This is a genomic window from Mesorhizobium sp. M0659 (assembly GCF_040320605.1).
Taxonomy (GTDB): domain Bacteria; phylum Pseudomonadota; class Alphaproteobacteria; order Rhizobiales; family Rhizobiaceae; genus Mesorhizobium.
Genome location: NZ_JAMYPY010000030.1, coordinates 1 through 54421, shown reverse-complemented (window position 1 = coordinate 54421; position 54421 = coordinate 1). Strand labels below are relative to the sequence as shown.

42 protein-coding genes are annotated in these 54421 nt (G+C 63.0%); 32 read left to right on the top strand and 10 right to left on the bottom strand.

What is annotated here, in order from left to right; genetic code table 11:
• Positions 1 to 88: 88 nt before the first annotated feature.
• Positions 89 to 2194, bottom strand: a complete 2106-nt coding sequence (gene pbpC, locus NKI31_RS28980; RefSeq protein ID WP_352499690.1) for a penicillin-binding protein 1C — start codon at positions 2192 to 2194, stop codon at positions 89 to 91.
• An 83-nt stretch (positions 2195 to 2277) separates the two neighbouring features.
• Complete coding sequence (locus NKI31_RS28975; RefSeq protein ID WP_352499691.1) at positions 2278 to 7764, bottom strand: alpha-2-macroglobulin family protein; 5487 nt, start codon at positions 7762 to 7764, stop codon at positions 2278 to 2280.
• A gap of 277 nt (positions 7765 to 8041) precedes the next feature.
• Here NKI31_RS28975 and NKI31_RS28970 point away from each other — a divergent pair, with 277 nt between their 5' ends.
• The 8 genes from NKI31_RS28970 to NKI31_RS28935 all read left to right on the top strand — a co-directional run bounded on the left by NKI31_RS28970 (position 8042) and on the right by NKI31_RS28935 (position 23424).
• Complete coding sequence (locus tag NKI31_RS28970) at positions 8042 to 9970, top strand: autotransporter assembly complex protein TamA (RefSeq protein WP_352499692.1); 1929 nt, start codon at positions 8042 to 8044, stop codon at positions 9968 to 9970.
• 2 nt (positions 9971 to 9972) lie between these two features.
• Positions 9973 to 16020, top strand: a complete 6048-nt coding sequence (locus NKI31_RS28965) for a translocation/assembly module TamB domain-containing protein (protein ID WP_352653205.1) — start codon at positions 9973 to 9975, stop codon at positions 16018 to 16020.
• A 252-nt stretch (positions 16021 to 16272) separates the two neighbouring features.
• On the top strand, positions 16273 to 17925 hold the full coding sequence (locus NKI31_RS28960) for an ABC transporter substrate-binding protein (protein WP_023668187.1): 1653 nt from the start codon (positions 16273 to 16275) through the stop codon (positions 17923 to 17925).
• A gap of 223 nt (positions 17926 to 18148) precedes the next feature.
• Positions 18149 to 19183, top strand: a complete 1035-nt coding sequence (locus NKI31_RS28955) for an ABC transporter permease (protein WP_023668188.1) — start codon at positions 18149 to 18151, stop codon at positions 19181 to 19183.
• 13 nt (positions 19184 to 19196) lie between these two features.
• On the top strand, positions 19197 to 20354 hold the full coding sequence (locus NKI31_RS28950) for an ABC transporter permease (RefSeq protein WP_023690814.1): 1158 nt from the start codon (positions 19197 to 19199) through the stop codon (positions 20352 to 20354).
• Positions 20355 to 20402: 48 nt separating this feature from the next.
• Positions 20403 to 22619, top strand: a complete 2217-nt coding sequence (locus tag NKI31_RS28945) for a dipeptide ABC transporter ATP-binding protein (protein ID WP_023668190.1) — start codon at positions 20403 to 20405, stop codon at positions 22617 to 22619.
• Positions 22620 to 22762: 143 nt separating this feature from the next.
• Positions 22763 to 22990 (top strand): hypothetical protein, encoded by a 228-nt coding sequence (locus NKI31_RS28940; RefSeq protein ID WP_023668191.1) that lies wholly within the window; start codon positions 22763 to 22765, stop codon positions 22988 to 22990.
• A complete protein-coding gene (locus NKI31_RS28935) occupies positions 22987 to 23424 on the top strand; it encodes a TA system VapC family ribonuclease toxin (RefSeq protein WP_023682204.1) in 438 nt (145 codons plus the stop codon). The genes NKI31_RS28940 and NKI31_RS28935 overlap by 4 nt, the downstream gene beginning before the upstream one ends.
• 56 nt (positions 23425 to 23480) lie before the next feature.
• Here the strand turns inward: NKI31_RS28935 and NKI31_RS28930 are convergent, their stop codons facing one another.
• The gene (locus NKI31_RS28930; RefSeq protein WP_352446054.1) at positions 23481 to 24071 is read right to left on the bottom strand and encodes a transglycosylase SLT domain-containing protein; all 591 of its coding nucleotides are present in this window, start codon (positions 24069 to 24071) and stop codon (positions 23481 to 23483) included.
• 217 nt (positions 24072 to 24288) lie between these two features.
• On the opposite strand from NKI31_RS28930, the gene NKI31_RS28925 reads away from it, so the two are divergent.
• Complete coding sequence (locus NKI31_RS28925; protein WP_352653204.1) at positions 24289 to 25827, top strand: trimethylamine methyltransferase family protein; 1539 nt, start codon at positions 24289 to 24291, stop codon at positions 25825 to 25827.
• 240 nt (positions 25828 to 26067) lie between these two features.
• Positions 26068 to 28494: a GcvT family protein gene (locus NKI31_RS28920; RefSeq protein WP_352653203.1), complete on the top strand. Its 2427-nt coding sequence runs from the start codon at positions 26068 to 26070 to the stop codon at positions 28492 to 28494.
• Positions 28495 to 28605: 111 nt separating this feature from the next.
• Here the strand turns inward: NKI31_RS28920 and NKI31_RS28915 are convergent, their stop codons facing one another.
• Positions 28606 to 28998: a DoxX family protein gene (locus NKI31_RS28915; RefSeq protein ID WP_352653202.1), complete on the bottom strand. Its 393-nt coding sequence runs from the start codon at positions 28996 to 28998 to the stop codon at positions 28606 to 28608.
• 209 nt (positions 28999 to 29207) lie between these two features.
• Here NKI31_RS28915 and NKI31_RS28910 point away from each other — a divergent pair, with 209 nt between their 5' ends.
• Positions 29208 to 29696, top strand: a complete 489-nt coding sequence (locus tag NKI31_RS28910; RefSeq protein WP_023817914.1) for a hypothetical protein — start codon at positions 29208 to 29210, stop codon at positions 29694 to 29696.
• A 73-nt stretch (positions 29697 to 29769) separates the two neighbouring features.
• Here the strand turns inward: NKI31_RS28910 and NKI31_RS28905 are convergent, their stop codons facing one another.
• Positions 29770 to 30546, bottom strand: coding sequence for a VOC family protein (locus NKI31_RS28905; protein WP_352653201.1), 777 nt, complete (start codon positions 30544 to 30546; stop codon positions 29770 to 29772).
• Between the two features lie 193 nt (positions 30547 to 30739).
• Between NKI31_RS28905 and NKI31_RS28900 the strand changes: the two genes are divergently transcribed.
• The 8 genes from NKI31_RS28900 (at position 30740) to NKI31_RS28865 (ending at position 37636) form a co-directional block, all read left to right on the top strand.
• Positions 30740 to 31456, top strand: coding sequence for a gamma-glutamylcyclotransferase (locus NKI31_RS28900; RefSeq protein ID WP_352653200.1), 717 nt, complete (start codon positions 30740 to 30742; stop codon positions 31454 to 31456).
• A gap of 128 nt (positions 31457 to 31584) precedes the next feature.
• Complete coding sequence (locus NKI31_RS28895) at positions 31585 to 32940, top strand: NAD(P)-dependent oxidoreductase (RefSeq protein WP_352653199.1); 1356 nt, start codon at positions 31585 to 31587, stop codon at positions 32938 to 32940.
• A 5-nt stretch (positions 32941 to 32945) separates the two neighbouring features.
• On the top strand, positions 32946 to 33788 hold the full coding sequence (locus NKI31_RS28890) for a class I SAM-dependent methyltransferase (protein WP_352653198.1): 843 nt from the start codon (positions 32946 to 32948) through the stop codon (positions 33786 to 33788).
• Positions 33789 to 33800: 12 nt separating this feature from the next.
• A complete protein-coding gene (gene preA / locus NKI31_RS28885) occupies positions 33801 to 35114 on the top strand; it encodes an NAD-dependent dihydropyrimidine dehydrogenase subunit PreA (protein ID WP_352653197.1) in 1314 nt (437 codons plus the stop codon).
• A 454-nt stretch (positions 35115 to 35568) separates the two neighbouring features.
• Positions 35569 to 36087 (top strand): RrF2 family transcriptional regulator, encoded by a 519-nt coding sequence (locus NKI31_RS28880; protein WP_023697058.1) that lies wholly within the window; start codon positions 35569 to 35571, stop codon positions 36085 to 36087.
• A 32-nt stretch (positions 36088 to 36119) separates the two neighbouring features.
• Positions 36120 to 36578 carry a carboxymuconolactone decarboxylase family protein gene (locus tag NKI31_RS28875; protein ID WP_023690827.1) on the top strand — a complete coding sequence of 153 codons (459 nt, stop codon included), beginning with the start codon at positions 36120 to 36122 and terminating at the stop codon, positions 36576 to 36578.
• A gap of 76 nt (positions 36579 to 36654) precedes the next feature.
• Complete coding sequence (locus NKI31_RS28870; protein ID WP_023690828.1) at positions 36655 to 37032, top strand: DoxX family protein; 378 nt, start codon at positions 36655 to 36657, stop codon at positions 37030 to 37032.
• A gap of 106 nt (positions 37033 to 37138) precedes the next feature.
• On the top strand, positions 37139 to 37636 hold the full coding sequence (locus NKI31_RS28865; RefSeq protein WP_352653196.1) for a hypothetical protein: 498 nt from the start codon (positions 37139 to 37141) through the stop codon (positions 37634 to 37636).
• 45 nt (positions 37637 to 37681) lie between these two features.
• Here the strand turns inward: NKI31_RS28865 and NKI31_RS28860 are convergent, their stop codons facing one another.
• Positions 37682 to 38404, bottom strand: a complete 723-nt coding sequence (locus tag NKI31_RS28860; RefSeq protein ID WP_352653194.1) for an SDR family oxidoreductase — start codon at positions 38402 to 38404, stop codon at positions 37682 to 37684.
• Positions 38401 to 39240, bottom strand: coding sequence for an SDR family oxidoreductase (locus NKI31_RS28855; RefSeq protein ID WP_352653193.1), 840 nt, complete (start codon positions 39238 to 39240; stop codon positions 38401 to 38403). Before NKI31_RS28855 ends, NKI31_RS28860 begins: the two co-directional genes overlap by 4 nt.
• A gap of 104 nt (positions 39241 to 39344) precedes the next feature.
• On the opposite strand from NKI31_RS28855, the gene NKI31_RS28850 reads away from it, so the two are divergent.
• Together NKI31_RS28850 and NKI31_RS28845 are read left to right on the top strand one after the other, a co-directional pair.
• On the top strand, positions 39345 to 40217 hold the full coding sequence (locus NKI31_RS28850; RefSeq protein WP_352653192.1) for a helix-turn-helix transcriptional regulator: 873 nt from the start codon (positions 39345 to 39347) through the stop codon (positions 40215 to 40217).
• Positions 40218 to 40275: 58 nt separating this feature from the next.
• A complete protein-coding gene (locus NKI31_RS28845; RefSeq protein WP_352538882.1) occupies positions 40276 to 41055 on the top strand; it encodes a toll/interleukin-1 receptor domain-containing protein in 780 nt (259 codons plus the stop codon).
• 30 nt (positions 41056 to 41085) lie between these two features.
• On the opposite strand, the gene NKI31_RS28840 is transcribed toward NKI31_RS28845, so the two are convergent.
• Positions 41086 to 41715 (bottom strand): TetR family transcriptional regulator C-terminal domain-containing protein, encoded by a 630-nt coding sequence (locus tag NKI31_RS28840; RefSeq protein WP_352653191.1) that lies wholly within the window; start codon positions 41713 to 41715, stop codon positions 41086 to 41088.
• 255 nt (positions 41716 to 41970) lie between these two features.
• On the opposite strand from NKI31_RS28840, the gene aptA reads away from it, so the two are divergent.
• The 6 genes from aptA (at position 41971) to NKI31_RS28810 (ending at position 47400) form a co-directional block, all read left to right on the top strand.
• Complete coding sequence (gene aptA, locus NKI31_RS28835; RefSeq protein WP_023687994.1) at positions 41971 to 43299, top strand: omega-aminotransferase AptA; 1329 nt, start codon at positions 41971 to 41973, stop codon at positions 43297 to 43299.
• A gap of 112 nt (positions 43300 to 43411) precedes the next feature.
• Positions 43412 to 43858 carry an endonuclease domain-containing protein gene (locus tag NKI31_RS28830; RefSeq protein WP_023668213.1) on the top strand — a complete coding sequence of 149 codons (447 nt, stop codon included), beginning with the start codon at positions 43412 to 43414 and terminating at the stop codon, positions 43856 to 43858.
• Between the two features lie 3 nt (positions 43859 to 43861).
• Positions 43862 to 45112 (top strand): Zn-dependent hydrolase, encoded by a 1251-nt coding sequence (locus NKI31_RS28825; protein WP_023756377.1) that lies wholly within the window; start codon positions 43862 to 43864, stop codon positions 45110 to 45112.
• A 62-nt stretch (positions 45113 to 45174) separates the two neighbouring features.
• Positions 45175 to 46626, top strand: a complete 1452-nt coding sequence (hydA, locus tag NKI31_RS28820; protein WP_023668215.1) for a dihydropyrimidinase — start codon at positions 45175 to 45177, stop codon at positions 46624 to 46626.
• Entirely contained in the window at positions 46623 to 47000 is a 378-nt protein-coding gene (locus tag NKI31_RS28815; protein WP_023668216.1) for a hypothetical protein, read from the top strand. The genes hydA and NKI31_RS28815 overlap by 4 nt, the downstream gene beginning before the upstream one ends.
• A 16-nt stretch (positions 47001 to 47016) precedes the next feature.
• Positions 47017 to 47400, top strand: coding sequence for a hypothetical protein (locus tag NKI31_RS28810; RefSeq protein WP_023729378.1), 384 nt, complete (start codon positions 47017 to 47019; stop codon positions 47398 to 47400).
• Between the two features lie 17 nt (positions 47401 to 47417).
• Here the strand turns inward: NKI31_RS28810 and NKI31_RS28805 are convergent, their stop codons facing one another.
• Positions 47418 to 47822 (bottom strand): cupin domain-containing protein, encoded by a 405-nt coding sequence (locus tag NKI31_RS28805; protein ID WP_031193071.1) that lies wholly within the window; start codon positions 47820 to 47822, stop codon positions 47418 to 47420.
• 110 nt (positions 47823 to 47932) lie between these two features.
• On the opposite strand from NKI31_RS28805, the gene NKI31_RS28800 reads away from it, so the two are divergent.
• From NKI31_RS28800 to NKI31_RS28785, 4 genes are all read left to right on the top strand, one after another.
• Positions 47933 to 48724, top strand: a complete 792-nt coding sequence (locus tag NKI31_RS28800; protein ID WP_023668219.1) for an ABC transporter ATP-binding protein — start codon at positions 47933 to 47935, stop codon at positions 48722 to 48724.
• Between the two features lie 330 nt (positions 48725 to 49054).
• A complete protein-coding gene (locus tag NKI31_RS28795; RefSeq protein ID WP_023699632.1) occupies positions 49055 to 49933 on the top strand; it encodes an ABC transporter permease in 879 nt (292 codons plus the stop codon).
• Positions 49930 to 51084 carry an ABC transporter permease gene (locus tag NKI31_RS28790; RefSeq protein WP_023699631.1) on the top strand — a complete coding sequence of 385 codons (1155 nt, stop codon included), beginning with the start codon at positions 49930 to 49932 and terminating at the stop codon, positions 51082 to 51084. The genes NKI31_RS28795 and NKI31_RS28790 overlap by 4 nt, the downstream gene beginning before the upstream one ends.
• A gap of 38 nt (positions 51085 to 51122) precedes the next feature.
• A complete protein-coding gene (locus NKI31_RS28785) occupies positions 51123 to 52094 on the top strand; it encodes an ABC transporter substrate-binding protein (protein WP_023682178.1) in 972 nt (323 codons plus the stop codon).
• Positions 52095 to 52142: 48 nt separating this feature from the next.
• Here NKI31_RS28785 and NKI31_RS28780 read toward each other — a convergent pair whose 3' ends face one another.
• A complete protein-coding gene (locus NKI31_RS28780) occupies positions 52143 to 52601 on the bottom strand; it encodes an Lrp/AsnC family transcriptional regulator (RefSeq protein WP_023682177.1) in 459 nt (152 codons plus the stop codon).
• A 123-nt stretch (positions 52602 to 52724) separates the two neighbouring features.
• Between NKI31_RS28780 and NKI31_RS28775 the strand changes: the two genes are divergently transcribed.
• On the top strand, positions 52725 to 54008 hold the full coding sequence (locus NKI31_RS28775; protein ID WP_023668225.1) for a cystathionine gamma-synthase family protein: 1284 nt from the start codon (positions 52725 to 52727) through the stop codon (positions 54006 to 54008).
• Positions 54009 to 54421 lie beyond the last annotated feature (413 nt).

The window sequence follows — 54421 nt, the reverse complement described above, 5'->3', positions numbered from 1 at the left end:
GCCGGCCATTGGCCGGCAGGCCAGAGGGGGGTGCCTCGCGCCGGGTTTCAGGCGAAGAAGCCCAATCCCCTGAATCGCTTGGCGCCATCTATTCAACGAACACCTTCACGCTGGCTGCGCGTCCCACGGCGTCGATGACGGTGAGCGTCGAATAGCCGGCGCCGTCGGGCAGCCAGGTCGCGGTGCGGCGGCGGTCGATGCCGACGAGCGGCTTGCCATTGGCCAGCCAGCGGAACGGCGCGCGGCCGCCTTGCAGTTTCAGCACCAGCGGCGAGGCCTCGGCGGAATTGGTGGCGAGATCGACGCGGGCGCCGTTGGGCGGGAAAATGATCGTCGGCGCCGGTTCCGTCGGGCCTGCCTGCACCAGTCCGTCGGCGCCGGCGCCGAAGCGCCCCAATGTCACCGGCAGGTCTTCGCGCCTGGCCTTGAGGACACCGGCCGGCTGGCTGGGCAACGGGACGGCGGTGAGGCCGGAGCGGACGAAGCCCTCGAACAGGATGGGGGCGGCCGAGACATAGCCGGACAGGCCGGGCACCGCACCGGCATCGGCGCGGCCGACCCACACACCCAGCACGTAGCGGCCGTCGAAGCCGACCGACCAGGCGTCGCGGTAGCCGTAGGACGTGCCGGTCTTGTAGGCGATGCCGCGCTGCAAGGCGCCCTCGGGCGGCTTTACGCCCGACAATATGTCGGTGATCTGCCAGTTCGCCTGGGCGTCGAGGATCGTGGCGGTGGTGCGCTCGGCATTGGCCGGCTCGGTGCCGTCATGCAGCGTGTTTGCCTTGCCGCCATTGGCGAGGCCGGTATAGAGCTGGACGAGATCGCGCAGCGTTACGCCGACGCCTCCGAGGCCGATGGCGAGGCCCGGCGCCTCGTTGACCGGCAGCACCGGGCTGACGCCGGCCTGGCGGAAGCGCGCCATCAGCCGTGCCGGGCCGACCGAGTCGAGCACGCGGATCGCCGGAACGTTGAGCGACAGCTGCAGCGCCTGGCGGATCGAGACATCCCCCTGATAGCCCATGTCGAAATTCTTTGGCCGGTAGCCGCCGAAATCGACCGGACTGTCCTCGATCAGCATTTCCTGCGCCACCAGCCCTTGCTCGAAGGCGAGGCCATAGATGAACGGCTTCAGCGTCGAACCGGGCGAACGCACGATCTTGGTCATGTCGATCCAGCCGGAGCGGCTGGCGTCGAAGAAATCGGCCGAGCCGACTTCGCCAAGAATGTCGCCGGTGCGCGCGTCCGCCATCACCATGGCGACCGACAGGCGCGGGCCAAGCTTGATCGCGGCATCGCGCGCCACCTGTTCCAGCCCTTGCTGGACGCTTTTGCGGATCGTCAGCTGCAATGGCTTGCCGGGTACGGCCTTGGGCAGCATGGCATAGGCGGCATGTGGCGCCAGTGCCGGCAGTTTGCGGCGCAAGCCCGAGACATCATCGAGCGCTGCGCGCGCGGCCTCGCGCTCGCCAAGCAGGTCAGCTGATACCATGCGGGTCAGCACGCGGTCGCGGGCTGCATGAGCGATGGTGAGATTGCGGTCGGGCCGGCGCTTTTCCGGCAATTGCGGCAGCGCAACCAGCAGGGCGGCTTCCGAGACCGTCAGCCGCTTCGGCTCCTTGCCGAAATAGGCGAGTGACGCGGCGCGCACGCCTTCGAGATTGCCGCCATAAGGCGCCAGCGTCAAATAGCGTTCGAGGATCTCCTGCTTAGACAGCCGCCGCTCGATCTGGATGGCACGCAGCATCTGCTTGATCTTCGAGCCGAGGCTGCGGTTTTCGCGTGGCTCGATCAGCCGGGCAAGCTGCATCGACAGGGTCGAGCCGCCGGAGACGATATGGCCGCTGGTGGCGAACTGGCCGGCGGCGCGCGCCAGCGCCAGCACATCGACGCCATCATGGTCCCAAAAGCGCTTGTCTTCATAGGTGACCAGCATGTCGACGAACTGCTTGTCGACCTGGTCGAGATGAGTGTCGAGCCGCCAGTAACCGTCCGGCGTGGCGAAGGCGCGCAACAGCTGGCCGTCGCGGTCCTGGACCTCGGTGGAGACGGTGAGCCTTCCGGGCAGCGGCGGCGGAAAAGCGCGGTCGAGTTCCCAGAGAGAAGCGGCAGCGATCGCCGCAAAGCCGACGAGGGAGGCGGCGGCGATGCCTGTTCGACGGAGAAATTTTCTGGAGAGCATGGTGGTGCCCTTCATCCGCCTGCCGGCTCCTTCTCTCCGCATAGCGGGGAGAAGGAGATGGTCGCGGAGATCGGCGTGTTCATCTTCGTCAAGGCGCCTTACGGCGCCTTGATCTCCATCATGCCGGTGGCGGTGCGGGCCGAATATTGCGGCCGGTACATGTCCTCCACCGTGGCTGCCGGATGGGCATAGGTGCCCGGCGTTACCGCACGCACGACGTAGGCCAGCATGATGTTGCGGTCGCCATCGCCGTCATTGGGATTGAATGCCGCGACGAAACGGTCGTCGCGGAATTCGAGATGGGCTGCGTCCGTTTGCGCCAGCCAGGTGAAGTTCGACAGCTGGGCGCTGGAAACAAGGCCCGGATTGTCGATCTCGAAGCCGGCCGGCAACAGGTCGGTGATCAGCAGGCGCGAAGGCCAGCGGTTCTGCTCGTAAACCTTGAGCACGACCACGTAGCGTTCGTTCTGCGTCGCCTCGGTGACGTTGGCTTCGGTGCCATCGAGCTTGTAGTAGGTGCGGTCGATGGTGAAGCCGTCGCCGCCGGCCGGCAAGGGCTCTACCGGCGAGGCGACCGTGGTGACGACCGCCTGCAGCGGCGTGGCGCCGGTGTTGGCGATGGTCAGCGGGCTGTCGGCAATGTCGGTGCCGCTGAGGTGGTTGGAATATCCACCTGCATGCGGCGCGCCGTTGACCGACAGCGTGATAGAGTCGTTGCCCGACTTCAGCGCGCGGGCCGCCAGAAGCATCCAGGACTCGTCCTGCGTGCTGGTCCAGCGGGCATCGGCGCGTTCCCTTGCCACCAGCCGGATCAGCTCCGGCACGATGGTCGGCACCGGCTTCGATTCGGCGGCGAGCGCCAGGATCGCGGCGCCATCACGCAGCCGCGAGCCATAGTCGGACCGGTAGTAGTCGTATTCGGTGGTCGACTTGGCCAGCTGCAGCGCCGTCTGGAAGGTTGCTTCCGAACGCTGCGCGTCGCCGTAGAGCGCCAGGCTCGCCGCCAACTGGGCGACGGCCATCGGGCTCGAGAAGGCTTCGAGCTTGGTGTCGGCGTAGTAGCGCAGATCGCCGACCGAGGCCTTCTTGTTGCGGGCCAGAACATAGAGCGCGTAGGCGATTTCGCTGCCGCGATCCTGGACGTCCTGGTCGTAACCGACCGAGTTTTGCAGATTGCTCAGCGCCTGGCTCATCGCCAGCGCCGGCACGTCGTAGTTCTGCTCGCGCGCCCGGGTCAGGAAGTCGGTGACGTAAGAGTCAAGCCACAGATCGCCGGAGCCCGGACCCCACAGGCCGAAGCTGCCGGCCGAAGCCTGGTAGCTCAGCACCTTGTAGATGGCGGCCTGCACGCGGCCGTGCAGTTCGGGATCGCTTTGCATGCCAACGCCGGACGCCAGATCGTTGACGTAGAGAAGCGGCATGGCGCGGCTGGTGGTCTGCTCGGCGCAACCATAGGGGTAGCGGTCGAGCGTCATCAGCAGCGACGGCACGTCGAAGGCGGCAGCCTGCGAAACGCCGACACTGATCGAGGCGCCGTCGAGCAGGCTTGCCGCGAGCAGCTCCTTGTCGACGCGCAGCGAGCCGCCATTGCCCTTGAGGTCGACGACCAGACGGGTGGTGACCGGCAATTGCGCCGGACGCACCGGAACATACAGCGTCTGCTCGACGGCGGTGCCGTCGCCATGGGCGAGCTTGATGGTGATCGAGGCATTGCCCGCCGTCTGTGCAATCAGCGGCACGGTCAGCGTCTGGCGCTTGCCCTTGGCCAGCGTCAGCTTTTCGGGCAAGGGCTTGTCGCCGGTCGAGAGGTCGCCGGTCGTGGCGATCGACAGGGCATAGTCGCCCTCCGGACCGTCGGTGTCGGCGACGTCGAGCCGCATGATAGCTGCATCTCCAGGCGCCAGGAAGCGGGGCAGGCCGGCAGTGATCACCACCGGATCGCGCACGATGACATCGGTCGTGGCATGGCCGACGGCCTCCTTGGTCCAGGCGACGGCCATGACGCGCACGGTGCCGTTGAACTGCGGGATGTCGAAGTCGATCCTTGCCTTGCCGTCGGCGTCGAGCTGGACCGGGCCGGAGAAGAAGGCGACCAGCTTTTCGGTCGGCGGACTGCCTTGCGGCTGCATCGAGGCGCCGTCGCCGCCGGTCCTGAGCTTGCCGGTGGTGCCGAGCGAGCCGTCGATGAGACGGCCATAGATGTCGCGGACTTCGAGCCCGAGCATGCGCTGGCCGAAATACCAGCCCTCCGGATCCGGCGCCTTGTAGTTGGTGAGGTTCAAAATGCCGACATCGACGGCAGCGACCGTGACATAGGCATTGCTGCCCGGCGCTACGCCGGCGACCGAAACCGGGATCGACAGCTGCTGGCGCGGCATCGTCTTGTCCGGCGGCGTCAGGGTGACGGCGAGCTTTTTCGAGCCTGGGTCGACCGTCAGCCATTTTACGCCGATGGCGCGCGCCGGCATGCGGGTTTCCTGCGCATCGCCGGGCCGGAACAGGGTTGCGGTGATGTAGGCGCCGGCGCCCCAGTCGTCACCGACCGGGATCTCGACCGTGCTGCCGCCGGCCGGCACGGTTGCCGTGACGGTCTTGAGCAGCTTGTCGGCGCCGATGGTGACCAGCAGTTCGCCGGCAAAATGCGGCGACACTTTCAGCTTGGCCACGTCGCCGACGGCATAGCTGTCCTTGTCGAGAGCGATCTCGAGCCCGTCAGGCGTTTCGGTGGAGGTCGAGGAGACATACCAGCCGGCGTCGAACTCATAGCTGGTCGCCGGGCCCTCGGGATCGGCAGTCTCGATCTCGAGCCGGTACTGGCCCCAGTCGACCGGCATCGTCACGGTCGCCTCGGCATCGGCGCTGAGATCGACCTGGCCGTTGGCGATCGACTTGGTGAAGGTGACCGGTTCGTAGTTCCACGAATTGTTGTTGCGGTACCACTGGTAATTGCGTTCGACCTTGACCAGCGACCACTGCGCGCCCTTCAGCGTCTCGCGCTTGCCGTCGGGGTCGACCGCGATGAGGCTGAACTTGGCGGTGCCGCCCTGCGGCACCTCATTGTCGGCGAAATCCGGACGAATGCCGATCATGTGGCCTTGCGGGCGGATGCCGATGTTGAGCGAGCGTTCGATGGCGCGGCCGCCGGTTTCACGCATGCGAACCGTGACCTTGGCGTCGACCAGCTTGGTGGTCGCGGGCAATTGGTCGACCGTGACCGGGAAGGTCGCCTTGCCGTCGTCGCCGACCACCGGCAGACCGGTGAACGGGGTGACCGAAGGCTCGGCCGACTGCTCGTCAGCAAGGCCGAACGAATAGCCGGCGAAACGGTCCCAGTCGCGCGCCGTCGACAGCGTCAGCTCGCCTTCGAGCGCGAGGCCGGCGGCCGGCGCGCCATAGAGGAAGCGGCCGTCAATGTCGATGTTGGCGGTTTCGCCCTGTGCGATCTCCTGCTTGTCGGACTTCATGTCGAACTCGATGCGATCCGGCACGAAGTCTTCGACCAGGAACATCTGGCTGGAAACGGCCGCCTGCTTGGGATCGGTATAGATCGACACCGTCCAGGTGCCGCGCATGGCGTTGGCTTCCAGCGGCAGGTCGACGGCATAGCCGCCGGCCGAGACGCCATCGGCAACGATGCGGCGGTTCTCGACGCCGTCGGGACGGGTGAAGATGAAGGTCAGCGGCAGGTTTTCCACCGCTTTGGAGGCGACGTCGCGGGCAAGGGCTGCGACATGCACATCCTCGCCGGCGCGGTAGATGCCGCGTTCGGTCCAGGCATAGACATCGAGCGCGCCCGGTGCGGCGCGTCCGGCGACGCCGCGATCGGACAGATCGAAGCCGGCGCGGCCCATGTCGAGGAAGACGAAATCGTTGTCGCCCTGCTTGGCCATCAGAACGGCCGGCACCATGCCGCCGTCGCCGCGCGTCAGGCCGGGGTTGAAGACAGCATGGCCTTCGGCGTCCGACGTGGCTGTGCCGAGGATTTCATTGTTCCTGGCCAGCAGCGTCAGTTCGGCGCCGGCGATCGGCTTGGCGGTTCCGAGCGAGCGGGCAAAGACATTGAGGCCATCCTGGCCGGTATAGGTCGACAGGCCGATGTCGGAGACGACGAACCACTGCGTGGCAAGCGAATTGTAATTGTCCTCGTCATTTTCATTTACCGCTTGCGCGGTCAGCACGTAGACGCCGGGCTTGCGCTGCGGCAAGGCTTCGTCGACCGGGAACGAAGTCGTGACGTCCTTGTTGAGGTCGTTGGCGATATCCAGCTGCCCCTGCCAGACCGGCTCACCCATCTGGTCGGAAATGCTGGAGATATCATAGCCGTCGAGCTGCTTCAGGAACTGATAGCCGGACAGAAGCTGCGCCAGCGAACGATCGCCGATACGGTAGAGCTTCATCTGCGCGGTGTTCATGTTGACGGTGACGATGGGGATGCCACGGCGGGCGCCGGCGGGCAGCACGAAGCTGTCGCCGGTGAAGCGGGCGGACGGCGCGCGGTCCTGCACATAGATCGACAGCACGACCGGAGCGGCGGTGACCTCGCCAATGGCGGCCGGCAGACCGGCGCGGAAGGTCACTTCGTAATGTTGGCCGTGCTCCAGGCCTTCGACGCAGATCTGCTTGTCCTTGGCCTCGACGCCCTTGGGCGGCTGGTTGTCGACGGTGACGAACTGGGCGTAGTCGACGCCGGTCTTGACCAGCTCCTCGGAAAACTGCGCGCAAATGCGCGGCGCGCTGGTGTCGGCGTCGATCGAGTGATCGATGACGCGGAAGCCCTTGCGGGCCTTGAGATCCTCATATTCGGCCTTGACCGCCGGCGAACTGACCAGCGCGAGGCTGGCTTCATAAGCCTGCAGGGCCGGACGGTAGAGATCGCGGCGGTCGAGGCCGTTGCCGAGCAGCGCCAGCACTTCGGCGCGGGTCTTGGTGGTGCGCAGCAACTTGTAGGCGTTGATGGCGGCGGAGGTGCCTTTGACCGGCAGATTGTAGGATTCGGAGGTGCCGCTGGCCGGCTGTATGGCAAGCGTTTCACGCGCCAGACCGAGCCAAAGCTGACCGTCGTCAGGCAGGACCGAGACCGCGGCCTCGTATTTGTTCATGGCCTGCCCATGGTCGCCGGTCAGTGCAGCCTGTTCGGCGGCGGCGCGGAGTGATTCCAGCCCGTCGGTCGGCTTGTCATAGGCCGGATCGGTCAGCTTGTTGCGGTATTGCTGGGCCTGGTCGGCCATCCAGTTGGGGAAGAAGGCGAGTTCCGGCGGGGCGCCGATATCGGGGTCGCCATCGACATTGACGACCTTGCCCGCGACCGCGCCGCTGAAGGGTTTCAACTGGTTATAGTCGGACTTTAGGAAGCACCATTTGGCCTTGTTGTTGTAAGTAAAGGCGCGGCAGGCGGGGTCGCCGAGGCATGTCGTCTTGCACTGATCGAGGCTGACATTCTGGTCCGATCTGAGATCGAAGCCGAAATAGTCGGAATTATTTGAGGTCACCACCCGGCGGGCTTCGGCCGCTTGCGCTACAGACCCCCAGGCGAAAATGAGAAGAATCAAGATCGACAGACCACGAGCCGCCGCGCGCATCGCCATAACACCCTCCAGACACTGCTACGTCCGCGGCATGTTCAAGCTTCAGTCAAGCTTGTCAACACGAGGACGGGCAGGTTTCCGCCCGCCAACGGTTCCCAAACCGGCCAATGACCGGTATGCCGATAGTTCATCCACGGGAAAGGGATCACGCTTTCTTGCGAAAACGCAGAAGGTGTGAATTCCAAGCCCTGCCTATTTCAGACAATTGGATTGTGGCCCCTTTACGAGCGCTTCAAAACTTCATTCCAATTTTAGTTTTGTAACCTAGGTTGTCCTGATGCCGGCGTATGAAGCGCAGATGTCGAAGGTAAGTGCGCCACGGCGCACGCTTTCGCGTGCGCTGATTGTGGCGTTGGCGTGCTCGACCGTGCTCGTTGCCGAATCGGGGTCGGCGGCCGCCTTCGAGCTCTTCGGCATCAAATTGTGGGGCTCTTCGAATGACGAGGACGCCGATATCGTCGACCCGCTGCGCTATGCGGTGACCATCGAAGCGCCCGATGCCGACAAGGACCTGGTCAAGAAGCTCGAAAACGCCTCGTCGCTGAAATCCGACGAAGACCGCCCGGTTTCCGGCTCGCTCGGCCTTTTGGCGAAGGCGCGTAGCGACCGCGAACAGCTGGTCGCCGCGCTTTATGCCGACGCCCGTTATGAAGGCGTCGTCACTATCACCATCCAGGGCAAGGCGCTCGACGATTTGCCGCCCGATGCCGAATTTACGGGTCCGCAGCCGATCCCGGTGGTGATCAGCATCTCGAGCGGGCCCAAATTCACGCTCGGCAATATTCGGCTGGAGGGCGATGCCGCCGGGCTGGCGAGCGCCGATTTCGGCCTGATAGCCGGCGGCGATGCCGGCTCGGGCGCCGTGCTCAAGGCCGAGGCGCTGATCGTGCGGGCGCTGAAGCAGGAGGGCCGGCCGCTGGCCCGGATCACCGACAGGCAGGTCGTGGCCGAGCACACCACCTCGACGCTCGACGTGACGCTGACGGTGGCCGCCGGGCCGGTTGCCGGTTATGGCGACACCACCGTCGATGGCACAGAGAAGGTCAATCGCGAGTTCACCGAATATATGACCGGGCTGAAACGCGGCCGGCAATATTCGCCCGACGAGATCGACGATGCCCGCGACCGGCTGCTGAGGCTCGAAGTGTTCAACAGCGTGACGCTGAAGGAAGCCGAAAGTCTCGACGCCGACGGCAACATTCCGATCGGCGTTCAGGTCAGCGAGCGCAAACCACGCTATTTCGGCGTTGGCGGCACTTTCTCCAACACCGAAGGGCTAGGCCTGGAAGGCTATTGGGGCCACCGAAATCTGTTCGGCCGGGCCGAAAAGCTGCGCATCGAGGGCAAGATCAGCGGCATCGGCAGCAACGATCTCAGCGAGCTCAACTACAATGCCGGCATCATGTTCGAGAAGCCGGGCGTGGTCGGGCCGGCCTCGAAATTCATCGCCAGCGTCAAGACCGTCCTCGAACATCCCGATGCCTACGACCATTTCTCGGTCAAGGGCAGCACCGGCCTGTCCTATGAGATCGACAAGAAGCAGACGGTTTCGGCTGAAATCGCGCTGGACTATTCCAGGATCACCGACGCCTTCGGCAAGCACAAATACCTGATCGCCAGCATTCCGCTGCAATATGTCTATGACAACAGGGACAACCGGCTCAATCCGACCAGCGGCTTCAGGGTTCTGGCCTATGCCGAACCGAGCTACGACATTCTGAGCGGCGCCGCCTTCCTCAAGCTCAGGGGCGAGGGGTCGGCCTATCAGTCGCTCGACACGGCCTCGAAATTCGTGCTTGCCGAACGCGTCGCGCTGGGTTCGATCGTCGGCACCGGCCTTCAGAACGTTCCAGCCGACAGGCGCTTCTATTCCGGCGGTGGCGGCTCGGTGCGGGGCTATGCCTATCAGGGCATCGGACCGAAGGACATCGACAATCAGCCGATCGGCGGGCTTTCCTTCTTCGAAACATCGGTCGAAATGCGCATTGCGCTGACCGACACGATCGGCATCGTGCCGTTCGTCGACGCCGGCACTGTCTCGACCACAGCGACGCCGGACTTTTCCGACGTGAAGGTCGGCGCGGGCGTTGGCCTGCGCTACATCACGCCGTTCGGGCCGCTGCGCATCGACGCCGCCGTGCCGCTCAACCGCGACCGTGGCGACCCGCGTTTCGGCATCTATGCCGGGATCGGACAGGCGTTCTGACGATGAAGATTTTGAAACGCATCCTTCGCCTGTTTTTCTACACGCTGCTGATCGTGGCGGCGGCGGGCATCGGCGCGCTGGTCGTGCTGACCAAGACCGAGCGCGGCCGCGAAAATCTCGCCGGCATCATCTCTGACATGGCCTCGTCAAGGGACAGCAAAGTCACGGTCAGCGGCATTAACGGTATCTGGTCCGGCGCGCTGACGGTCGACCATGTCGTGCTGGAAGACCGCGAGGGCGCCTGGCTGGTGGCCCGCAAGGTGGCCATCGACTGGTCGCCGCTGGCGCTGCTGTCGAAGAATTTCAGCGCCGACCGCATAGCGGCCGAACGGATAGAATTGGCACGGCTGCCTGTGGCGAGCACCGAGCCGAGCAAGAGCGGGTCGGGCGGCCTGCCGGTTTCGCTTGATATCAGAGCGATCGATTTGCCGGAGATCGCGCTCGGCCAGCAACTTGCCGGCAGCGGCATTGCCGAACTTGCGGCCAAGGGATCGGCCAAGGTCGATGCGTCGCCACTGGCGATCCAGACGGTGCTCAACGTTACCCGCCATGACGGCAAGCAAGGCAATGTCGACGCCAACATCCACTTCGCGCCGGATGAAAACAAGCTCGACCTCGATCTCAAGGCTTCCGAGCCGGCCGGCGGCATCATCGCCAACCTGCTCAAGCTACCCGGCGCGCCGCCGGTCAACATCGTCGTCTCGGGCACCGGGCCGCTGGCCAACTGGAGCGGCATCGGCACCTTCATGGTCGACGGTCAGATCGTTACCCAGCTCACCGGCCGGCACCAGCTCACCGACAAGGGCAACCGGATCGAGGCCAAGGGCGACGGTTCGTTCGAAGGCTTCCTGCCGGAACGGTTCAAGTCGCTGTTTGCCGGCAAGACCAGCTTCGACCTAGCCGGCACCGCGACCGCGGCCGGCGGCGTCGACATCGAGCGCGCTGCGATCGAGAGCGACGCAGTTCATGGTACCGCTGCCGGCATGGTCGACCCCAACGGCGCCAGCGACCTTTCGGTCGAACTCGTGGTCAAAGCCAAGCCGGTCACGGTCAATGCCGGTACCCAGGCGCAGCCGATCATGGTGGCCATCAACAATGTGACCGCGCGCGCCTTCGGTGACGGCAAGGCGCCGATGATTGACGCCAGCGCTTCGCTCGTCTCGGTGGTTGCGGGCGGTTCTCAGGTGAACAATCTCGATGCGCGGATCCATTCCGACGGTTTCGACATCGAGAACCGCAGCGGCCCGGTCAGCGTGTCGCTGGCGGCGGCCGGGCTGAAGACCGACGTCGCGACGCTGGCCCCGCTGGTCACCGGCAAGCTGACGGCCTCTCTTTCCGGCTCGATCAGCAAGGATGAGATCTCGCTCGATGAGGGTACGCTGCGCAGCGATGCGCTCAATGCCGGGCTGACGGCCAAGGTGGCGCTGGCCGACCTCGCCATGACGCTCAAGATGAATGCCGATGCGGTGTCGACGGCGCTGCCGCCGCAGATCAGTTCACTGCTTGGCGAACGGGTCAAATTCTCGGCGACCGCGACGCGCGATCCGCAGGGCTCTTTCGCCGCCAACTCGATCGAACTCACTTCCGGTTCGCTGAGCGCCAGCGGCACCGCCAGCGCGCAAGGCAGCGATATCCAGGCCGACATCAAGGGCAAGCTCGGCGACGTCTCGGTGCTGTCTTCGCTGGTCGGCGTGCCGATCGCCGGCGGGGTCGATTTCGCGCTGACGGCAAGCGGCGCGCGCAACGCACCGGATTTCTCGGTTTCGGCCGACAGTGCCAGCCTGACGGCCTCCGGCCGCACGGTCAAGGACATCAAGCTGACCGCATCGGGCAAGGCCGACATTGTGAGCCCGGCCGCAGATATCTCGCTGACCGGCGCGGTCGACGAACAGCCGCTCGCCATCAAGGCGGCGCTGGTGACGAGCGATGGCAAGCGCTCCATCAAGGGGCTCAGCGTAGCGCTGGGCGACAACAAGGTGTCGGGCGACCTCACGCTCGATGAAAAATTCCTGCCGCTGGGGACGCTGACGATCTCCGCCCCCGATATCGCGCCGCTGGCGTCGCTGGCCGGGCAGACGGCGGCCGGCGATATCGGCGGCACCGTGGTGTTCGCCAAAGACGGCGAGGCTCCCACTGTCACCATCAATGCAGCCAGCGTGTCGATCGCGCGCGGTGATGTGGCAGCCAAGGCAGTCACCGTCAGCGCACTGATCGCCAACTATCTCAACAGCCCTGCGATCTCCGGCACGATCAAGGCCGAGAGCGTGACCTCGGGAACGACCGTCGTCAGTGGCATCGGCGTCGACCTCAAGCGTGACGGCGACTGGACGAATTTCACCGGCGGCGCAACCATATCAGGCATTCCGGCGACAGCTGCCGGGCGGGCGAAGATTGCCGGGGGCGCGACCAGCGTCGAGATCGCGTCCGGCGAGGCGACGGTGCGCGGCATCAAGGTGGCGATCGCCGAGCCGTCGAGCCTGACCATTGCCGATGGCATAACCAACATTCAAAGGCTGGTAGTCGATCTCGGCGGCGGCTCGGTGACGCTGTCGGGCACGGCGGGCCAGACGCTCGATCTGGCGGCGACCTTCTCGGCGCTGCCGGCTGCGCTTGCCAATGGCTTTTCGCCCGGCCTCGATGCCGCGGGCACGCTCGACGGCACGGCGCAAATCACCGGGCCGTCAGCAAATCCCGACATTCGCTTTAATGCAAAACTGGCCGGCGCCGAGACCAGCCAGACCCGTCAGGCCGGGCTCGGACCGCTCGATGTCGATGCGGCCGGCAGCTATTCGACGGCCGGCGGCGTCGTGCTGGATCAGGCGACGCTGTCGGGCCAAAAAATCTCCGGCAAGGCCGCCGGCACCGTCAACCCGAACGGCGCCAGCGATTTCGCGCTCGACCTGACCGCTTCCGGTCCGAGCCTGCCGTTGACGCTGGGCAGCGCGGAAAGCCCGATCAAGCTCGAATTGCAGGCGCTGTCGGTGAAGGCGGCCGGGCAGGCTGCGCAAGCCAAGCTCGACATCTCGGCGGTACTGCCTTCGGTGGCGACGGATGACGCCAAGGTCGAGGGCATTGCGCTTGCGCTGCATTCCGATGCATTTGATATGAAAAGCCGAACCGGTCCGATCTCGGGCACGGTGACGGCGGACAAGATCGGTCTAGACAATCCGACCATCGCGCCGCTGATCGTCGGCAAAATCACCGCCAAGGTCGCGGGCAGCCTGGCGGCCGATGCGATTACCATCGACAGCGGCTCGGTGCAGGGCGATGCGCTGGGCAGTGCCTTCAATGGCCGTGTCGGCATTGCCGATGGAGCAATCGACCTCAACCTCGACGCCGACGTGCTGTCGGCGGCATTGCCGGCTGCGGCGCGCAGCGTGCTGGCAGAGCGCACGCAGCTCAGCGCCACGCTGAAGCGGGATGCCAATGGCAATGTCAGCGCCAATCCGGTCACGCTGGCGTCGGGCGCACTGACCGCGGACGGTCAGGCCAGCCTCGCCGACAACAAGCTTAGCGCAGATATCAAGGGTGCACTGGCCGACATCTCGCTGTTGTCGAAAGATGCCAAAGGCGCGATCAGCTTTGCACTCAACGCGCAGGGGCCCAGCCTGGCGCCGGACCTGTCGCTGACGGTCAACAGCGACCGCCTGCTGGTGGCGGAACGCGAAATCACCGGACTTAAGCTGATTGCGACCGGCAAGGCCGATGCCGCGAACCCGGCAGCCAATGTGCAACTGACCGGCAATGTCGCGGGGCAGGCACTGCAAGGCAGCGCGGTGCTGGCGACTGCCGACGGCAAGAGCGCCATCAACGGCCTGCTGCTGTCACTCGGCAAGAACAGGATTTCCGGCGACCTTGCGCTCGACGAGGCTTTCGTGCCGGTCGGCACCATCGCGCTCGACCTGCCCGATATCGGACCGCTGGCGGCGCTGGCGCTGGAAAAGGCCGAAGGCGATGTGCGCGGCACTATTGCATTCTCCAAGACCGCGGATGGCCCGAACGTCGCTGTCAAGGCTGCGACCGCTTCGATCACGCGCGGCGACCTGCAGGCGAAGACGGTGTCGATCGATGCGCTGGTCGCCAACTATCTCGCCGCGCCGGTCATCTCGGGCAAGATTCGCGCCGACAGCGTCATTTCCGGCGGCACCGCCATCAGCGGCATCGATGTCGATTTGAAGCGCGACGGCGACTGGACCGGGTTTTCCGGCGGCGCCACCGTCAAGGGCATTCCGGCGAGGGCTGCGGGCAGGGTAAAGGTGGCTGGCGGCACCACCACCATCGAACTCGCTTCCGGCCAGGCCACGGTGCAGGGCATCAAGGCGGCCATCGCCCAGGCCTCGACCGTCAGCATCGCCAACGGCACCACGACGCTGGACAAGCTGGTGCTCAATCTCGGTGGCGGCACGGCGACGGTGACCGGCAAGGTCGGGCAGGCACTCGACATCAGTGCCGCGCTGTCGAAGGTGCCGGCTTCGCTGGCCAACAGTTTTTCGCCGGGCCTCCAGGCCGCCGGTTCGATTTCGGGAACAGTCAAGGTAACCGGCGCGCCGGGCAATCCGACTGTCGCTTTCGATATCGATGCTGGTGGGGTGCAGACCTCGCAGACGCGCAGCGCCGGTCTTGGCGGCATGAATATCTCTTCGTCGGGAACATTCGCCGGCAAGAAGCTCACCTTCAACGCCGACATCAGCGACGGCGCCGGGCTTGGCCTCAAGGGCGGCGGTACGGTGACGACGGCCGGCACACCAGCGCTGGTGCTCGACTTCAACGGCAAGGTGCCATTTTCCTTCCTGGCCGCCAAGCTTGCGGCGCAAGGGCTGTCGCTCAGCGGCACCGCCAACGTCAATATCCAGGTGCGCGGCCCGGCGGCGTCGCCGGTGATCGGCGGCACGGTCAGCACGTCGGGCGCCCGCCTGGTCGACGCGCGCTCCGGCCTTGCCGTCAATGACATTGCCGCCGACATTTCGATCGGCAACGGCGTTGCCCGGGTCAACCGGCTAACCGGCACGCTGTCGACACGCGGCAGCCTGTCGGCCTCCGGCACACTCGGCATCAATCCGGCGCAAGGTTTCCCAGCCGATTTGTCTATCAAGCTGGTTGACGGCCGCTATACCGACGGCAGGGTGGTGACAGCCAATCTCGGCGGCGACCTGACCATCAAGGGGCCGCTCACCTCGGCGCCGGTGATTTCGGGCACCGTCAACCTGGCCAAGACCGTCATCACCGTTCCCGATAAGCTGCCGGGCTCGCTGGCAGCGCTCGGTGTCAAGCACAAGAACGCCCCCGCCAGCGTGCGGGCGCAGGACAAGGCCTTGCGACCGGCGGCGGCCAGCGGTGGTGGCGGCAGTGGGCTTGTCCTCGACGTCACGGTCAATGCGCCGAACCAGATCTTCATCCAGGGCAGGGGTGTCGATGCCGAGTTCGGCGGTTCGCTGAGGCTGACCGGCCCGGCGGCTTCGCCGCAGGCGGTCGGCACCTTCACCTTGCAGCGTGGGCGGCTGTCGATCCTCGGCAAGCGGCTGACCTTTACCGAAGGCACGGTCGGCTTTTCGGGGTCGCTGGTACCCTACCTCAACTTGACCGCGACATCGACCACGACCAGCGCCACCGTCACCATCGTCGTCTCGGGCGAAGCGACCAATCCGAAATTCGACTTCTCATCGGTGCCGGCGCTGCCCGAGGACGAGGTGCTGGCGCAGCTGATTTTCGGCCGCTCTATGTCGAACCTGTCGCCGCTGCAGATCGCGCAACTGGCCGAGGCCGCCGGCCAACTGGCCGGCGTCGGCGGCTCGACCTCGCTGCTCGAAAACCTGCGCAGTGCAATCGGCGTCGATGACCTGGATGTGACCACCGATGACCAGGGCGGCACCGCCGTGTCGGCGGGCAAGTACCTCAATGACCGCACCTATGTGACGATCCAGAAAGGCGACAGGCCAGGATCGGGCAAGGCGACGATCGACCTCAATGTCGGACGCGGCGTCAAGCTGCGCGGCGAGGCCAACGATGGCGGCGAGGCCAAGGGCGGCATATTCTACGAAAAGGAATATTGAGTTCCTGGCCCTTACCGCCACCGGAACTGGCGCTGTCTCAACCCGCCCAAATGTATCAATTACTCGCCTAAGCAGATTCCGGCGGAATCTGGGCGCGCTAGCACTTTTGCGCCAAGTCTGTCGTTATCACGCGAACCGCTCCCTTTTCAAAGTTGCACATTCCCTAACAGGTTCCGTAGCCATGCCGTCTTTGACATCACGGCAGGGATGCGGAATGTTAAAAGGCGGAAAGCCAACAATGGGAGTTAAGGTATGACAAATTACAAGAGTAATGGCGATCGCGTTCCCGATCACATCCTGGCCATGGCCGAAGAAGCCAAGGCAGGCAAAGTCGATCGCCGCGAGTTCCTCGCCATGGCGAGCGTGTTCGGCGCGTCGACTGCGATGGCCTACGGCATGCTCGGCGTAGCCGTGCCGACCCAAGCCAGGGCCGAAGAGGTGCAGGGCAAGAAGGGCGGCATCCTTAAAGTCGCGCAATGGGTCAAGGATCCCAAGGATCCGCGCAAGGCCGACTGGTCGGAAATCGCCAATGCCGAGCGTCAGGCGCTTGAGCCGCTGGTCAAGTACACCAGCGAATACACGTTCCGCCCGTACCTTCTGGAGAGCTGGGAGGTCAACGACGACGCCACCGAGTACACGTTGCATGTGCGCAAGGGTGTGACCTGGTCGAATGGCGATGCCTTCACCGCCGATGACGTCATCTTCAACCTCAAGCGCTGGGCCGACAAGAAGGCCGAGGGCAATTCCATGCCTGGCCGTCTCGGCACGCTGGTCAAGGACGACAAGCTCGACGAAAGCGCCGTGACCAAGGTTGACGACCACACCGTCAAGCTGAAGCTCGGCAAGGCTGACATCGCGCTCATTCCGAACATGTGCGACTATCCCGGCCTCATCGTGCACAAGAGCTTCGACGAGAAGGGCGGCGACTTCAAAGCCTGCCCGATCGGTACCGGCCCGTTCGAGCTCGTCTCCTACGATGTCGGCCAGAAGGTGGTCTACAAGCGCCGCGAGGACAACAAGTGGTGGGACGGCGAGGTGTTCCTCGACGGCATCGAATTCGTCGACTACGGCACCGATCCGGCAGCCATGGTCAGTGCCTTCGAGGCCGGCGAAGTCCATACCAATTTCGAGACCTCGGCCGACTATGTGTCAATCCTCGACGGACTGGACCTGGTCAAGTCCGAAATCGTCACCGCGTCGACCATCGTGTGCCGCACCAACATCAACAACAAGCCTTACGGCGACCAGAAGGTACGCAACGCGCTGCAACTCGCGGTCGACAACAATGTCGTCCTGCAGCTTGGCTACGGAAATGCCGGCACGGTGGCTGAAAACCACCATGTCTGCCAAATCCACCCGGAATATTACGAGCTGCCCAAAGTCGCTCGCGATCCGGCCAAGGCCAAGGCGCTGATGGCGGAAGCCGGCCAGGCCGACTTCGAGCATGAGCTGATCACGGTCGACGAAGACTGGCACAAGAATACCGGCGACGCCATCGCCGCGCAGATGCGCGACGCCGGCCTCAAGGTAAAGCGCACGGTGCTGCCGGGCTCGACGTTCTGGAACGACTGGACCAAGTACCCGCTGTCGATGACCAACTGGAACATGCGCCCGCTCGGCGTTCAGGTTCTGGCGATCGGCTATCGCACTGGCGAGGCGTGGAACGAGTCGGCCTATTCCAACCCCGAATGGGATGCCAAGCTCAATGCAGCATTGGCCGTTGCCGATGCGGCCAAGCGCAAGGAGATGATGAAGGACATCGAGCAGATCCTGCAGGATTCCGGCATCATGATCCAGCCATACTGGCGCAAGCTCTACAGCCACTCGGTCAAGGCGGTGCAGAATTACAAGATGCATCCGACCTTCGAGCGCGACTACGGCAAGGTCTGGCTCGACCAGGCGTGATCGGAACGTCAGGGAAGGGGCGCTTCGCTCCTTCCCGTCACGCCTTGCATGGTCCAGAACCGGAAGCCGCCGCAGCAAAAAGTTGCGGACTCTCCTGAAAGACCGTTCAATAAAACTGGGTTGATTGCATCCGAGTGCCTATTTGACGGCCAACTCTGCCGGCAACGGCAAAGCTGGTTTTTCGAACTGGCTCCAACCCCAACCAGACCGGCAGGGGACCGCCATGCTTTCTTTCGTAATCCGGCGTCTCGGCACCATGGCATTGACGATGCTGTGCCTGACGATGATCGTCTTCTTCCTGATCAACCTCGAGCCGAATTTGAAGAAGCTGGCGATCAGCCAGACCGAAATGCACACATCGGCCGAACAGCTCGAAAGTTGGCTGGTCAACCATGGCTACCGGCAGAACTTCTTCGTGCGCTACGGCCAATGGCTGGGCGTCGTCCCGAAGCAACCGGTGACCGATCCGGCGACCGGCAAGCCGACGCAGCGTTTCTCCTTCTGCAACGATCCGCTGGAGCCGAAATTCTCCGGCATCCTGGAAGGTGATTTCGGCTGCTCGACCAAGTTCAAAACCTCCGTTGCGTCAAAGCTCTTCCCCGCACTCGCCGCCACCGGTATCCTGATGCTCTGCGTGCTGTTGGTGATGGTGCCGATTTCGCTGCTGATCGGCATCCTGGCCGGCATGCGCGAGGGCTCGCGAACGGACCGAACGCTGTCCGTCGCATCGATCGCGTCGACGGCGACGCCCGAATATGTGTCCGGCGTCATCTTCACCGTCATCTTCGCCTCCTGGCTCGGCTGGCTGAACGGTTCGGCCGCCTCGGCAAGCCAGGGCATCACCTTCTACAATTTCACCCTGCCGGTGATGACGCTGGCGATCTACGGCATCGGCTACATCGCCCGCATGACACGCGCCTCGATGGTCGAGGTGATGACGCAGCAATATATCCGCACCGCCCGGCTGAAAGGGCTTTCCTTCGGCAGCGTCGTCGTCAAGCACGCGCTGCGCAATGCGCTGATTGCGCCCTTCACCGTCATCATGCTGCAATTTCCCTGGCTGCTTACCGGCGTCGTCATCGTCGAGGTGATGTTCCGCTACCAGGGCTTTGGCTACACGCTGGTCGAGGCCGCCGGCAACAACGACATCGATCTGCTGCTTGGCTGTTCACTGGTCTCGGTGTTCATCGTGCTGATCACGCAGCTCATCTCGGATGTCGGCTACGCGTTCCTCAATCCGCGTATCAGAGTTCAATAGGGGGCTGGGGCAGATGCAGGTCGAATATATCGGTGCCTTCAATGTCGTGCTCGGCGTGATTGGGCGTTTCTGGCCGGTCTGGTTAGGGCTTGCCCTGGTGATGGGGGTGAGCTTCACCTACAAGAAAAGGCTCGGCCTCTACGGCCAGTTGTTCGATAGCGGCGTCGGCATAGTCGGTGTCGGCATCTGCCTGTTCTGGCTGTTCACGGCAATCTTCGCGTCGACCGTCGCGCCCTTCGATCCGCTCGCCCAGGTCCCGATCATGAAGGATGCGCTGCCGGGCGCGCTCGAGCCGGTATCGAAACTCATCTACTATTTCGGCGGCGACAAGCTCGCCCGCGATGTCTTTTCGCGCATGGTCTATGGCAGCCAGATCGTGCTGATCATCGCACCGGCGGCGACCGGTTTCGCGCTGATGGTCGGCATCACGCTCGGTCTGCCCGCCGGTTACTATGGCGGCCGGATCGACACCGTGCTGTCGTTCCTGGCCAATCTGGTGCTGGCCTTCCCGGTGATCCTGCTGTTCTACCTGCTGGTGACGCCGGGCATCATGGATACGCCGATCCCCTACGCCATGGCCGGGTTGTTCTTCCTGTTCCCGATCATCTTCTTTTCCGTACTGTTCTGGACGCGCTACAAGAACCGGCCGGACCGCCTCTATATATTGCTCGGGCTGACGCTGATCATCGGCGGCTGGGTCTATGCCGGCCTGGTGTTCGATGCCGATCCGTTCAAGATCATCCACATCGACCCCAACCAGCTCAATATCTTCGTGGCGGTGGTGTTCGCCTCCAGCCCCGGCGTATTCCGCATCGTGCGCGGCCTGGTGATGGACATCAAGACGCGCGACTATGTGGCGGCGGCGCAGACGCGCGGTGAATCGCCCTGGTACATCATGCTGTGGGAGATCCTGCCCAATGCGCGCGGACCGCTGATCGTCGATGCCTGCCTGCGCATCGGCTACACCACGATCCTGCTCGGCACGCTCGGTTATTTCGGGCTGGGCCTGGCGCCGGAGAGCCCGGATTGGGGCACCGCGATCAAGGACGCCAGCCGCCTGCTGCGCTCGTTCATCCACCCGGCGCTGCCGCCGACAATCGCGCTGATGTCGTTCGTGCTGGGCTTGAACCTGCTTGCCGACTCGCTGCGCGAACAATCGATGAAAGACTGATCTGCGGGTTTCGGCCCCGCGAGCATGAAAATAGGATTGGAGCGACCCATGAATGAGGCAGTTCGAAATCCCGGCAACCCGACCCTTGGGCCAAGCGCTGCGCCGATCATCGAGATCGAGAACCTGTCGATCTCCTTCTTCACCCGCAAGGGCGAGATCCCTGCCGTCATGGACTTTTCCTGCACGGTGATGCCGGGCGAAGCCATGGGCATCGTCGGCGAGTCCGGCTGCGGCAAGTCGACCGTGTCGCTCGGCATCATGCGCGACCTCTCCAACATCGGAAAGATCGTCGGCGGCAAGATCAAGTTCCAGGGCAAGGACATGGGCGAGCTGTCCGACGAGGAGTTGCGCTCCATCCGCGGCAACAAGATCGCCATGATCTACCAGGAGCCGATGGCGAGCCTCAATCCGGCGATGAAGGTCGGCCAGCAATTGATGGAAGTGCCGCTGATCCACGACAAGGTGTCGAAGGAAGAGGCTTACAAAAGGGCGCTCGAAATGGTGCGCTCGGTGAGATTGCCCGATCCCGAACGGATGATGCGTTCCTATCCGCACCAGCTGTCCGGTGGCCAGCAGCAGCGCATCGTCATTGCCATGGCGCTGCTGTCGAAACCGGCGCTGCTTCTGCTCGACGAGCCGACGACGGCGCTCGACGTGACGGTGGAGGCCGGCATCGTCGAACTGGTCAAGGGGCTGGGCGAGAAGTTCGGCACGTCGATGATCTTCGTGTCGCACAATCTCGGCCTCATCCTCGAGACCTGCGACCGCATCACGGTGATGTATTCGGGCGAAGCGGTCGAGACCGGCAAGATCAAGGACGTCTTCGACCGGATGCGCCATCCCTATACGCAAGGGCTGTTCCGTTCGATCCCGCTGCCGGGGGCCGACAAGAATTCGCGGCCGCTGATCTCTATCCCCGGCCAGTTGCCGCTGCCGCATGAGCGGCCCAAGGGCTGCAATTTCGGGCCGCGCTGCCACCATTTCGTCGAGGGCGTCTGCAATGCCGCCGAAATCCCGATGATCGAGGTCGCCGGTCACGAAGGGCATTTCTCGCGCTGCGTGCGCTTCAACGAGATCGACTGGGAAGCGCTGCCGCCCGGCGCCAAGAAGGTCAATGAGAAGGTCGTGCCCGGCGCCCCGGTGCTCAAGATCGAGGATTTGAGAAAATACTACAAGGTCGGCGGCAGCGAAGTGTTCGGCTCCAGCGAAGGCCGCGTGGTCAAGGCCAATGAGACGATCTCGTTCATGGCGCGCGAATCCGAGACCGTCGCCATCGTCGGCGAGTCCGGCTGCGGAAAGTCGACACTGGCCAAGGTCCTGCTGGGGCTGGAGACGGCAAGTGCCGGCACAGTGACGCTGGGCAACAAGGAGATCCAGTCGACCGGCATCGAGAAGCGCAGCGTCGAAACGGTGTCGTCGATCCAGATGGTGTTCCAGAACCCGTTCGATACACTCAATCCCAGCCACTCCGTCGGTTCGCAGATCATCCGCACGCTGGAAAAATTCAAAGTCGGCAACAATGTCGCCGAGCGGCGCAAGCGCATGCTGGAGCTGCTCGACCTGGTGAAGCTGCCGCGGGCCTTCGAGACGCGCAAGCCGCGTCAGCTCTCAGGCGGCCAGAAGCAGCGCATCGGCGTGGCGCGTGCCTTTGCCGGCGATGCCAAGGTGGTGGTGGCCGACGAGCCGGTGTCGGCACTCGACGTCTCGGTGCAGGCGGCGGTGACCGAGCTGCTGATGGACATCCAGCGCAAGAACAAGACGACGATGCTGTTCATCAGCCACGATCTGTCCGTCGTGCGCTACATCGCCGACCGGGTCGTCGTCATGTATCTCGGCTACATCGTCGAGCAGGGCACGACCGACCAGATCTTCGCGCCACCCTATCACCCCTACACAGAGGCGCTGCTGTCGGCTATCCCGATCGCCGACACCAGCGTGGTCAAACGGCACATCGTGCTCGAAGGCGATATCCCGTCGGCGATGAACCCGCCGAGCGGCTGCCCGTTCCAGACGCGCTGCGGCTACAAGAGGCTGGTGCCGGACAATCTCTGCGAGACCAAGGTGCCGCCGGTGAAGCATCTCGGCGATGGCCATATGAGCCTGTGCTGGCTGTCGGACGATGTGCTGGCGACGATGGAGCCGGTGATCAAGTTCGACAGGGAACACGCAGCGCATGAGGGCGTGCCGGAAGACGCACCGGATGGGATCGGCCCCGGTTTCGCCGGCGAACCGCCGAAGCGCCCGCATGGCAAGAAGCCGAGCTGACCAGCCATAGAGGCAATGCCGCTCGTTGGCGCATTGCCGCAGCGTCGCCATAGCTCAAGGAACGACAGGCTACATTCGCTTGAATATTGCTGTCCATTGCTTTATGTGATGCGTGATGTTTGATGCGCGATAGGGAGCATATTGTGAGAACCACACTTGCAATCGATGACGATGTCCTACTTGCGGCCAAGGCCATGGCGCGACAGCAGGATCGCAGCGTTGGCGATGTCATTTCCGATCTGGCTCGCCGCTCACTGCGCAGGCCACCGACCGGCGGTGAACGCAACGGCATCCCCTTGCTTGCATCGCGGCCCGACGGCCCGATGGTCGATCTCGAAATGGTCAATGCGCTTCGCGACGAATTGCCGTGACCTTCCTGCTCGACGTCAATGTCTTGATTGCGTTGATCGATCCGGCTCACGTCGCGCATGAAGATGCCCATCGGTGGTTTCAATCCACCGGGCATTTATCATGGGCAACATGTCCCATTACCGAGAATGGCGTCATCAGGATTGTAAGCAACCCGAAATACCCCAATTCTCCGGGTTCGCCCGCCGTGGTGGCGCAGATTGTCGGCAAGCTGCATGCCCTTTCAGGACATCAGTTCTGGCCTGACGAGATCAGCCTTGTCGGTTCCAACGACATCGATGCAGCCAGGATCCTCACCCCGGCACAGGTAACGGATAGCTATCTGTTGGGACTCGCCAAGGCGCGTGACGGCCAATTGGCGACGTTTGACCGAAAGCTGTCGACGGCAGCGGTAAAGGGAGGGAGGTCGATCCTCCACCTGATCCCAAGCGAATGAATGGCTGAGTTCTGCTTCGATCGCAAACTGCGTGGCTGCAAGACCGCTTGGCAACGTCAGCTGCCGCATTGCTGCAGCTGTTCGGCATAGTCGCGGGCCATCTTTTCGGTCGCCCTGGCATAGCCCTGCACGCCGGCATCGCCACGGTTGCCGCGGCCGTAGGCGGTCCAGCCGAGATAGTAGGCGAGATAGAGATTGTAGGTGTCGTTGCGGGCGACGCCGAACGTGTCTGATGTCTTGGAATGATACCAGCCGACGAAATCGACGGCATCGGCAAACTTGGTCCGCCGTGCCGCCCAGCTGCCGGTTTCGCTCTGATATTGCGACCAGGTGCCGTCGAGCGCCTGCGAGAAACCGGTGGCCGACGAGACATGTTTCCACGGAATGAAGCCGAGCAGTTTGGTACGCGGCGGCCTGGCATTGCTCTTGAAACCGGATTCCTTGCGCACCGTCGCCATCAGCACGGGGACAGGGACGCCGTATTTCTGCGAGGCGCGCTCGGCGGCCGACTGCCAGTTGTCGAACCAGCCGTCGTTCTGGTCGAAGACGGCGCAGACATCGTTGATATGGTTGGGCGGCGTCGCGCAGGCCGGCAAAGCCAGCAGCACGCCAACCGCTACAATTTTACTCAAACTCGAACTACGCATTGGAAAACGAATAGGCCGAAATCATAAAGGGAATCTTGCGGCGTTTCTTAACGGCTTGCCGGCCTGGCTGCGCTCGGTGGGCCTGTATCATTATTCCGACCTTTCGCGTCGCCTTTATCTCCATCAGAATTCAAAAATGCCGCCTTGGCTAAAATCGCGCCCGCGAAGGGCGGATTTCTGACAGCGATATCCGGATGCCGGCGCTCTGATGCCAGGCATGAATGAACCAAGACGAAAGCGCGGCGCGGAGCGAACCAGCAACCGGGGGCCCGCCGCCATCCCGCAACTTCCACTGCGGCGGGTGACCAATCCCTATCCGCCGATGGCGATGCTCTCAGTCGACCAGGTCGAAGCGATCCACCAGGCGTCGATGCACATTCTGGAAAATTTCGGCATCGAGGTGATGTCTCAGCGGGCGCTGGCGCTGTTCGAGAAGGCGGGCGCAAAAGTCGACCATGCGACCGCGAATGTCCGCATCGACCGGGGCCTTGTCGCCGAGGCGCTGAAGACCACGCAGTCCAGCTATCGGCTGACGCCGCGCAACCCCGCCAACACCATTCATCTCGGCGGCAACACGATCAATTTCACCCTCGTCGCCGGGCCGCCCAATGTGCACGACATGGAGCGCGGCCGGCGCGCCGGAAACTTGCACGACTATGCCGATCTGACCCGGCTGGCGCAGCATTTCAACTGCATCCACTTGCTCGGCAACCAGGTCTGCGCGCCGGTGGAACTGCCGGCCAACACCAGGCACATGGATACCTATTTCACCAATCTGACGCTGACCGACAAATCGTTCCATGTCTCGGCGATCGGACGAGGCCGGGCGCTGGACGGCATCGAGATGATGGCAATCGCGCGCGGGCTGACGCTGGACGAGATGCGCGATGATCCCGGCATTACCACCATCATCTCGGTCAACTCGCCGCGGCGTTTCGACGAGATGATGGCCGAAGGGCTGATGACCATGGCTGAGTTCGGCCAGTCGGTGGCGGTGACGCCGTTCACGCTGATGGGCGCGATGAGCCCGGTGACGCTCGCCGGCGCCCTGGCGCAGCAGAATGCCGAGGCGCTGTTCGGCGTGGTGCTTACGCAACTGGTGCGCCCCGGCGCGCCAGTGATGTACGGCGCCTTCACCTCCAACGTCGACATGAAGTCGGGCGCGCCGGCCTTCGGCACGCCGGAGAACACCAAGGCCAATATCGCCTCGGGGCAATTGGCGCGGCGCTATTGTCTGCCCTACCGCACGACGCCGGGGTCGGCATCGAATGCGGCGGACGCGCAAGGCGCCTACGAGACGCTGATGGCGCTGTGGGGCGCTGTGCTCGGCCACGGCAACCTCGTCTATCATGCCGCCGGCTGGCAGGAGGGCGGGCTGACGGCATCGTTCGAAAAGCTCATCATCGATGTCGAGATGATCCAGCACATGATGGAGTTCCTGCGCCCGATCGTCGTCGACGAGGCGGAGCTTGCGGTCGAGGCGCTGGGCGCGGTGCCGACCGGCGGCCATTTCTTCGGCGAACCGCACACGCTGGAACGCTATGCCACCGCCTTCTACCAGCCGATACTGTCCAACTGGCAGAATTACGAGGCATGGCAGGAGGCCGGCGGCCTCGACACGACGGCGCGCGCGACCCGGCTGTGGAAGAAGGCGCTGGAAGACTATGTCGAGCCGGTGATGGACATCGCCGTGCGCGAGGCGCTGGAGGCGTATGTGGCCAGGCGCAAGGAAGCGATCGGGCAGGGCGACCCGTGACTTTAGCGTCGGCGCGCGGCACCCCCCTCTGCCCTGCCGGGCATCTCCCCCTCAAGGGGGGAGATTGGCTGTTGCGTCTTCCTTCGCCAATCACCAACGCTGAAAAGAAAGCGGCGATGCAGACGCTGCTGATCTCCCCCCTTGAGGGGGAGATGGCCGGCAGGCCAGAGGGGGGTCGCTTGGCGCTTCCTTTTCCGATTGATCCTACGTTCCCAACTCGTTGATAACAGAGCAAAACTCATGAAATCGCATGCAAAGGTCGTGGTCATTGGCGGTGGTGTCGTTGGCTGTTCGGTGCTGTTCCATCTGGCGCGTCATGGCTGGACCGATGTCGTGCTTTTGGAGCGCGACGAGCTGACCTCCGGCTCGACCTGGCATGCGGCCGGCGGCATGCACACGATCAATGGCGACCCCAACGTCGCCAAGCTGCAGAAATACACGATCTCGCTCTACAAGGAGATCGAGGAGCTGTCGGGACAGGCGACCGGCGTACATCTGACCGGCGGCGTGCTTCTGGCGGCAACCGAGGCGCGGCTCGACTGGCTGCGCGGCGTCGTCGCCAAGGGGCGTTACCTCGGCATCGACCTCGAAGAAATATCGGCCAATGAAGCGGCCGAGCTGATGCCGCTGCTCGACCCGAAACAATTCGTCGGCGCCGTCCGCAACAAGGAGGACGGCCATCTCGATCCCTCCGGCGTGACGCATGCCTATGCCAAGGCCGCGCGGAAACTGGGCGCCGAGGTCGAGCGCTTCACCAAGGTCGAGGACATTGTGCGCCGGCCCGACGGCATGTGGCGCGTCATCACCAACAAGGGCGAAGTGGTGGCCGAGCATGTCGTCAATGCCGGCGGGTTATGGGCGCGCGAGGTCGGCCGCATGGTCGGGCTGGAGCTGCCGGTGCTGGCGATGGAGCACATGTACCTGATCACCGAGGATATGCCCGAAGTCGCTGCGTGGAACGCCAAGACCGGCACCGAGATCATCCATGCCGTCGATTTCGATGGTGAGCTGTACCTGCGCCAGGAGCGCGGCGGCATGCTGATGGGCACGTATGAGAAGGCCAATAAGGTCTGGTCCGAATTCCAGACGCCGTGGAATTTCGGTCATGAATTGCTGGAGCCGGACATCGACCGTATCGCGCCGTCGCTCGAAGTTGGCTTCAGGCATTTCCCGGCCTTCGAGAGGACCGGCATCAAGCAGATCATCAACGGGCCCTTCACCTTCGCGCCGGACGGCAATCCGCTGGTCGGGCCGGTGCGTGGCCTTCCCGGCTTCTGGGTCGCCTGCGGCGTCATGGCGGGCTTTTCACAAGGCGGCGGCGTCGGCCTGGCGCTGTCCAACTGGATGATCGAGGGCGATCCAGGCGCCGACATCTGGGCCATGGATGTCGCGCGCTACGGCGACTGGGCGACGATGGCCTACACCAACGCCAAGGTGCGCGAGAATTATTCGCGCCGCTTCTCGATCCGCTTCCCCAATGAGGAACTGCCCGCCGGGCGGCAGCTCAAGACGACGTCGATCTACGATTTGCTGTCGGCCAAAGGCGCGCAATGGGGTGTGTCCTATGGGCTGGAAGTGCCGCTCTGGTATGCGCCCGCGGGCGTCAAGGACGAGTTCTCGTGGCGGCGGTCCAGCGATTTTTCCCATGTCGCCAATGAGGTAGCGACGGTTCGTGAGAGCGTCGGCATGGCGGAGATTTCGAACTTCGCCAAGTACAAGATGACGGGCGAGGGGGCGGCCGCCTGGCTCGATCGGATTTTTGCCTGCAAGCTGCCCAAGCCCGGCCGCATGACGCTGGCGCCGATGCTGAAGGATGACGGCAAACTGATCGGCGATTTCACGCTTGCCAATATCGGCGACGGCGAATGGTTCATCGCCGGCTCCGGCATTGCCGAGCAGTATCATATGCGGTGGTTCGAGGCGCATCTGCCTGCGGATAGCTCAGTGCGCATGGAGGCGCTGGGGCAGACACTGACCGGTCTGGCGATCGCCGGACCCAAGGCGAGGGAGGTGCTGGCGAAGGTCAGCCGCGCGGATGTCTCCAATGCCGGGTTCCCGTTCATGGCGGTCGCGAAAATGGACATCGGCACGGCGCCATGCCTGGTCGGCCGCGTCAGCTACACCGGCGATCTCGGTTACGAGATCTGGGTGGCGCCGGAATATCAGCGCGCTGCCTTCCGGGCATTGATGGCGGCAGGCGAGGAATTCGGCCTCGGCCTGTTCGGCTCGCGCGCGCTCAATGCGCTGCGGCTGGAGAAAAACTACGGCTCATGGGCGCGCGAATACCGGCCGATCTACGGGCCGCTGGAGGCCGGGCTCGACCGTTTCGTCGCCTATGGCAAGGATGCCGACTTCATCGGCAAAACCGGCGCTCTGGCCGAGCGCAAGCAGGGCGGCAAGCTCAGGCTGCGCACATTTATCCTCGATGCCGACGATGCCGATGTCATCGGCGACGAGCCGATCTGGTTCGATGGCGCGGTGCGCGGCTGGGTCACGTCAGGCGGCTATGCGCATCACTCGAAAAAATCCGTCGCCATCGGCTATGTGCCGAAGGAGATCGCCGATGAGAGCGACGGCTTCGAAATCGAACTTTTGGGCAAGCGCCACGCGGCGCGCGTTCAGGCGGCGCCGCTCTTTGACGCGAACTTCGAGCGAATGCGCGCCTGAAGCGCTTCGACTTCGCCAAGGCGCTTCAGATTTTTGTTTTGTGCAAGTCGTTTTTGTGCAAGTCGTTATCCCAAACCGCTGCGCACTTTTGGGCGACATGCATCAGGCGCGTCAGGTGCTGCGGCGGTTGTCGAGCGCGAAAGCGCCGGCGCCGGCAAACACCAGATAGAGGAAGATGAAGCAGAAGGAGATCGCCGCATCGCCGCCATTGTTGACCGGGAAGAAGTCGCGCGGATAGTGCGCCATGAAATAGGCGATGGCCATCTCGCCGGTCAGAAGGAACGCGACCGGGCGGGTCAACAGACCGAGCGCCAGCAGGATGCCACCGGCGAACTCCAGGATGCCTGCCGTCGCCGTCAGGCCGGTAAGAGCGTGAGGCTCGGCGCTGACCGGAAAATTGAACAGTTTCTGCGAACCATGCTCGATGAACTGCAGGGCTGTGATGATGCGCAGGACGCCGAGTGCCTGCGGCTGAAATCTGGCGAGACCGTCAAAAAGCTTCATCTAAACTCCATTTTTCCAACCCTGCGGCCCGGCCATAAATTATCACCCGGCGCTGGACCATTCACTTCGCGTGGACTGCCATCAACAATCGGTGATTGGAAATCACTTCCAGTCTGGACTCCGAAATTCGTTCTCGTTATGGTTGCATACAGCTCGTTTAAGTTGTACACCTGCATGTAGACACTCCAAACCAAACGGGTTCCTTAGCCATGAAAAAAGTCGCCATCAGCCTGTTCGCAATCCTCGCAAGCACCAGCTTCGCCATGGCCGCTGATGCCGGCTGCGATGCCTTCAAATGGCCGGTGACACGCGAGCAGGAACTGTTTCCGGCAGCGCCCGCCGCGCAGTCCGGTGCCTCTCTTGCTTTCGGCGAAGCCGCGGATATGGCGCTGGAGCCGGTCGATGCGGTCAGCTTCACCGTCTCACCGCAACGCGCGCCGGCAGCCGGCACGTTCGGCGCGACGGCAAACGTGGCCGTGCCAGCGGAAGGAGAGCTCCAGATCAGCCTGTCCGATGAGGCCTGGGTCGACGTCATTCAGGATGGCCAGGCCGTGAAATCAGCGGGTTTCAGCGGCGTGAAGACCTGCCCCGGCATCCGCAAGAGCGTGCGCTTCAAGCTGACGCCTGGCGCAGCCACGATCCAGCTCAGCGGCGCCAGGAAAGAGAACCTCAAGGTCGCGGTGCTGGCGCCGGAGTGACCGCGCCCGGACGCCTCTCATCGCACCGGCGGCGCGATGAGAGCAGTTCCGTGCAGGCGAGTACCGGAGGGGATCAGCGGCCGGGCGCGATCAGCGCGAAATAAGCGCCTTGCGGATCGGTGAACTGGGCAATCCATTGGCCGGTCTGAACCGGCATCGGACCCATGACAATTTTGCCGCCATTGTCGGTGACGCGTTTGGCGGCTGCGTCGATGGCGTCGACATTGAAGTAGAACAGCCAGACCGGCACCGGCAGCTGTTGCGGCTTGTTCATAATGCCGCCGCCGGATTCAGGGCCGGCCGAGAAGGTCTGATAGATGCCCATCTCGCCGACGTCCATGGTACCGGCATCGGTCCAGCCGAACTGGCTTGAGTAGAAATCGAAGGCCTTCTGGCGGTCGGCCGCATAAAGCTCGTGCCAGCCGACATGGCCCGGCGTCGTTGCCGGAAGGACGGGCTGGTCGGGACCATTGGGCTGCAGGAACATGAAGGCGGCGCCTTGCGGGTCGGCGACGACGGAGAAGCGGCCGACGCCGGGAATGTCGTCGGGTTCGCGGTGAACAGCCCCGCCGGCGGCTTTCAGTGCCTCGGTCGAGGCATCGGTATCGCTGGTGTGGATATAGCCGAACCAGGCCGGCTTCAGACCCGCCCTGGCCGCTTCCTCGGGCAGGGTCATCAGCCCGCCGACGCCACGCCCGGCGGAGTTCACCACGATATAGCGCGGCATGCCGGGCGCCTTGTCGAAGGGCTCGGCCCGCCAGCCGACCACGGTGGTGTAGAACGCTTGCGCCGCATCGAGGTCGCTGGTCATCAACTCGTACCAGAAGAAGGGCATTGGGGATCTCGGCATTCTCGGTCTCCTCACCTATGCATCGATCGTCGTCCGATCTATCAAAGGACGTTTTCAGCGACGCGAATCCGACAGCGAACCGGAGAAAATTCAACGGCTGCGTTGACACATCGTTCCGCACTTCGCCCCACCGGCGGCTTGCACTTGGGGCGGTTTTCGACTTTCCTTGGGGCAAACGAGGGGTAGTCGTTTCATGCGCCTTATGTCGCTCACGCCTGAGCTTGTGTCACTGTGTCATCGCGAAGAGGTCGATCCCGGACCCGACTGCAGTTGGACGCAGCTGAACGATGAGGATTACCGGACATTTGCCTTGCGGCTGTCTGAAGAAGCAGACGAGGGGCCTTTGTGGGTGTTCGCCTATGGCTCGCTGATCTGGAAGCCGGCTTTCGAATCCGTCGAACGCCAGCGCGCAACTGCGTTTGGCTGGCATCGCTCCTTCTGCCTCGACATGGTGCGCTGGCGCGGCAGCGTCGCGCAGCCGGGGCTGATGATGGCGCTCGAACGCGGCGGCCGATGCGACGGCGTCATCTACCGTCTGCCCGACGGCGACAAGCCGCAGCAGATCGAAAGACTGCTGCGGCGTGAGATCGACGATCATGAGAGTGTCAGCTCGGTCCGGTGGGTTCCCGTGCGCACGGAGCAGGGCCGGATAAGGGCGCTCGGCTTCTGGGTCGGGGTGACGGGCAGGGGAACCTCGCTCGGGCAGCCGCTGGACCTTGTGGCGCGGGTGTTGGCGCGGGCCTGCGGCCATGTCGGCTCGGGCGCGGAGTATCTCTACAACACCGTCAGCCACCTCGAGGAATTCGGCATCCGCGACCGCAATCTGTGGCTGCTGCAGCAACTGGTTGCCGAAGAGATCAGGTGGATCCATGGCGGCGCTACGAGCTCCGGCCTTTCGCCCGTGATGTAGGCCATAACATGATTCGAAAAACCATATTATGAGCTAATCTTTTCAGTAGCTTGGGTCGAAAATTGACCAATTGATAAAAAAATAAAACGTGCTAGCCTTCCCCAAAACGAAAACATGGGGAACTGACGATGCCAGAAGGCCAGTTCAAGGACGGCATTGCCGGCGGCCGGCTTGCCGCCGACCAGTACGCCGAGAATTTTTCCGATCTGCATCCGCCGCTCGATCACCACGAAGCGCTGGTCGAATCCGATCGCTGCTATTTCTGCTACGACGCGCCGTGCATGAATGCATGCCCGACCTCGATCGACATTCCGCTGTTCATCCGCCAGATATCGACCGGCAACCCGATCGGTTCGGCCAAGACGATTTTCGACCAGAACATACTGGGTGGCATGTGCGCCCGCGTCTGCCCTACCGAGACGCTGTGCGAAGAGGTCTGCGTGCGCGAGGTGGCGGAAGGCAAGCCGGTGCAGATCGGCCGCCTGCAGCGCTACGCCACCGATGTCGCCATGGCCGAGCACAAGCAGTTTTATTCGCGCGCTGAATCGACCGGCAAGTCGGTCGCCGTGGTCGGCGCCGGTCCGGCCGGCCTAGCCGCGGCGCACCGGCTCGCCCGCCATGGCCACGAGGTGACCATACTGGAAGCCCGCCCGAAGGCCGGCGGCCTCAACGAATACGGCATCGCCGCCTACAAGAGCATCGACAATTTCGCCCAGGCCGAGGTCGACTATGTCACGGGGATCGGCGGCATCGATATCCAGAACGGCAGGGCGCTCGGCCGCGACTACCAGCTGTCGGATCTGATCCGGAATTACGATGCGGTGTTTCTTGGCATGGGACTTGGCGGCGTCAACGCGCTGCGCGCAGATGGCGAGGAGGCCGATGGCGTCGTGAATGCGGTCGAGTTCATCGCCGAGCTACGCCAGGCCAGCGATCTCGCGAGCCTGCCGGTCGGCCGGCGCGTCGTCGTCATCGGCGGCGGCATGACGGCGATCGACGCCGCCGTGCAGTCGAAGCTGCTCGGCGCCGAGGAGGTGACGATCTGCTACCGGCGCGGCCAGGAACACATGAACGCTTCCGAGTTCGAGCAGGATCTGGCAGCCGCCAACGGCGTCACCATCCGCCACTGGCTGCAGCCGAAGCGGGTCATCGCCGAAGGTGGCAAAGTGTCGGGCATCGAACTCGAATACACCGCGATGAACGGCGACAGGCTTGTCGGCACCGGCGAGCGGCTGACGCTGGCCGCCGACCAGGTGTTCAAGGCGATCGGCCAGAGCTTTGTGCCGGCGGCACTCAACGGTAGTGGTGTATCGATCGAACTCGAAGCCGGCCGCATCAAGGTCGATGCGGAAGGGCGCACCTCGCTCGCCAATGTCTGGGCCGGTGGCGACTGCATTTTTGGCGGTGACGATTTGACGGTATCGGCCGTCGCGCAAGGCCGCGATGCGGCGGAGAGCATCAACCGGAGTCTGGCACAGGGATAGAGATCATGGCCTCAGTGGAATCAGGCATCGCCCGTCACTACGACGTCTCGGATCTTGAGCAGCACATTCTTGCCGTGCTCGCCGAGACCGGCGTGGAAATTGCCCATCTACGCGCTGGCGATCTCGAAGCGGTCGACGAGTTCCACATTGGCGGTATCGCCGCCACCAGGGAACTCATCGGCCAGATGGGTTTGAAGCCGGGGGCCAGGCTGCTCGACATTGGTTCCGGCGTGGGTGGTCCAGCCCGCTTCGCCGCCAACAATGCCGGCGCCGATGTCACCGGCATCGATCTGACGCAAAGCTATGTCGACATCGCGACCAGCCTGTCGAAGCGGGTGGGAATGGCCGACAAAGTCCGGTTCGTGCAGGGCAGCGCGCTGGACATGCCGTTCAGCAACAAAAGCTTTGATACGGCCATGATCCTGCATGTCGGCATGAATCTTCCCGACAAGAAAAAGCTGATGAGCGAGGCGGCGCGTGTGCTCAAGCCGGGCGGCGTCTTTGCCGTCTACGATGTGATGCGGCTCAAGGCAGGTGCGCTGACCTATCCGCTGCCATGGGCATCGGACGAGAGCATGTCCTTCGTTGCCACGCCCGACGACTATCGTTCGGCTGCCGCCGCCGCAGGGTTCTCTGTAACCGCCGAGCGCCCTCGTGGCGCCTTCGCCATCGAATTTTTCGATACGATACGGTCGCGCATGGCTGCGGCGCAGGCGGAAGGAAAAAAGCCGCCGCCTGGCGTTAATCTTATCATGGGCGAGAACGCCGGCACGAAGATCGCCAATCTCACCCCCGCGCTTAAAGGCGGCATTCTCGCACCCGTGGAAATGCTCCTTCGTCTCGGTTGAAAGGGACCTGTCATGGCAGACATCCGCAACAATTTCGTCGGCATCAAATCGCCCAATCCGTTCTGGCTGGCCTCGGCGCCGCCGACCGACAAGGCCTACAACGTCATCCGCGCCTTCAAAGCCGGTTGGGGCGGTGTCGTCTGGAAGACGCTTGGCGAAGAAGGCCCGCCGGTGGTCAACGTCAACGGCCCGCGTTATGGCGCGATTTGGGGGGCGGACCGGCGCCTGCTCGGCCTCAACAATATCGAGCTGATCACCGACCGCGATTTGCAGGTCAATCTGCGCGAGATCAAGCAGGTCAAGAAGGACTGGCCCGACCGCGCCATCGTCGTCTCGCTGATGGTGCCATGCGTCGAGGAAAGCTGGAAGGCGATCCTGCCGGTGGTCGAGGAGACCGAAGCCGACGGCATCGAGCTCAATTTCGGCTGCCCGCACGGGATGTCGGAACGCGGCATGGGCGCGGCTGTCGGCCAGGTGCCGGAATACATCGAAATGGTGGTGCGCTGGTGCAAGGCCAACACCCGCATGCCTGTCATCACCAAGCTGACGCCGAATATCACCGATGTGCGCAAGCCGGCGCGCGCCGCACTCTCCGGCGGAACCGACGCGGTGTCGCTGATCAACACCATCAACTCGATCACCGGCGTCGACCTCGATAGCTTCGCCCCGCAGCCGACCATCGACGGCAAGGGCTCGCATGGCGGCTATTGCGGCCCGGCGGTGAAGCCGATCGCCATGAACATGGTGGCCGAGATCGCCCGCGATCCGGAAACGCGCGGCCTGCCGATCTCCGGCATTGGCGGCATCACCACCTGGCGCGATGCGGCTGAATTCATGGCGCTCGGCGCCGGCAATGTGCAGGTGTGCACGGCGGCGATGACATACGGCTTCAAGATCGTGCAGGAGATGATCGCCGGTCTCGAAAACTGGATGGACGAGAAAGGCCACGCCTCGCTCAACGACATTGTCGGCCGCGCCACGCCCAACGTCACCGACTGGCAGTATCTCAACCTCAATTACATCGCCAAGGCGCATATCGACCAGGACGCCTGCATCAAATGCGGCCGCTGCCACATCGCCTGCGAGGACACTTCGCACCAGGCGATCACCAACATGGTCGACGGCGTCAGGCATTTCGAGGTGATCGAGGCCGAATGCGTCGGCTGCAATCTGTGCGTCAATGTCTGCCCGGTCGAGAACTGCATCACCATGGAGCCGCTGGCCGCCGGCGTGATGGACCAGCGCACCGGCAAGCCGGTGTCGCCGGTCTATGCCAACTGGACGACACACCCGAACAACCCGATGGCCAAGATGGCTGCGGAGTAGACTTGGGTTCCTCGCCCCGATCGACGTCTACGTTGTGCACTCATCTTCTGTGACTGGTCGGCGTGAGGGCTTGGTTGCCACGTGGTTCCCCCAATCCGTCGCTGCTTCGCAGCGCCGCCTTTCCTCCCTCCGGAGGGAAAGGAAGGGAGCTTTACTGGACGAACGTTGGACGGCAAAAAACTTGGCGCCGTTCCTCTCCCCCGTCGATCGGGGGAGAGGTGGCTCGGCGAAGCCGAGACGGAGTGGGGGTCGATCAGCGCAATATAAGACAATGCATGCGCCAAGCCGCCATACACGCTATCGCCACAGACCAGCCGCCCGGAAATGTGTGCAGGCCGCAGAGCGGGATGCCCAAGTTCTGTGAAGCCATTGCTATATGTGAATTTCCGCATTTTCCTATTGCAGATAAAATTTATCTAGGATAAAATATATCCATGAATAGGAGCGCAACATCGTGAAGCTGGGCGAGGGTGTAGAAGCGGCCATCCATTGCGCGGCCACACTGGCCAGCGTGGAGGGCAACAGCACGATGCCGGGTGCTGCTTTGGCAGAGTCCTTCGGCCTGTCGCCGAGCTATCTGCTGAAACATCTGAACCAGCTGACGGCTGCGCGCATCCTGGAATCGGTGCCGGGACCGGCGGGCGGCTACCGGCTGGCGCGTCCGGCCGAGCGCATCACGCTGCTCGATATCGTGCTTGCGGTCGAGGGTCGCGAGCCGGCCTTCCGCTGCGGCGAGATCCGCCAGCGCGGCCCGGTCAAGATCGATGCTTCGGCCTATGTGAAGCCGTGCGGCATCAATGCCGCGATGCTGAAGGCCGAGCGCGCCTATCGCGCGGCCCTCGCGGAAACCCGGTTGTCCGACATCGTGGCTGATTACAAGGCCGAAGGCGATCCGCGATCGTTTGCCGCCAGCTGTGCCTTTGTCGCGCGCCATCAGCGGCCGCAGAAACCCGCTTCGACCAAACAGATTTAATCCCCCGCCAAACAGATGTGAAAGGAAAGACGATGAAACAGAGACTGCAATTCTTCGCCAAGGCGCCTGAGATCATGAAAGCCGTGTCGGCGCTCAACAAGGCGGTCGACGAATGCGGGCTTGAAGTGAGCCTGCTGCATTTGATCAAGCTCCGCGCCTCGCAGATCAATGGCTGCTCCTACTGCGTCGAGATGCATAGCCGCGAGGCGAGGCGCGATGGCGAAACCGAGACACGGCTCTATCTGGTTTCGGCCTGGCAGGAATCGCCGCTGTTTTCCGAGCGCGAACGCGCGGCGCTTGCCTGGACCGAGGCAACGACCCTGATCGCCAACAATGGCGTTTCGGACGAACTCTATGCCCGCACGCTAGAGCACTTCTCGGAAGAGGAACTGGTCAAGCTGTCGGTCGCGATCGGCATGATCAACACCTGGAACCGGCTCTGCATCCCGTTCCACGCCATTCACCCGATGCCGGCTGCCAAAGCAGCCTGACCGTCCGGTTAGTCATGGAGCGCCGTGGAAAGGGCGGCGCTCCACCTGTTTCATGCTTAAGTACGGGGAAGATTTCATGCCTGTCGATTTGCCTTCGACCCTGTTGTTTCTCGGCCGCCTGTTGCTTGGCGGCGCCTTCGTTGTCGCGGGACTGCGCAATGTTCAAAACGAGGCGTTCCTGACCGGGCTGATGGCCGCGCGCGGCGTGCCGCAGGCGAGATTGGCGTTGTGGGCCGGCATCGTCCTGCAGACCATTGCCGGCGCGCTGGTGATGGCCGGCCTGTGGACCGCGATCGCCAGTGCTGTGCTGGTGCTGTTTCTCATTGTCGCGACGCCGATGTTCCACAATTTCTGGGACCATCAGGGCCCGGACCGGGCCTCGCGCATCAACGGCTTTGTCGGCAATGTCGCGCTCGCCGGCGGATTCCTGACGCTGATCGCGCAGTCGCTCTAGTCGGCAATGGCGCTGCCACCATGGCGTCGCCATTTATCATTGTCTTCGATACTTAGAGTTAAGACCGTTACGGTATTGATCCTTGATGCGACGTGTGGGGCAATCAATGTACATTCTTAAAGGTAAAAGACGCGTTGCGCTGAGATGGTTGCTTGTGGTGGGGCTCCTGACGGTGGCCTTGGTAGCTGCCCTAAATTATGTCCATGCAATTAGCGCCAGAAATTCGTACGCTCTGCTAAGTATTTATTTCACAGCAAGCATCTTGAGTGTATTGTATTTTCTACACGAATCTGAAGAGAAAAGCGCTCTTTCGTCACTTGGTTTGACAAGCTCACCAACTCGATTCACGCTCGTCTTCTATCTCGTATATGCGTCAATCATATTGTACCCCTTTGTGGAAAAGCGGTTTCAGCCTGAATTTATCGGGCATTTCAGTTTTCTAGTGATTTTTCTAGCGGCAATGTCCCCAGATGTCCTCCTTTTTCTGAGGACAAAACTCGGCTCCGGAAATGCCATCTACCAGAGGGCAAATTCAGTTGGCGTTTTGATTTTGGTAATTTTCATCGTTGTGTCCGTTGGTGTCGGCGTGGTGGCGAGCCAGTAGTTTGGTGGCCGCAGTGGCGGCGGGAAGCCATTGCAACACCATTTGCTACGCCGCGTAGCGCAGGCCGCCGTCGCAGGTCAGCACCTGGCCGGTCATGAAGCCGTTGGAGACGAGGAACGCGATTGCGCCGGCGACGTCTTCGGCCTGGCCGATCCTGCCCACCGGGGTTTTGCCGGCATATTCGCTGAACACCGCCTGCCGCTGGTCTTCGGCCAGAAAATCCCACCATGGCGTGTCGATGACGCCGGGCGCCACGACGTTGACGCGCAGAGGCTTCAGTTCGACCGCCAGGATCGGCACCACCGTCAACAGCATGCCGTTGACGGCGGCGATGCCGGCCACGCCGGGCACCGACAATTGTGCCGACACCGCCGAGATGAAAGTGACCGATCCCGATCTGTTGAGCGTCGGCAAGGCTGCCTGCAAACAGGACAGCTGCGGCCGGACTTTCTCGTCGACGCCGCCGGCGATGTCTGAGAGGTCGAGGGTTTCGAACCGCCCAAGTGCCTTGCCGCCGCTGGCAGCCAGCACGAGGTGATCGAACGGTCCGAGTTCCCCAAAGAACTGGCGGACTTCGTCCGGCTTCGAAGCATCGAAGGCAGCTTTCTCGGCGGCGCCGCCGAGGCTCTTCCAAGCGCTGGTGAGCTTGTCCTGGTTTCGTCCGGTGATGGTCACCTTCATGCCCGGGCCAAGCAGTTTTCGCGCCGTTGCCAGGCCGATGCCGGATGAGCCGCCGATGACGACCGTGTGTTCGATCTTGCCGGTCATGAATGCTGTTCCTTCGATTTTGGGGAAGCCTGGCCGACGAAGTCGAGGCTCAGGGTTCGCAATTGCTGTCTGGCCTTGGCGTCATAGGCTTGTGCTTCGGCGCGGGATTCCTTTTGGCCGTCGAAATAGAGGCCACTGCGGCCCTCCAAGGCGGGCGATGTCGCGAGGTTGAGAATGGCGTCGGCGCCGGTCTCGACCGAGTTCCATGGCGTCACGCCGGCCTGGCGGACCATGGTGGTGTTCATGTAGCTCGCCGGATGCAGAGCGTTGATGGTGACGCCGCTGCCTTTCAACTCTCCGGCCAGGTCGATGGTGAACAGGATCTGCGCCAGCTTGCTCTGGCAATAGGCGCGCACGCCGTCATAGGAACGTGTCAGCATGACATCGCCGAAATCGATCGCCTGCTGGCCGGCCGAAGCGACGTTGATGATGCGCGCCGGCGAACTCGCCTTGAGCAGCGGCAGCAGTTCCGAGGTCAGCAGGAAACCGGCGAGATAGTTGACCGCAAAGCGCAGTTCGAAGCCGTCGGCGCTGAGCTGTCGCTTGGCGCCGGCCGTGCCGATGCCGGCATTGTTGATGAGGACGTCGAGCCGGTCGGTTTTTGCGCGTACGGCCTCGGCGAGGCGGCGGACCTCGGCTAGCGAGGCGAGGTCCGCGGCGAGGAACTCGGCTTTGCCGCCGGCGGATTCGATTTCTGCGACGGTTGCCTTGCCGCGAGCCGCGTCACGGCCATGCACCAGCACGCGCGCGCCGCCGTCGCCCAGCCTTTGCGCGACGGCGCGGCCGACGCCGTCGGTCGAGCCGGTGATGAGGATTGTCTTGTCTTTCAGGTCCATGTCGGGAGCCTCCATATTCGCTCTGGATGCCAAGATGGTGCGCTTTGCGCTCGCCAAACAGTTCAAACTTTATCCTGGTATCGATACTGCTATACTGCGCCCTCATGGATGCTTCCGCACCATCGCCCGAAGACAGCCGCCGGCGCGAGCTTGGCGCCTTCCTGCGTTCGCGCCGCGAACGGCTTTCGCCGTCAGCCACCGGCATTGCGGCCGGCGCGAGGCGGCGTACGCCCGGTCTGCGCCGCGAGGAAGTGGCGATGATCGCCGGCGTCGGCACGACCTGGTACACCTGGCTGGAACAGGGCAGGGATGTGCGGCCTTCGGTGGAGGTACTGACGGCGCTTTGCGAGGCCTTGCGCCTCGATGCCGCCGAGAAGCGGCATTTGTTCACGCTGGCCGGCCGCCAGCAGCCCGAGCGGCGGCGCATTACCCCGGTCAAGGTCGAAGGTCCCCTGCTGCACATGCTGCAGAGTCTCGTCCTGCAACCGGCCTATATTGTCGGGCCGCGCTGGGATGTGCTGGCCTGGAACGCCGGGGCGGTTGCCATTTTCGGCGATTACGGCTTGTTGGAGGGCGACGCCCGTAACATCCTCCATGGCGTGTTCACCGATCCGCACCGGCGCCATTTGCTGGTCGACTGGGAACAGCTGGCGCGCGCCACCCTTGCGGCGTTTCGCGCCGAGAGCGCGAAATACACCGGCGACCCGGATTTCGAGCGGCTGATCGCGCTTATGATGCGGTCGAGCCCGGAGTTCCGGGAGTGGTGGCCGCAGCGAGATGTGGTGCATCGTCTCTCCGGCAAGAAGTATCTGCGCCATCCGATCGCCGGCGCGATGGCGTTCGAGCATATGAGCCTGTCGATCGATGACGGCTCGGACATGAAGCTGATCGTCTACACGCCGCTGGCCGAGCAGAATTCGGTCGCCAAGCTGCAGGCATTGGTGGACGCGCTGCCTGTCGAACGGCGCAGTGCCTAGTTGACGTTGTGAATGCAAGTTCCTACCTCTCCGAGACAATTTCCGGGGAGGCACATAGATGATCTTTTTAAGTCATAATCACGCGGACAAGCCCGTTATTGAACCGGTTGCACTTCGGCTCCGCGAAATTTTTGGGCAGGACAAGGTTTTTTACGACAGCTGGTCAATACAGCCAGGCGATGGCATCATTGATAAAATGAACGAAGGCCTGACTTCGCCAAAGTTTGTTTTTTTCTTTGTTTCTGGAAAAAGTCTTCAGAGCAACATGGTCAAGCTCGAATGGCAGAACGCATTATATAAAGCCACGAAGGGCGAGTGCAAAATCATTCCCGTTCGTGTGGATGGCTCCACGATGCCGCCTGTACTTCTTCAGAACGTCTACATCGATATGTTCGCCAATGGGATTGAAGCAGCGATTGTTCAGATCGTGAATGTCATCCAAGGAAATAATACGTTCACCCCGCAGCATATGGGATTCTCCAATCTCACCTATAGCTTTTCAGGTAATCCGTCTGTTGCCGTGGACATCGTAATTTCGGCTTCTCACCTCATGGAGCCGAATCCCTCATTTCTTGTTTTGATAGACAACGAAGAGGGTGAAATCATAATCGAGATGAACGGTGGAGTGCCGCATCGGGGTGGGTTCAACAAAGGCATCACCCTGGACAACGGCATAGTGGTGAATGGCTTTGCTATTGCTCCACTCGGCGGAGCCATCACACCTAAAATGCCGACGAAGCTAAAGATCACACCGCAACAGGGCAAGCTCGTAGCGTTTAGGGGAGTTCTTCATCAGGCATCTTATGACGAATGGAAAGCAATACCTCCAAGGAACTGAGCATCACGCAACTGAGCACCGCGGCAGTTATCAGGGCTTCGGCTTCAGCCCATCGATAAACAGCTGTTCGAGAAAGCGCGCCGCATCCTCGAAGCGGCCGTCGCCGCCGCGGTCGGCGCCGAGCACGGCGCGGACCTGGACGTCGAAATCGGCGTAATGCTGGGTCGTCGCCCAGATCGAAAAGATCAGGTGCCAGGGATCGGTGCGGGCGATTTTTCCTGCGCGCATCCAGCCCTTGATGACGTTGGCCTTCTCGTCGACCAGCGTTTTCAGCTCACCCGCCAGCAGCGGCATGATGCGCGGCGCGCCTTGCAGGATCTCGTTGGCGAACAGCCGGCTCTCCCTGGGAAAATCACGCGCCATTTCGAGCTTGCGCCGGATGTAGCTCCTGAGCTCGGTCAGGGGGTCGCCGATGTCGTCGAGTTCACGTAGCGGCGCCAGCCAGGTCGCCAGCAGCCGCTCCATCAGCGTTTCGTGGATGTCTTCCTTGCGGCGGAAATAATAGAGCAGGTTCGGCTTCGACATCCCCGCGGCCTCGGCGATCTGGTCGATGGTCGAGCCGCGAAAGCCGTTGGTGGAGAAGACTTCGAGCGCTGCTTCCAGGATCAGTTCGCGCTTTTCCTGCTGGATGCGGGTGCGGCGAGGGGCTGAGCCTTCCATGGCGCCGCTCACCCCTGCAAGCCTTGGCCGAGCGGGTCATCTGGACCAATTCTCTGGACCAGTTTTTCTCTTACCCGTGGAGCGCACTTCGCAGGCCGCATTTCCGCTAGTAATCCCTTGACCGCCGACAGGGCGGTGCTAACGTTTGTCCAATCGGTCAAAAATTTGCGTAGCATGAAAACGCAGCAAAGACCAAGCTTTGGAAAGACCAAGCGTTAGCCGCACCGAAACAGGTTACAAGGGGAAGTCTTGGTCATGTCCAACCGGCTGAAAGTCACGCCGAACGATCTCAGCGCATTCTGGATGCCGTTCACGGCAAACCGGCAGTTCAAACAGGCGCCGCGCATGTTCGTGTCCGCCAAGGACATGCACTACACCACCAGCGACGGCCGCAAGGTGCTCGACGGCACCGCGGGCCTCTGGTGCGTCAATGCCGGCCATTGCCGTCCCAAGATCACCGAGGCGATCCAGCATCAGGCCGCCGAACTCGACTATGCGCCGGCCTTCCAGATGGGTCACCCGATCGTGTTCGAACTGGCCAACCGCCTGGTCGACCTCGCGCCCAAGGGCATGGACCATGTCTTCTTCACCAATTCCGGTTCGGAATCGGTGGAAACCGCGCTGAAGATGGCGATCGCCTATCACCGTGTGAAGGGCGAGGGCGCGCGCACCCGCCTGATCGGCCGGGAACGCGGCTATCACGGCGTCAATTTCGGCGGCATTTCGGTCGGCGGCATCGTCACCAACCGCAAGATGTTCGGCACGCTGCTCGGCGGCGTCGACCACATGCCGCACACGCATCTGCCGGAAAAGAACGCCTTCTCCAAGGGCGTGCCGGAATATGGCGCCGAACTCGCCAACGAGCTGGAGCGCATCGTTGCCCTGCATGACGCCTCGACCATCGCCGCCGTCATCGTCGAACCGGTCGCCGGCTCCACCGGCGTCATCCTGCCGCCGAAGGGCTATCTGCAGAAGCTGCGCGAGATCTGCACCAAGCACGGCATTTTGCTGATCTTCGACGAGGTCATCACCGGTTTCGGCCGTCTCGGCGCGCCGTTCGCAGCGGATTATTTCGGCGTCACGCCCGACATCATGACCACCGCCAAGGGCGTCTCCAACGGCGTCATCCCGATGGGCGCGGTGTTCGTGAAGAAGGAAATCCACGACGCCTTCATGACCGGCCCCGAGCACATGATCGAGTTCTTCCACGGCTACACCTATTCGGGCAATCCGATTGCGTGCGCCGCGGCACTCGGCACGCTCGACACCTACAAGGAAGAGGGCCTGCTCACCCGCGGCGAGGAACTGGCGCCGTACTGGGAAGATGCGCTGCATTCGCTGAAGGGCGAGCCGCATGTCATCGACATCAGGAATATCGGCCTGATCGGCGCGATCGAACTGGCGCCGATCGCAGGCAGCCCGACCAAGCGGGCCTTCTCGGCCTTCGTAAAGGCGTTCGAGCGCGGCGCGCTGATCCGCACCACCGGCGACATCATCGCGCTGTCGCCGCCACTGATCATCACCAAGGGCCAGATCAACGAATTGATCGACCATGTCAGAGAAGTGCTGAGGGCGATCGATTGACAAACCGGGCGCGGATAGCCCTCCCCCTCGAGGGGAGGGTGGCCGCGAAGCGGTCGGGTGGGGTCGGTGCGACCGGACGCCGACCTGCTCTTTTGTTCCAAGGCCGCTCCTGATGCCCCGTACCCGCGTGAGCTTCGAAATGCGCCAGAAGGCGCGAGCGCTTCGAGTTCACGCGACCAAGGGAGAATCGCTGCTGTGGTATGAACTGCGGGACCTGAAATCAGCCGGCATCAAGTTTCGCCGTCAGTGCCCGATTGGGCCGTACATCGTGGATTTTGCCTGCTTGGCGGTGAAGCTGATCGTTGAGGTCGATGGCGACATGCACGAACACGACAGGGGTAGGCGGCACGATGCCGTTCGCGATGCTTATCTGCGATCGCTCGGATTTGAAGTCTTCCGTGTTGACGAGCCCGATGTCATAAACAGCGCTTGGCACGTCGCGCAGGTGGTCAAAGAGAAGGTCGCGCGCGTCGCGGGCGACCCCACCCGACCGCTTCGCGGCCACCCTCCCCTCGAGGGGGAGGGGGACGCCGCCGCCCCGCAACCGATGAGGTTTTAGAGCATGGCCGCCCCAGGCGAGAATCTGCGAATCAATTCAGACCGTTTGTGGGATTCCATCATGGAGATGGCGAAGATCGGCCCCGGTATTGCCGGCGGCAACAATCGCCAGACCGTGACCGACGAGGACGGCGAGGGACGGCATCTGTTCAAGCGCTGGTGCGAGGCGGCCGGGCTCGAAATGGGGCTCGACGAAATGGGCACCATGTTTGCCCGCCGGGAAGGCGCTGATCCCAGCCTGCCGCCGGTTTATGTCGGCAGCCACCTCGACACGCAGCCGACCGGCGGCAAATATGACGGCGTGCTCGGCGTGCTCGGCGGGCTGGAGATCATCCGCTCGCTTAACGATCTCGGCATCCAGACCAGGCATCCGATCGTCGTTACCAACTGGACCAATGAGGAAGGCTCGCGCTTTGCCCCGGCGATGATGGCGTCCGGCGTGTTCGCCGGTGTGCTCGATCAGGCGGACGTGTATCAGCACACTGATAAACAGGGCAGGAAATTTGGCGAGGAGCTGGAGCGCATCGGCTGGAAAGGCACCGAGAAGGTCGGCGGTCGCAAGATCCACGCCTTCTTCGAACTGCATATTGAGCAGGGGCCGATCCTCGAGGACGAAGGCATCGACATTGGCGTCGTCACCCACGGCCAGGGCCTGAAATGGCTGCAGGTAACGCTGACCGGCAAGGAGGCGCATACCGGCTCGACCCCGATGCCCAAGCGCCGTAATGCCGGTCTAGGCATGGCGCGCGTGGTCGAACTGGTGCACGAGATCGCCATGGACTACCAGCCCGACGCCGTCGGCGCGGTCGGCCACATGGAGGTGTTTCCGAACTCGCGCAACATCATCGCCGGGCGCACCGTCTTCACCATCGACATCCGTTCGCCCGAGAAGGAAGTGCTGGACGCGATGGATGGGCGCATACGCGAAGGCATCGACACGATCTGTGAGGCGCTCGACATCCAGTACAAGGTCGAGCAGGTCGGCGCTTTCGATCCGGTCACCTTCGATGCCGGCTGCGTCAAGGCGATCCGCGACGCCGCCGATCGGCTCGGCTATTCCCACCGCAACATCGTCTCCGGCGCCGGCCACGACGCCTGCTGGATCAACCGAGTTGCGCCGACCGCCATGGTGATGTGCCCCTGCGTTGACGGGTTGTCACACAACGAGGCTGAGGAAATCACCAAGGAATGGGCCGGCGCCGGCGCCAACGTGCTGTTCCATGCGGTGGTAGAGACAGCGGGGATCGTGGCGTGAACTAAGATCTGTATTCAAAACGACGCTCACAAGAAGCGCGAAGAGAACAAGGGAACACGACAATGACCAAAGTCATCCGAAACGGCACCATCGTCACCGCCGACCGAACCTGGAAGGCGGATGTGCTGATGCAGCACGGCAAGATCGTCGCCATCGGCTCGAACCTGCATGGCGACCATGAGTTCGACGCCAGCGGCTGTTACGTCATGCCGGGCGGCATCGATCCGCACACCCATCTCGAAATGCCGTTCATGGGCACCTATTCGGCCGACGATTTCGAGTCCGGGACGCGTGCGGCCCTTTCCGGTGGCACCACGATGGTGGTCGATTTCTGCCTGCCGGCGCCGCAGCAATCGCTGCTGGAAGCGTTGCAGATGTGGGACAACAAGACCTCGAAGGCTGCCTGCGACTACTCCTTCCACATGGCGATCACCTGGTGGGGCAAGCAGGTGTTCGACGAGATGGCCACCGTCGTCGACAGAGGCATTACCTCGTTCAAGCATTTCATGGCCTACAAGGGCGCGCTGATGGTGGACGACGACGAGATGTACGCGTCGTTCCAGCGCTGCGCCGATCTCGGCGCGCTGCCGCTTGTTCATGCCGAGAATGGCGACGTGGTTGCGGCGCTGTCGCAAAAGCTGCTCGCCGCCGGCAATAATGGCCCCGAGGGACACGCCTATTCGCGGCCGCCGGAAGTGGAGGGCGAGGCGACCAACCGCGCCATCATGATCGCCGACATGGCCGGCGTGCCGCTCTATGTCGTGCATGTGTCCTGCGAGCAGAGCCACGAAGCCATCCGCCGCGCCCGCCAGAAGGGCATTCGGGTTTTCGGCGAGCCGCTGATCCAGCATCTGACGCTGGATGAAAGCGAGTATTTCGACAAGGATTGGGACCATGCGGCGCGCCGCGTCATGAGTCCGCCCTTCCGCAACAAGCTGCACCAGGATTCGCTGTGGGCCGGCCTGCAGGCGGGATCGCTGCAGGTGGTGGCGACCGACCACTGCGCCTTCACCACCAAGCAGAAGCGCAACGGCCTCGGCGATTTCACCAAGATCCCGAACGGCACTGGCGGGCTTGAAGACCGCTTGCCCGTGCTGTGGACGACGGGCGTCAACACCGGGCGGCTGACGATGAACGAGTTCGTCGCGGTGACTTCGACCAACATCGCCAAGATCCTCAACATGTATCCTAGGAAGGGCGCCATCGTCGAAGGCGCGGACGCCGACATCGTGGTGTGGGACCCCAGCGCCAAGAAGACCATCACCTCGAAGAAGCAGCAATCGGTGATCGACTACAACGTCTTCGAAGGTTTTGAGGTGACCGGCCTGCCGCGCTTCGTCTTTTCGCGCGGCGAATTGTCGGTCGAGGAAGCGGAGGTCAAGGCCAAGCCCGGCCATGGCGAATTCGTCGCCCGCGAGCCGAACGCGGCGGTCAACCGGGCTCTGTCGACCTGGAAGGACATTACCGCGCCGCGCAAGGTGGAACGCACCGGCATTCCGGCGACAGGCGTTTGACGTTGCGGAGCCCGGGGGCGCTCATTTCACTGGTCGTGGCGATGGTGGTCGCTGGTCCGGCAACAGGGGCCGAGAGGCTGGCCGGCTCCTGGGGCAACGATGCCGGCTGTGTCTTTGCAAAGGCCGGTTTTCAGGGCCGGGACGATTATATCGTGCTGACCGCCGAAGGCATCGAGACCTATGGCAGCGGCTGCCGGTTCGCGCAGCAATTGACGTGGGCGCCGGGCACGCAATCGCTTGATGCGACCTGTTCCGCCGAAGGCGAGGCGGGGACGACGGCTGAAACCGTTGTGGTCACCAACAAGGGCGAGGGTGGGTTCTTCGTGACCATTCCCGGTCTTGAAGAAATGGGGCCGTTGCAACCGTGTTCGTGACGTTGGAGCTGGGGGAATGAGCGCGCGCGGTTTGGGGCCGTCTGTTGCGATGATAGTCGTTCTGGCTGCGGGTCAGGCCCTTGCGGCAGGCATCGACCTGACGAAACCCTATGGGGACAAATATGGCTGCATCAACCGCAATGGCCAGGAAGTCGCCGCCGATCGGATGCTGCTTTTGACCGACGAGGCATTGGTCACCGCCGCCAGCGCCTGCACCTTCACGGACAAGCAGGCGCAGGCTGATGGGTCGCTGGTGGTGACGGCAACATGCGAGGCGGAAGGCGAAGAAGGACAGGAGCCGACCAAATTCACCATCAAGCGCAGCGCCAAGAACGCCAAGAAGCTGACGGTGGCCGACGACGACGGCAATGTCATGGGCGAAGTGGCGCGGTGCAAATGACGGCAGTCCCGTCAGCGTCAGGCCACCAGCGCATCCAGTTCCGGCAACAGGACGACGCTTTCCTGTTCATTGGGATCGGTGCGGGCGATGACGGCCGAGGACGGGGCGTTGCTCAGATTGGCCGGCAGATGCGGTACGCCGGCCGGGATGTAGAAGAGGTCGCCGGCCTTGACGACGATGTGGTTCTCGAGCCTGTCGCCATACCATGTGTGGACCTCGCCCGAGAGCACATAGATCGCCGTCTCATGGCTTTCATGCAGATGCGCCTTGGCGCGGGCGCCAGGCGGCAGGGTGAGCAGATGCATGCAGATGCCGGACGAGCCGACCGTCTCGGCTGCAATGCCGGCAAAATAGGTCAATCCCTGCTTGCCTTCATAAGTGCTTTCAGGACGGATAAGGTGACAAGTGGGTTTGGGCGACATCGGCAAGGCTCCGGGCGTCGATTGGGTGGGATTGGACGAGTGGAAAGCAACATCAACGCGAATGCAACGGCATTTCATCCTGGGCGGCTGCGAGAAGCAGGCAGCAAGCGATGACGGGACGATCGCCAGCCGTCGTCTCGGCAAGCAAACTTGGCCTTACCTTTCAGACCAATGACGGTCCGGTAGAGGCGCTCTCCAAAGTCGACCTGACAATCGGCAAGGGCGAGTTCGTCTCCTTCATCGGCCCATCTGGCTGCGGCAAGACCACCTTGCTGCGCGTCATCGCCGATCTGGAAAAACCGACATCGGGCACGATCTCGGTCAACGGCATGACGCCGGAACAGGCGCGCGAGAAACGCGCTTATGGCTACGTCTTCCAGGCGGCAGCCCTTTTCCCGTGGCGCACGATCGAGCGTAACGTGGCGCTGCCGCTGGAGATCATCGGCCTTTCGAGAGCGGAGCAGGCCGAGCGCATCAAGCGAACGATGGAGCTCGTCAACCTCTCCGGCTTCGAGAAGAAATACCCTTGGCAGCTTTCCGGCGGCATGCAGCAGCGCGCTTCGATCGCCCGCGCGCTCGCCTTCGACGCCGACCTGTTGCTGATGGACGAGCCCTTCGGCGCGCTGGACGAGATCGTGCGCGACCATCTCAATGAACAGCTTCTGGAATTGTGGGCGCGCACCAACAAGACGATCTGCTTCGTCACCCATTCCATCCCCGAGGCGGTGTATCTGTCGACGCGCATCGTCGTCATGTCGCCGCGCCCAGGTCGGGTTACCGACATCATCGAATCGACGCTGCCAAAGGAGCGGCCACTGGACATCCGCGAGACGCCGGAATTTTTGGCGATCGCGGCCCGCGTGCGCGATGGCTTGAGGGCAGGGCACAGCTATGATGATTGAGGGGGTAGCGAATGAGTGCGGACGTCGCCGCCACGCCTTCGTCATCCTAGGGCGAAGCAAGGAGCGAAGCGACGCGGCGCAGACCCTAGGATCCATACCGTTACCTATACGGTCCGCAACGGTGCAAAACGGTGCACACGCCGCTGCGCCCGCGAAGGCGAACATTCTCAACCGCTTATACCCCTCGGCCAACGTCACGGAATGGATCCTAGGGTCTGCACGACGCTTCGCGTCGCTCCGCCCTAGGATGACGAACGCGGAGGTGGTCGGCCTCCGCTTCGCTCCGGCCACCCTCTTCCCGGCGGGGAGAGGAGAAGGGGAGCGCGCCTGATGGACACCTTCCGCGAAAAACTCATCCCCGTGACCTCCATCCTCCTGGGCGTGGTGGTGCTCTGGTATGTCTTCGCCGTCATCCTAAACGCGCCCTTCCAGCGCGACCTCGACCGGCGCGCCGGGGAAACCCACGGCACCGTCGAATTCATCGGCAAGACGCTGTCGCAGCCCAAGCCGACGCTGCCGGCGCCGCATCAGGTGGCGGTGAACTTCTTCGAGAACACCTTCCTGCGGCCCATCACATCGAGCCGAAGCCTCGTCTACAATGCCTGGGTGACCCTGTCGTCGACGTTGCTCGGCTTTGCCTTCGGCACGGCGCTCGGCATCGTCATCGCGGTCGGCATCGTGCATGTGGCGACGCTCGACCGCAGCCTGATGCCGTGGATCATCGCCTCCCAGACGATTCCCATTCTGGCGGTGGCGCCGATGATCATCGTCGTGCTGGGGGCGATCGGCATCAGCGGTCTAATCCCAAAGGCGATGATCTCGACCTACCTGTCGTTCTTCCCGGTGACGGTGGGCATGGTGAAGGGCCTGCGCTCGCCCGAACTCATGCATCTCGACCTGATGCACACCTACAATGCCAGTGTCTCGCAGACCTTCTGGAAGCTGCGGGTGCCGGCCTCGGTGCCGTTCCTGTTCACGTCGATGAAGGTGGCGGTGGCGGCGAGCCTCGTCGGCGCCATTGTCGGCGAACTGCCGACCGGTGCTGTCGCCGGCATCGGCGCCAAGCTTTTGGCAGGCGCCTATTACAGCCAGTCCATCGACATCTGGTCCGCCCTTGTGGCGGGCTCGGTGGTGGCGGCCCTTCTGGTCATGGTGGTCGGCATAGCCGGGAGCCTGGTTGACCGCGCGATGGGCGGGAGGCCGGCATGAACTGGCTGAAGCCCTCCTGGCAAGCCGTGCTGGCCATTGCGCTGTGTCTTGTAGCCCTGTCGCTCGGCGCGATGTCGAAGCCGGAAGCGGCCACCCTTGCAGACCCGACGGCAAGCTTCGACTACCCCTATTTCGGTATAAAGACCCCGATGATCGGCCTGGCCGTGCTGGCGGGGCTGATCTCGATGCTCAGGATTTCGGCGGTGGCCGAGGCTGCGGTGCTGTTTATCGGCGCTCACCTTGTCGCCTGGATTCTGATCTCGGGCATTACAGGGTTCGAAGGCATGGCATTGGCGCCGTATTTCCTGCTGCTCGCCGCTGCCTGGCTGCTGGCATGGCGCTGCGTCGCCGTGCTGTCGGGGCTTCGCCCGATGGCAAAAGGGGCGCGGATGGCGCTGCGCCTCATCATACCGGCGATCTTCGGCGCCTGGATCCTGATCATATGGGAAGCGATGACGCGTGGCGCCGGCATTCCCTTCATCCTTTTGCCGCCGCCGAGCGCCATCGGTGTGCGCATCGCCAGTTCCCTGCCGGTGCTCGGCGCCGATATCAGGCAGACCATCTTCAAGGCGGTGATCTTCGGTTATGTCATCGGCAGCGGCGCCGGCTTCCTGGTGGCCATTGCGGCCGACCGCGTGCCGTTCCTGCGCCGCGGTCTGCTGCCGATCGGCAATATGGTCTCGGCGCTGCCGATCATCGGTGTGGCGCCAATCATGGTGATGTGGTTCGGCTTCGACTGGCCGTCCAAGGCCGCGGTCGTCATCATCATGACCTTCTTCCCAATGCTGGTGAACACGGTTGCCGGTCTTGCCGCCTCCGGCCATATGGAGCGCGACCTGATGCGCACCTATGCGTCGGGCTACTGGCCAACACTCTTGAAGCTCCGGCTGCCGGCGGCAGCGCCCTTCATCTTCAACGCGCTGAAGATCAACTCGACGCTGGCGCTGATCGGCGCCATCGTCGCCGAGTTCTTCGGCACGCCTGTGGTCGGCATGGGCTTTCGCATCTCGACCGAGGTCGGGCGGATGAACATCGATATGGTCTGGGCCGAAATCGCAGTTGCAGCACTGGCGGGTTCGGTCTTTTATGGCGTGGTCGCTCTCGTCGAGAGAGCCGTCACGTTTTGGCATCCCTCTGTCCGTGGTGGATAGGGCGGTGGGTTCGGGTGTTAACTTCAGAGGGTAAAAACATGAAAAGACTGATCATTCCGATGCTGGCCGGCGCGATGTCGCTGGCCGCGTTCCAGGCAATGGCCGCCGACAAGGTGACCTTGCAGCTGAAATGGGTCACGCAGGCGCAGTTTGCCGGCTACTATGTCGCCAAGGCCAAGGGTTTTTATGAAGCAGAAGGCCTCGACGTCGACATCAAGCCGGGCGGTCCCGATATCGCACCCGAGCAGGTGATCGCCGGCGGTGGCGCCGACGTCATCGTCGACTGGATGGGCGGGGCGCTCGCCGCGCGCGAAAAGGGCGTGCCGCTGGTCAACATCGCCCAGCCGTTCAAGAAGGCCGGCATGGAGCTGGTCTGCCCGAAGGATGGCCCGATCAAGACCGAAGCCGATTTCAAGGGTCACACGCTCGGCGTCTGGTTCTTCGGCAACGAATATCCTTTCTACGCCTGGATGAACAAGCTCGGCCTGAAGACCGAAGGCGGCCCGGATGGCGTCACGGTTTTGAAGCAGAGCTTCGACGTGCAGCCGCTGATCCAGAAGCAGGCGGATTGCATTTCGGTCATGACCTACAACGAGTACTGGCAGCTGATCGATGCCGGCTACAAGCCGGACCAGCTCACCGTGTTCAACTACTCGGCGATGGGCAACGACCTGCTTGAGGACGGGCTCTATGCCTCGGAAGACAAGCTCAAGGATCCGGCTTTCGAAGACAAGATGGTGCGTTTCGTGCGCGCCTCGATGAAGGGCTGGAAATATGCCATCGACAACAATGACGAGGCCGCGGGCATTGTCATGGACGGCGGTGGCCAGGACGAAAACCACCAGAAGCGGATGATGAGCGAAGTCGCCAAGCTGATCGACAATGCCGACGGCAAGCTCGACCCGGCGACCTACGAGCGCACCGCCAAGGCGCTGCTCGACCAGAAGATCATCACCAAGGCGCCGACCGGCGCCTACACCACGGCCATCACCGACAAGGCGATCAAATAAGCCTGGCCAGGCAATTTCGACCTCGAGAGCGGCGCCTTTGACCAAATGTCAGAGGCGCCGTTCCTTTATGGTGTTCATGACGAAGCTGGTCTCAATCGAGGCGACGCATTTCAGCCGCGCGATCTTTTCCTTGATGAAGCGCTCGTACTGTTCGAGGCTGCCGGTCACCACCTTCAGCACATAGTCGCGCGACCCGGTGACGAGGTGGCATTCCAGCACCTCCTCCCACCCGCGGATGGCGTCCTCGAACATGACGATCTCGTCCTCGTTCTGGCGGCTGAGCCGGACGGTGGCGATGGCGACCATGTTCCACCCGAAGGCGGCCGGGTCGACCAGCGTGGTATAGCCCCTGATGATGCCGGCCTCCTCCAGCCGGCGTACCCTCCTCAAACATGGCGACGGCGACAGGCCGATGCGCTCCGCCAGCTCATTGTTGGTGATGCGGGCGTCGGCCTGCAGCTCGCGCAGGATCTTGCGGTCGAAATCGTCGGCTATCTTCTGTTGCACTTTTGCTCTCGCTCGGCAATTTGTTGCCGGAATGCAGCCATGCGAGGCCGAAAATAGCAAGGACTGGTGGACCGGGATCGCATAAATTGCTGGACGAGACTCCTCCAGAACGCAGGAAAAGCCATGACCGCGCCGCGCCCGTCGAAAACCCACATCGGCAACCACAAGCTCCATCCGGAAACGTTGATGTTGAGCTATGGCTTCGATCCGCAACTGTCGGAAGGCGCCGTCAAGCCGCCGGTGTTCCTGACCTCGACCTTCGTGTTCAAATCGGCGGAGGAGGGACGCGACTTCTTCGACTACACATCCGGCCGCAAGGAGCCGCCGAGCGGCACGGCGTCCGGCCTGGTCTATTCGCGCTTCAATCATCCCAACTCGGAGATCGTCGAGGACCGGCTGGCGGTCTATGAGGGAACGGACGCCTGCATCCTGTTCTCGTCGGGCATGTCGGCGATCGCCACGACGCTGCTCGCCTATGCCCGGCCGGGCGATGTCATCCTGCATTCGCAGCCGCTTTACGGCGGCACCGAGACGCTTTTGACGCGCACGCTGTCCGGCTTCGGCATCGGCGCTGTCGGCTTCGCCGACGGCGTCGACGACAAGGCGGTGCGGGCCGCTGCTGATGCAGCGGTGGCGAAGGGGCGTGTCTCGGTCATTCTCATCGAAACGCCGTCGAATCCGACCAACAGCCTGGTCGACATCGCACTGATCCGGAAGTTTGCCGACGAGATCGGCGCAAGCCAAGGATCAACGCCGATCATCGTCTGCGACAACACGCTGCTCGGCCCGGTGTTCCAGCGACCGATCGAACATGGCGCCGATGTCTCCGTCTATTCGCTGACCAAATATGTCGGCGGCCATTCCGACCTGATCGCCGGTGCGGCGATGGGCAGCAAGGCGGTGACCAAGCCGATCAAGGCGCTGCGCGGCGCCATCGGCACGCAACTCGACCCGCATTCCTGCTGGATGCTCGGCCGCTCGCTGGAGACGCTGTCCATCCGCATGGAGCGCGCCAACGACAATGCGCGGCTCGTGGCCGAATTCCTGCGCGATCACGCCAAGGTCGAGAAGGTGCATTACCTGCCGTTCCTGGGCGAGGATACGGCAGCGGGACGGGCCTACAAGGCGCAATGCAGCGGCGCCGGGTCGACATTTTCTTTCGATATCAAAGGCGGAGAGAAGGCGGCCTTCGCATTTCTCAACGGGCTGCAAATATTCAAGCTGGCGGTGAGCCTCGGCGGCACGGAGTCACTCGCCAGCCACCCGGCGGCGATGACGCACTCCGGCATTCCCTTCGACGTGCGCCAGCGCATCGGCGTGCTGGAGACCACGGTCAGGCTGTCGATCGGCGTCGAGCATCCGGACGATCTTATTGCCGACCTGACGCAGGCGCTGGCAGCGGTCTGATAGCTCGCTTGTAGATATCAGGAAAGGGGCGATCGTCTTGGCAGCGTCGGCGGGACAGCACCCCCCTCTGTCCTGCCGGACATCTCCCCCTCAAGGGGGGAGATCAGCAGCTCTGACCATAGCGCCCTGTCTGCAACGCTGGAGATTGGCGAAGGGCGACGTGACATCCAATCTCCCCCTTGAGGGCATAGGCGCTAAGATAGGTATTGCCCTGCGGAATCGGGTGTGATTCTACACTGCGATGACACACGAATCGCTTGTTGATGACGGCTGGGCCGAGACGATTGAGCTTCTGGGCGGCGAAGAGTTGATCGCAGCAAGTGCCCGCGAGACGAAGGCGTTCCTGCGCCCGCGCGGCGTCAGGTCGGCGAGCGACCTGTTGCGCCTGACACTGGCTTACTGCCTTGGCAAGG

Coding starts and splice junctions, on each gene's coding strand:
- NKI31_RS28915 (WP_352653202.1), bottom strand. CDS start 28,998: ATGAAGCTTTTTGACGGTCTCGCCAGATTTCAGCCGCAGGCACTCGGC.
- NKI31_RS28975 (WP_352499691.1), bottom strand. CDS start 7,764: ATGGCGATGCGCGCGGCGGCTCGTGGTCTGTCGATCTTGATTCTTCTC.
- aptA (WP_023687994.1), top strand. CDS start 41,971: ATGTCCAACCGGCTGAAAGTCACGCCGAACGATCTCAGCGCATTCTGG.
- NKI31_RS28855 (WP_352653193.1), bottom strand. CDS start 39,240: ATGGACCTGAAAGACAAGACAATCCTCATCACCGGCTCGACCGACGGC.
- NKI31_RS28800 (WP_023668219.1), top strand. CDS start 47,933: ATGACGGGACGATCGCCAGCCGTCGTCTCGGCAAGCAAACTTGGCCTT.
- NKI31_RS28825 (WP_023756377.1), top strand. CDS start 43,862: ATGGCCGCCCCAGGCGAGAATCTGCGAATCAATTCAGACCGTTTGTGG.
- pbpC (WP_352499690.1), bottom strand. CDS start 2,194: ATGAAGGGCACCACCATGCTCTCCAGAAAATTTCTCCGTCGAACAGGC.
- NKI31_RS28870 (WP_023690828.1), top strand. CDS start 36,655: ATGCCTGTCGATTTGCCTTCGACCCTGTTGTTTCTCGGCCGCCTGTTG.
- NKI31_RS28965 (WP_352653205.1), top strand. CDS start 9,973: ATGAAGATTTTGAAACGCATCCTTCGCCTGTTTTTCTACACGCTGCTG.
- NKI31_RS28895 (WP_352653199.1), top strand. CDS start 31,585: ATGCCAGAAGGCCAGTTCAAGGACGGCATTGCCGGCGGCCGGCTTGCC.
- NKI31_RS28905 (WP_352653201.1), bottom strand. CDS start 30,546: ATGCCGAGATCCCCAATGCCCTTCTTCTGGTACGAGTTGATGACCAGC.
- NKI31_RS28910 (WP_023817914.1), top strand. CDS start 29,208: ATGAAAAAAGTCGCCATCAGCCTGTTCGCAATCCTCGCAAGCACCAGC.
- preA (WP_352653197.1), top strand. CDS start 33,801: ATGGCAGACATCCGCAACAATTTCGTCGGCATCAAATCGCCCAATCCG.
- NKI31_RS28845 (WP_352538882.1), top strand. CDS start 40,276: ATGATCTTTTTAAGTCATAATCACGCGGACAAGCCCGTTATTGAACCG.
- NKI31_RS28790 (WP_023699631.1), top strand. CDS start 49,930: ATGAACTGGCTGAAGCCCTCCTGGCAAGCCGTGCTGGCCATTGCGCTG.
- hydA (WP_023668215.1), top strand. CDS start 45,175: ATGACCAAAGTCATCCGAAACGGCACCATCGTCACCGCCGACCGAACC.
- NKI31_RS28850 (WP_352653192.1), top strand. CDS start 39,345: ATGGATGCTTCCGCACCATCGCCCGAAGACAGCCGCCGGCGCGAGCTT.
- NKI31_RS28840 (WP_352653191.1), bottom strand. CDS start 41,715: ATGGAAGGCTCAGCCCCTCGCCGCACCCGCATCCAGCAGGAAAAGCGC.
- NKI31_RS28900 (WP_352653200.1), top strand. CDS start 30,740: ATGCGCCTTATGTCGCTCACGCCTGAGCTTGTGTCACTGTGTCATCGC.
- NKI31_RS28795 (WP_023699632.1), top strand. CDS start 49,055: ATGGACACCTTCCGCGAAAAACTCATCCCCGTGACCTCCATCCTCCTG.
- NKI31_RS28805 (WP_031193071.1), bottom strand. CDS start 47,822: ATGTCGCCCAAACCCACTTGTCACCTTATCCGTCCTGAAAGCACTTAT.
- NKI31_RS28950 (WP_023690814.1), top strand. CDS start 19,197: ATGCAGGTCGAATATATCGGTGCCTTCAATGTCGTGCTCGGCGTGATT.
- NKI31_RS28890 (WP_352653198.1), top strand. CDS start 32,946: ATGGCCTCAGTGGAATCAGGCATCGCCCGTCACTACGACGTCTCGGAT.
- NKI31_RS28865 (WP_352653196.1), top strand. CDS start 37,139: ATGTACATTCTTAAAGGTAAAAGACGCGTTGCGCTGAGATGGTTGCTT.
- NKI31_RS28860 (WP_352653194.1), bottom strand. CDS start 38,404: ATGACCGGCAAGATCGAACACACGGTCGTCATCGGCGGCTCATCCGGC.
- NKI31_RS28810 (WP_023729378.1), top strand. CDS start 47,017: ATGAGCGCGCGCGGTTTGGGGCCGTCTGTTGCGATGATAGTCGTTCTG.
- NKI31_RS28785 (WP_023682178.1), top strand. CDS start 51,123: ATGAAAAGACTGATCATTCCGATGCTGGCCGGCGCGATGTCGCTGGCC.
- NKI31_RS28970 (WP_352499692.1), top strand. CDS start 8,042: ATGCCGGCGTATGAAGCGCAGATGTCGAAGGTAAGTGCGCCACGGCGC.
- NKI31_RS28875 (WP_023690827.1), top strand. CDS start 36,120: ATGAAACAGAGACTGCAATTCTTCGCCAAGGCGCCTGAGATCATGAAA.
- NKI31_RS28960 (WP_023668187.1), top strand. CDS start 16,273: ATGACAAATTACAAGAGTAATGGCGATCGCGTTCCCGATCACATCCTG.
- NKI31_RS28920 (WP_352653203.1), top strand. CDS start 26,068: ATGAAATCGCATGCAAAGGTCGTGGTCATTGGCGGTGGTGTCGTTGGC.
- NKI31_RS28830 (WP_023668213.1), top strand. CDS start 43,412: ATGCCCCGTACCCGCGTGAGCTTCGAAATGCGCCAGAAGGCGCGAGCG.
- NKI31_RS28955 (WP_023668188.1), top strand. CDS start 18,149: ATGCTTTCTTTCGTAATCCGGCGTCTCGGCACCATGGCATTGACGATG.
- NKI31_RS28925 (WP_352653204.1), top strand. CDS start 24,289: ATGAATGAACCAAGACGAAAGCGCGGCGCGGAGCGAACCAGCAACCGG.
- NKI31_RS28775 (WP_023668225.1), top strand. CDS start 52,725: ATGACCGCGCCGCGCCCGTCGAAAACCCACATCGGCAACCACAAGCTC.
- NKI31_RS28945 (WP_023668190.1), top strand. CDS start 20,403: ATGAATGAGGCAGTTCGAAATCCCGGCAACCCGACCCTTGGGCCAAGC.
- NKI31_RS28930 (WP_352446054.1), bottom strand. CDS start 24,071: ATGCGTAGTTCGAGTTTGAGTAAAATTGTAGCGGTTGGCGTGCTGCTG.